This is a genomic window from bacterium, from assembly GCA_041649255.1.
Classification (GTDB): Bacteria; Hydrothermota; UBA3073; order JACQXS01; family JAQTXJ01; genus JAQTXJ01.
In genome coordinates this window covers 1-57,671 of sequence record JBAZNK010000015.1, presented here as the reverse complement: position 1 = coordinate 57,671, position 57,671 = coordinate 1, and the positions used below count along the sequence as shown (strand labels likewise).

49 protein-coding genes, 1 tRNA gene and 1 rRNA gene (1 of these 51 running past the window's edge) are annotated in these 57,671 nt (G+C 34.8%); 43 read left to right on the top strand and 8 right to left on the bottom strand.

Annotation, left to right across the window (positions count from 1 at the left end; all coding sequences use genetic code 11):
• The 4 genes from WC614_10670 to WC614_10655 form a co-directional block, all read left to right on the top strand.
• Positions 1-847, top strand: partial view of a PQQ-binding-like beta-propeller repeat protein gene (locus WC614_10670; GenBank protein MFA5033468.1) — the 3' portion only. 653 nt of this gene lie to the left of the window's left edge; the window shows 847 of its 1,500 coding nt (coding positions 654-1,500); its start codon lies off the left edge, out of view; it ends in the stop codon at positions 845-847.
• A gap of 362 nt (positions 848-1,209) precedes the next feature.
• A complete protein-coding gene (locus WC614_10665; protein MFA5033467.1) occupies positions 1,210-1,428 on the top strand; it encodes a sulfurtransferase TusA family protein in 219 nt (72 codons plus the stop codon).
• Positions 1,429-1,443: 15 nt separating this feature from the next.
• Positions 1,444-2,484, top strand: a complete 1,041-nt coding sequence (gene yedE / locus WC614_10660; GenBank protein MFA5033466.1) for a YedE family putative selenium transporter — start codon at positions 1,444-1,446, stop codon at positions 2,482-2,484.
• A 109-nt stretch (positions 2,485-2,593) separates the two neighbouring features.
• Entirely contained in the window at positions 2,594-3,061 is a 468-nt protein-coding gene (locus tag WC614_10655) for a hypothetical protein (GenBank protein ID MFA5033465.1), read from the top strand.
• 91 nt (positions 3,062-3,152) lie between these two features.
• Here the strand turns inward: WC614_10655 and WC614_10650 are convergent, their stop codons facing one another.
• Positions 3,153-5,018, bottom strand: a complete 1,866-nt coding sequence (locus WC614_10650) for a T9SS type A sorting domain-containing protein (protein MFA5033464.1) — start codon at positions 5,016-5,018, stop codon at positions 3,153-3,155.
• Between the two features lie 241 nt (positions 5,019-5,259).
• On the opposite strand from WC614_10650, the gene lepA reads away from it, so the two are divergent.
• Complete coding sequence (gene lepA / locus WC614_10645; GenBank protein MFA5033463.1) at positions 5,260-7,059, top strand: translation elongation factor 4; 1,800 nt, start codon at positions 5,260-5,262, stop codon at positions 7,057-7,059.
• A 28-nt stretch (positions 7,060-7,087) separates the two neighbouring features.
• On the opposite strand, the gene WC614_10640 is transcribed toward lepA, so the two are convergent.
• Positions 7,088-7,879 (bottom strand): serine protease, encoded by a 792-nt coding sequence (locus WC614_10640; protein ID MFA5033462.1) that lies wholly within the window; start codon positions 7,877-7,879, stop codon positions 7,088-7,090.
• Between the two features lie 243 nt (positions 7,880-8,122).
• Here WC614_10640 and WC614_10635 point away from each other — a divergent pair, with 243 nt between their 5' ends.
• The 12 genes from WC614_10635 (at position 8,123) to WC614_10580 (ending at position 24,259) form a co-directional block, all read left to right on the top strand.
• Complete coding sequence (locus WC614_10635) at positions 8,123-9,583, top strand: Do family serine endopeptidase (protein MFA5033461.1); 1,461 nt, start codon at positions 8,123-8,125, stop codon at positions 9,581-9,583.
• A 47-nt stretch (positions 9,584-9,630) separates the two neighbouring features.
• On the top strand, positions 9,631-10,422 hold the full coding sequence (locus WC614_10630; protein MFA5033460.1) for an RNA polymerase sigma factor RpoD/SigA: 792 nt from the start codon (positions 9,631-9,633) through the stop codon (positions 10,420-10,422).
• Positions 10,419-11,222, top strand: coding sequence for a M23 family metallopeptidase (locus WC614_10625; protein MFA5033459.1), 804 nt, complete (start codon positions 10,419-10,421; stop codon positions 11,220-11,222). Before WC614_10630 ends, WC614_10625 begins: the two co-directional genes overlap by 4 nt.
• 24 nt (positions 11,223-11,246) lie before the next feature.
• Positions 11,247-11,666, top strand: coding sequence for a nucleoside-diphosphate kinase (locus WC614_10620; protein ID MFA5033458.1), 420 nt, complete (start codon positions 11,247-11,249; stop codon positions 11,664-11,666).
• 16 nt (positions 11,667-11,682) lie between these two features.
• The gene (locus WC614_10615) at positions 11,683-13,644 is read left to right on the top strand and encodes a PBP1A family penicillin-binding protein (GenBank protein ID MFA5033457.1); all 1,962 of its coding nucleotides are present in this window, start codon (positions 11,683-11,685) and stop codon (positions 13,642-13,644) included.
• A gap of 2 nt (positions 13,645-13,646) precedes the next feature.
• The gene (gene trxB / locus WC614_10610) at positions 13,647-14,561 is read left to right on the top strand and encodes a thioredoxin-disulfide reductase (GenBank protein MFA5033456.1); all 915 of its coding nucleotides are present in this window, start codon (positions 13,647-13,649) and stop codon (positions 14,559-14,561) included.
• Between the two features lie 197 nt (positions 14,562-14,758).
• The gene (locus tag WC614_10605) at positions 14,759-18,694 is read left to right on the top strand and encodes a C25 family cysteine peptidase (GenBank protein ID MFA5033455.1); all 3,936 of its coding nucleotides are present in this window, start codon (positions 14,759-14,761) and stop codon (positions 18,692-18,694) included.
• A 25-nt stretch (positions 18,695-18,719) separates the two neighbouring features.
• Positions 18,720-19,502, top strand: a complete 783-nt coding sequence (gene lsrF / locus WC614_10600; protein MFA5033454.1) for a 3-hydroxy-5-phosphonooxypentane-2,4-dione thiolase — start codon at positions 18,720-18,722, stop codon at positions 19,500-19,502.
• Between the two features lie 208 nt (positions 19,503-19,710).
• Complete coding sequence (locus WC614_10595; protein MFA5033453.1) at positions 19,711-20,091, top strand: GxxExxY protein; 381 nt, start codon at positions 19,711-19,713, stop codon at positions 20,089-20,091.
• Positions 20,092-20,202: 111 nt separating this feature from the next.
• Entirely contained in the window at positions 20,203-21,261 is a 1,059-nt protein-coding gene (locus WC614_10590; protein MFA5033452.1) for a radical SAM protein, read from the top strand.
• Complete coding sequence (locus WC614_10585; protein MFA5033451.1) at positions 21,233-22,222, top strand: glycosyltransferase; 990 nt, start codon at positions 21,233-21,235, stop codon at positions 22,220-22,222. Before WC614_10590 ends, WC614_10585 begins: the two co-directional genes overlap by 29 nt.
• A 24-nt stretch (positions 22,223-22,246) precedes the next feature.
• Positions 22,247-24,259, top strand: coding sequence for a M1 family aminopeptidase (locus WC614_10580; protein ID MFA5033450.1), 2,013 nt, complete (start codon positions 22,247-22,249; stop codon positions 24,257-24,259).
• A 189-nt stretch (positions 24,260-24,448) separates the two neighbouring features.
• Here WC614_10580 and WC614_10575 read toward each other — a convergent pair whose 3' ends face one another.
• The 6 genes from WC614_10575 to WC614_10550 all read right to left on the bottom strand — a co-directional run bounded on the left by WC614_10575 (position 24,449) and on the right by WC614_10550 (position 29,016).
• Positions 24,449-25,303, bottom strand: a complete 855-nt coding sequence (locus tag WC614_10575) for a 4-hydroxy-3-methylbut-2-enyl diphosphate reductase (protein MFA5033449.1) — start codon at positions 25,301-25,303, stop codon at positions 24,449-24,451.
• Positions 25,304-25,930, bottom strand: a complete 627-nt coding sequence (locus WC614_10570; protein MFA5033448.1) for a lysophospholipid acyltransferase family protein — start codon at positions 25,928-25,930, stop codon at positions 25,304-25,306.
• A 14-nt stretch (positions 25,931-25,944) separates the two neighbouring features.
• Complete coding sequence (cmk, locus tag WC614_10565) at positions 25,945-26,589, bottom strand: (d)CMP kinase (GenBank protein MFA5033447.1); 645 nt, start codon at positions 26,587-26,589, stop codon at positions 25,945-25,947.
• A 219-nt stretch (positions 26,590-26,808) separates the two neighbouring features.
• The gene (locus WC614_10560) at positions 26,809-27,972 is read right to left on the bottom strand and encodes an aminotransferase class V-fold PLP-dependent enzyme (protein MFA5033446.1); all 1,164 of its coding nucleotides are present in this window, start codon (positions 27,970-27,972) and stop codon (positions 26,809-26,811) included.
• Between the two features lie 7 nt (positions 27,973-27,979).
• Positions 27,980-28,819 (bottom strand): ABC transporter permease, encoded by an 840-nt coding sequence (locus WC614_10555; protein MFA5033445.1) that lies wholly within the window; start codon positions 28,817-28,819, stop codon positions 27,980-27,982.
• 125 nt (positions 28,820-28,944) lie between these two features.
• Positions 28,945-29,016: transfer RNA gene (locus WC614_10550), tRNA-Cys, on the bottom strand.
• Positions 29,017-29,195: 179 nt separating this feature from the next.
• Here WC614_10550 and rrf point away from each other — a divergent pair.
• The 26 genes from rrf (at position 29,196) to WC614_10420 (ending at position 57,497) form a co-directional block, all read left to right on the top strand.
• Positions 29,196-29,310 (top strand): 5S ribosomal RNA (gene rrf / locus WC614_10545).
• A 218-nt stretch (positions 29,311-29,528) separates the two neighbouring features.
• Positions 29,529-30,770 (top strand): ABC transporter ATP-binding protein, encoded by a 1,242-nt coding sequence (locus WC614_10540; protein MFA5033444.1) that lies wholly within the window; start codon positions 29,529-29,531, stop codon positions 30,768-30,770.
• Positions 30,771-30,814: 44 nt separating this feature from the next.
• Entirely contained in the window at positions 30,815-32,725 is a 1,911-nt protein-coding gene (gene asnB / locus WC614_10535) for an asparagine synthase (glutamine-hydrolyzing) (protein ID MFA5033443.1), read from the top strand.
• A 14-nt stretch (positions 32,726-32,739) separates the two neighbouring features.
• Positions 32,740-33,675 carry an NAD-dependent epimerase/dehydratase family protein gene (locus WC614_10530; protein ID MFA5033442.1) on the top strand — a complete coding sequence of 312 codons (936 nt, stop codon included), beginning with the start codon at positions 32,740-32,742 and terminating at the stop codon, positions 33,673-33,675.
• 28 nt (positions 33,676-33,703) lie between these two features.
• On the top strand, positions 33,704-34,462 hold the full coding sequence (locus WC614_10525) for a class I SAM-dependent methyltransferase (GenBank protein MFA5033441.1): 759 nt from the start codon (positions 33,704-33,706) through the stop codon (positions 34,460-34,462).
• Positions 34,463-34,478: 16 nt separating this feature from the next.
• Complete coding sequence (locus WC614_10520) at positions 34,479-35,177, top strand: SGNH/GDSL hydrolase family protein (GenBank protein MFA5033440.1); 699 nt, start codon at positions 34,479-34,481, stop codon at positions 35,175-35,177.
• A gap of 23 nt (positions 35,178-35,200) precedes the next feature.
• Entirely contained in the window at positions 35,201-35,515 is a 315-nt protein-coding gene (locus WC614_10515) for an acyl carrier protein (GenBank protein ID MFA5033439.1), read from the top strand.
• Entirely contained in the window at positions 35,512-36,213 is a 702-nt protein-coding gene (locus tag WC614_10510) for an SDR family oxidoreductase (GenBank protein MFA5033438.1), read from the top strand. The genes WC614_10515 and WC614_10510 overlap by 4 nt, the downstream gene beginning before the upstream one ends.
• Positions 36,213-37,553 carry a fatty acid--CoA ligase family protein gene (locus WC614_10505; GenBank protein ID MFA5033437.1) on the top strand — a complete coding sequence of 447 codons (1,341 nt, stop codon included), beginning with the start codon at positions 36,213-36,215 and terminating at the stop codon, positions 37,551-37,553. Before WC614_10510 ends, WC614_10505 begins: the two co-directional genes overlap by 1 nt.
• Before the next feature lie 7 nt (positions 37,554-37,560).
• Entirely contained in the window at positions 37,561-38,706 is a 1,146-nt protein-coding gene (locus WC614_10500) for a GNAT family N-acetyltransferase (GenBank protein MFA5033436.1), read from the top strand.
• Positions 38,707-38,716: 10 nt separating this feature from the next.
• Positions 38,717-40,789, top strand: coding sequence for a glycosyltransferase (locus tag WC614_10495; GenBank protein ID MFA5033435.1), 2,073 nt, complete (start codon positions 38,717-38,719; stop codon positions 40,787-40,789).
• Positions 40,790-41,039: 250 nt separating this feature from the next.
• Positions 41,040-42,488 (top strand): MBOAT family O-acyltransferase, encoded by a 1,449-nt coding sequence (locus WC614_10490; GenBank protein MFA5033434.1) that lies wholly within the window; start codon positions 41,040-41,042, stop codon positions 42,486-42,488.
• 15 nt (positions 42,489-42,503) lie between these two features.
• Positions 42,504-43,565, top strand: a complete 1,062-nt coding sequence (locus tag WC614_10485; GenBank protein ID MFA5033433.1) for a hypothetical protein — start codon at positions 42,504-42,506, stop codon at positions 43,563-43,565.
• A gap of 190 nt (positions 43,566-43,755) precedes the next feature.
• The gene (locus WC614_10480) at positions 43,756-45,063 is read left to right on the top strand and encodes a glycosyltransferase family 4 protein (GenBank protein MFA5033432.1); all 1,308 of its coding nucleotides are present in this window, start codon (positions 43,756-43,758) and stop codon (positions 45,061-45,063) included.
• Between the two features lie 191 nt (positions 45,064-45,254).
• On the top strand, positions 45,255-47,210 hold the full coding sequence (locus WC614_10475; protein MFA5033431.1) for a hypothetical protein: 1,956 nt from the start codon (positions 45,255-45,257) through the stop codon (positions 47,208-47,210).
• Positions 47,185-47,313 (top strand): hypothetical protein, encoded by a 129-nt coding sequence (locus WC614_10470; GenBank protein ID MFA5033430.1) that lies wholly within the window; start codon positions 47,185-47,187, stop codon positions 47,311-47,313. Before WC614_10475 ends, WC614_10470 begins: the two co-directional genes overlap by 26 nt.
• Positions 47,314-47,434: 121 nt before the next feature.
• Positions 47,435-49,402, top strand: a complete 1,968-nt coding sequence (locus tag WC614_10465; protein MFA5033429.1) for a hypothetical protein — start codon at positions 47,435-47,437, stop codon at positions 49,400-49,402.
• 183 nt (positions 49,403-49,585) lie between these two features.
• Positions 49,586-50,302: a class I SAM-dependent methyltransferase gene (locus WC614_10460; GenBank protein ID MFA5033428.1), complete on the top strand. Its 717-nt coding sequence runs from the start codon at positions 49,586-49,588 to the stop codon at positions 50,300-50,302.
• A 148-nt stretch (positions 50,303-50,450) separates the two neighbouring features.
• Entirely contained in the window at positions 50,451-51,650 is a 1,200-nt protein-coding gene (locus tag WC614_10455; GenBank protein MFA5033427.1) for a glycosyltransferase family 4 protein, read from the top strand.
• Between the two features lie 236 nt (positions 51,651-51,886).
• Entirely contained in the window at positions 51,887-52,252 is a 366-nt protein-coding gene (locus tag WC614_10450) for a four helix bundle protein (protein MFA5033426.1), read from the top strand.
• 225 nt (positions 52,253-52,477) lie between these two features.
• The gene (locus tag WC614_10445; protein MFA5033425.1) at positions 52,478-53,764 is read left to right on the top strand and encodes a glycosyltransferase family 4 protein; all 1,287 of its coding nucleotides are present in this window, start codon (positions 52,478-52,480) and stop codon (positions 53,762-53,764) included.
• A gap of 122 nt (positions 53,765-53,886) precedes the next feature.
• The gene (locus WC614_10440) at positions 53,887-54,660 is read left to right on the top strand and encodes a creatininase family protein (protein ID MFA5033424.1); all 774 of its coding nucleotides are present in this window, start codon (positions 53,887-53,889) and stop codon (positions 54,658-54,660) included.
• 13 nt (positions 54,661-54,673) lie between these two features.
• The gene (locus WC614_10435; protein MFA5033423.1) at positions 54,674-55,426 is read left to right on the top strand and encodes a YebC/PmpR family DNA-binding transcriptional regulator; all 753 of its coding nucleotides are present in this window, start codon (positions 54,674-54,676) and stop codon (positions 55,424-55,426) included.
• Between the two features lie 144 nt (positions 55,427-55,570).
• Complete coding sequence (locus tag WC614_10430; GenBank protein MFA5033422.1) at positions 55,571-56,056, top strand: crossover junction endodeoxyribonuclease RuvC; 486 nt, start codon at positions 55,571-55,573, stop codon at positions 56,054-56,056.
• A 180-nt stretch (positions 56,057-56,236) separates the two neighbouring features.
• A complete protein-coding gene (gene ruvA, locus WC614_10425) occupies positions 56,237-56,791 on the top strand; it encodes a Holliday junction branch migration protein RuvA (protein MFA5033421.1) in 555 nt (184 codons plus the stop codon).
• A gap of 76 nt (positions 56,792-56,867) precedes the next feature.
• Positions 56,868-57,497 carry a phospholipase D family protein gene (locus WC614_10420; GenBank protein ID MFA5033420.1) on the top strand — a complete coding sequence of 210 codons (630 nt, stop codon included), beginning with the start codon at positions 56,868-56,870 and terminating at the stop codon, positions 57,495-57,497.
• The last annotated feature ends 174 nt before the right edge of the window (positions 57,498-57,671 follow it).

Below are 57,671 nucleotides of genomic sequence, written 5' to 3'. Positions count from 1 at the left end.
TTATGCGTATAAAGAATTTTCCTCAACACCCGACCTTCAGTGGGAATACACTGCTGCAAGTCATACAACACACCAATCTGTGAGTATAGGAGACGGGAAAGTATATGGTTCGGTGGACGATGGGTGGTTGTATTGTATGAATGAGTCTCCTGCTTCTTCGAGCGGAGAACTTATATGGTCAGAGCGTTCAGCGCCGGGATATAGCGGTGACCCATCCTGCGTATCTATTGAAGGGGATAAAATATATTATGGACACGAAATCGGGAAAACTTACTGTAGAAACGCAACAAGCGGAGCGTTAAGCTGGACAAGTGCATCATTGGGAGGACATTGCGGAGTCGGAGCTGCTTCATTGAGCGGAAATGGAAAGATTTATGTCGGAACGGGATATGTAAATGGAAAGGATTTGTATTGTCTTGATAAAAGCACAGGCAATGTCTTATGGAGTTATGCTACAGGAGGATATATTACGTCTACTCCTGCTATTTCTAATGGAATGGTTTTTGTTACTTCACAGGATGGATACATTTATGCTTTTGGGACATGGGTAGGGGAAGAAGAACAGGCAAATTTAGATTTTAGAGTGCGGATTTTGGAATTAAAAATAGGACAGAATCCTTTTAAACAGTCGACAATTATCAAATACAAAATACCTATGACGGGTAAAGCTTCGTTGACTCTTTATGACATTTCCGGTAGTTGCGTGAAAACACTTGTGAACGAAGAGAAAAAAGCCGGGAGTTACAGTATTACTTTGCGCGTAAAAGAACTAAAAGCGGGAATGTATTTTCTAATACTGAATGCAAATGGGACAAAAACTACCCAAAAACTTACCCTGTTGAAATAAATCATTGTTAGGATAGATAGAATGACGTCATTCTATCTTGTTGAAATAAATTTCTTTCGTTTTTTATAGGGGCGAACGGCTGTTCGCCCGTCTCCTCTTCCTTAGACAAGGAAGTTCATTCGCTTAAGCGCAAGGATAATCCGCCTCAGGCGGACTTGCCTATCCTACTCTTGCCAACCTTCTTAATCGGTAATTTCATACAAAACAAGAGACTAACTCTCACATCCAATCATTGATTTTTTATATTACACACCGGTGTTATATCTAAACTTTCAATTTGACAAATCTGTATATTAGATAAAGATAAGTGTATATTTTAAATTGGTAATAGATGTAAATATTTTGATTGTAAGGGGGATAATATGTCAAACAAAATTGATGCGTGTGGATTAGATTGTCCCCAGCCGGTAATTTTAACTAAAAAGGCATTAGAAGGAATGACCGATGGAGTTATAGAAGTTATTGTTGATAATAAACCTGCATCTGAAAACGTATCGCGGTTTGCAAAAAATTCGGGATGTGGGGTTGAATTGACCGAGACTCAAGGAGTTTACAATATTAAGATAACGAAATTAAAATAACGAAGTGGGGGCAAAATGGGAAAAATTAAGATTTCGTGGATAGTTTTTCTTACGGGGGGATTATTTGGAATATTGTTTGCATTCCTTATAAGTTTAGGAAATCCTCCTAATATGGGTGTTTGCGGTATTTGTTTTATCAGGGACATTGCAGGCGCATTAGGATTACATCATATGGAAAAACTCTCGTACATTCGTCCTGAGATATTAGGGTTTATTTTAGGCGCTTTTATTATAGGGATTTTTACTAAAGAATTCAAGGTTATTGGAGGTTCTTCTCCTATTATTCGTTTTACGATTAGTTTCTTCGTAGCAATGGGAGCGCTTGTTTTCCTCGGGTGTCCTATTAGAATGCTGGGTAGATTGGCAGGCGGAGATTGGACGGCTTTGGCAGGACTTTTAGGATTTATCGTTGGAATATGGATCGGAGCGCTATTTCTTAAGGGAGGCTTTACTCTTGGAAAAGCGCAGGAAGTTAGCAAAATAAATGGTTTTATAATTCCGGTTATTGCATTATGTTTATTTATATTACTTCTGGTAAAACCTTCTTTTATTGTTTTAACTTCTAAAGGGCATGCGCCGGTTCTAATTTCTATTATTGCAGGATTACTTGTCGGTATTTTTGCGCAGAGGTCAAGGCTGTGTTTTGCCGGCGGAATCAGGGATATTTTTCTTATGAAGGATTTCCATTTGTTTAGCGGAATTCTCGGGTTTTTCCTTTTCTGTCTTCTGGGGAATTTATTATTGGGGCAATTTAAACCGGGCGTATCTCCCGGAGTTCATACAAATTATATAGCAAGTTTTTTGGGAATGTTGCTTGTGGGTTGGGGGTCGGTGTTGATAGGCGGATGTCCTTTCAGACAAACAATTCTTGCAGGTTATGGAAATACGGATTCCGGAATAAGTTTTCTTGGGATGATTGCCGGAGTTGCGGTTGCGCATAATTTTATGATTGCGGGTTCAGCAACGGGCGTGTTAAGTAATGGTATTATAGCTATGATAATCGGGATAGTGGTGTTTTTTGTTATTGGATTCACTAATAAAGTAGTTAGTTCTTAGAATTTTGAAAGATAAAGATAGACAAACTAAGATTATAAGTTCTCTTTTTGTCCTTGACTTTTAGTGTTTTCAATCTATACCCAATATCATTAGATAGTATTTGACTAATATGAAAATAATTTTATTTAGATTTGAAAAAGAGAAAATCAATTTTTTAGAGTGTGATATAAATGCCGGGAATTTAGTTGTAGGCAAGAGGGAAAACGTATCTTTGGAATCTATAAAAAATAGAGGCGAGAAGTATAATAAAGTTTTAGATGAATTGTTACGGATTCAAACAAAATATTCTGCAGGTTTATTGGCATATCAATCTCCTCAAAAGTATATGGGAAAAATCAAGGATGAAGAAGGGTTTGCAAATTCGGCAATTCTCCACCTTTTTTGCCATAAAAATAATATAAAATTATTGGAATTAACGCCAAAAGTAGTCAGGGAAAAACTATCTATTCCCAACGAAGATTTTAAAAACCTTTTAGAACATGAAGGAGACAGTATTCGTAAAGCTCATTCTATTGCAAAATCAGATAAGATTTTTGATGGGTTAGTGTTCTTATCGCTTTTAAAAAATATTATTTAATCTATAGAACTCCGCTTAGAAATATAATAAAACAGGGTTATAGAAAAACGAATTTCCTGGTTATACCAACTTTTCTGTACCAATTGTGTACTTATTTTGACCATCCGGTATTAATAAGTTTTACCGTTTTTGTGTAGATATTCGACTTTAGGACTACAAGATAGATTCCTTTTGAAGGCAACTTTGGCGAGAACTTATACGTTTTAGCTTCGAGTCTTCCGTTATAAATAGTCTGCACAAGTTCACCCGCAATATTAAATATAGAAAGAGTCGCATTTTCAATCAGTTTATTAGTAGAGAGCATTATCTTGTTTCCGATTGTTTTGAGTTCCACTTGAGTAGTTATAAATGTATTTTCTGCTATTCCGCTTCCGAGACAATTTGTATCGCTTAACCATACTTTATATAAAATCGGAGCATCAACGACAGTTGCTTTCAAAAACTGAGCTTTATACTGGAAAAATCTATAACAAGGAGTAATAGGCAATGCAATGCTGTCAACTTCTTGCGCCGCATAAAATGGTCCCTCCCATGTTTTAGATGTTATATTTGCTGCCGTGCTATCGCCTCTCCAGTAGAATGCAATTGTATTAGGTTGGGGGAGACAGACCTCCCATCCGAAAAACAAAAAAGACCTCTGTTGGGGATCAGTTTCAAGAACGGATGATTCCAACGAACCTGTAGAAAATCCGGATACCATATTATTTTCGTACCACATAAAGGCGCCCTGTCTGCAAACAACAATATCCCATCCACCACCAAGACACCCCGATTTAATTTTGATGGGGACTACCCAATGGGTGGATGAAGGTATGGAGTTATAGTTGTCTATGACGTAAGTAGTAAAATTATCAGGTCCGATTTGTCTGAACCATGCAAGTCTAGTAAATCCTGCGACCAAATCGTATTTACCGTCCAGGTCCATATCTTCGGAGCAAGCGCCGTCAGCAAATTCGGCAGCAGCGCCGGAATATATAGTGTGCCGGGTATAAGTTATTCCGGTCCCGTCATTTTCAAACCAGTACGCCCTATTAGCACAGGCGGTAATATCCTGGTCTCCATCATTATCAAAATCCCGGCTTTCTAATCCGTCTATACTGTCTACTCCACTTACCAGCGAAGTTACCTGATTGAATCTTCCGGTGCCATTATTAAAATAAATCACGATTCCTCTGGGGGTCATTGGGTCGCCTATCATAAGGTCTTTATACCCATCTCCATTAAGGTCAGTAAGTTTTGAACGCCAGTAATTACCGGCAACGCTGTCAAAAAGGGAAAACGTTCCCGAGCCATTGTTTTTATAGATTCGTGCCCAGTTTCCGGCGCTTCCCATCCAAGGATAAACCGTGCCGACGATTAAATCGACATCACCGTCATTATCTATATCATCGCATTGACAATCTATTCGCGCGTAGGATGTCGTTCCGGTGGGTTCAACGGTGAGCGGCGTAAAATTAAAATTACCGTCGTTTCTATACCAGATTACTCCTTTTGGAGATAGGGAATATGGGTCAGTCAATCCTCCGGGCACTACTACATCTTGCCGTCCATCGTTATTAAAATCTGCTCCTGACAGGAATCCCCAGTTAGATGCTCCAACTGTAGCATAAGTGTTCATTTTAGTAAAAACACCGTTATCGTTACGGTAGAAGGCAAGCTGATTCGCCTTGCCTATCCATCCGGCAAGGTCGATGTCACCGTCACCATCAAAGTCTGCGGGCCAGATGCTATGGCATACGATATTAGCATTTGATTCTATTATGTGAGAAGTCCAGTTTGAGTAATTTATTTGGCCTTGAAGCGGGTGTACCTCTCCCTGAGTAGATTGCGTTAAACTATCAGAAGAATAAAAAGAAGTTTCCCAGTTTGCTACGGGACCTAATACTCCCGAACTCCCTACCCAATCAGTTTGAGTATGAACTGCTCCTAATAAAAAAAACGAAAACAATACCAGCATATAATCCCCCTTGTTTACCTGAAACTTACTTTTACTCCCAATTTCACCTCTGAACTCATACCAATGTATTGATGTAATATATTAAGTATTTTGTCAAGTCTTTTTTTGCGGTATTAGACAAAGATAAAATTGAAACTAAATATAGGATAAAATCAGCGTTAATATTGTTGAATACTAATCGCGATTGAAATTTTAATTTGACATAGGTTAAATTTAGGGTATAAGTAACAAAAGCAAAGCAATGGAACTTTCAAATATCAGGAATTTCAGTATAATTGCCCACATTGACCACGGCAAATCTACTCTTGCGGACAGGCTGCTAGAGTTTACGCATACAATTGAAATCAGAAAAATGCGCGACCAGGTTTTGGATACTATGGATTTGGAACGCGAACGCGGAATTACTATCAAAGCGCATCCAATAAGAATGGAATATAAGGCGTGGGATGGTAAAACTTATATATTAAATCTTATTGATACTCCGGGGCATGTTGATTTTACTTACGAAGTTTCCCGTAGTCTTGCGGCAACGGAAGGAGTAGTTCTTTTGATTGATGCTTCCCAGGGAGTGGAAGCCCAAACTCTGGCGCATACTTTGTTAGCCAAAAGTCTCAATAAGATTATTATTCCGGTTATTAATAAAATAGATTTGCAAAATGTGGACATTCCTCTCGTTAAAAAACAAATAGAAGAAGTTTTACACTTAAATCCAAATAAAGCTGTTTTAGCAAGTGGAAAAGAAGGAATTGGAATTGAAGAATTATTAGAAACCATTGTAGATGAAGTTCCTCCTCCCAAAGGAGATCCCAATATGCCCTTAAAAGCGTTAATTTTTGATTCCTGGTTTGATGCGTATCGTGGAGTCGTTATATATGTTAGAATATTTGAAGGGCAAATAAAGCAAGGTATGGAGATTAAATTGATGTCTAATGATAATACGTATCCTGTTAGTGAAATCGGAATTATGAGAATGGGCTTGATACCGCAGGATGTTTTACAGTCAGGAGAAGTAGGGTATATTATAACAGGAATAAAAAATCTTACGGATATTAAAATAGGAGATACTATTACTACGGTGAATTTCCCTGCTGCCGAACCTCTTCAAGGGTATCGCGAATTAAAGCCAATGGTTTTTTGCAGTTTTTATCCCGGACCTGATACGGCATTCAAAGAGTTACAGGATGCAGTTGAAAAGTTAAGATTGACCGACGCTTCATTGATATACGAGCCTGAATCTTCGTTAGCGCTTGGGCTTGGATACAGATGCGGGTTTTTAGGACTGTTGCATATGGAAATAATAAGCGAGAGGTTTTATCGTGAATATGAACTGGACTTAATTTCGACTGCGCCAAGCGTCTCTTATCATATTACCAAAAAAAATAGTGGTGAAATGATAATAGTTGATAATCCTCTCAGATTCCCGAGTATCAATGAAATAGATAAAAGCGAAGAGCCTTACATTAAAGCTACAATATTGGTTCCCAATGAATATGTAGGTAGTGTGTTAACACTTTTAGAATCAAGAAGAGGTATTCAACAGTCTTTGAATTATCTTGAAGGAAATCGAAACATAATTATTTATGAATTACCATTGTCGGAAGTTTTATTTGATTTTTATGATAAATTAAAATCCGTAAGTAAGGGGTATGCATCTTTTGATTATGAATATCTGGATTATCGGGAAGTAGATTTGGCGAAAGTGGATATTTTAGTAGCCGGTGAACCGGTTGATGCCTTATCTTTTCTTGTGAATGCGGAAAAAGTACAGCAGCGTGCGAGAGATTTGGTGATTAAATTAAAAGAAGTAATTCCTAGACATCAATTTGCAGTGGCTTTACAGGCTGCGATTGGTGGAAAAATAATTGCTCGGGAAACTATTCCCACATTCCGTAAAGATGTCACTGCAAGGTGTTCCGGTGGCGACATCACAAGGAAACGAAAACTCCGTGAAAAACAAAAAGAAGGAAAAAAGAGAATGAGAAATGAAGGTTCGGTAGATTTGCCAAAAGAAGCCTTCCACGCAATTCTTAAGATTGATTAGAAATTTTTAATTGTCGAAAGTGTTGTTGTTATTTTTCTACTTCAAAAAACTTTTTTATCAATCCTGTTCCTATAACGTTTGCAAAGCCCGGATTCTCCGATATTTTGATACTATCTGTTAAATTTTTATATATTTTGGGATAACTTTTTGCGATTCCTATGAAATACCACATCCATTTTGAAAGAGTGTCTTTTTGGTTCTCCCGGACTAGAAAAACCGGACTGCCACTGTATCCGGGTTGTACAAACGCATCTATTAGAAAATCTTTTTTGCCGGGAATTACCTGAGATACTATTCCGATCCTTGAAAGTGGGTAATTCCGCTGGTAAGATAAGCCCCATCCTGTAGGATACCCTGAATATATTACTGTTTCCCCCTCTTTTATATCATCGGGTTCTTTCCATATATTGGAAGGGACAAAAACGGCATCAAATAAACTGTCCGGCATATCAACTGGACGATAAAATCTAAGAGCTGCCAAATCGGAATTCTCGTCTGTTTTTTCTATCTCAGCCTGAAAAAAGAATGCCCTTTTTATTTTTAGATTGAAAGTTACTACTATATCTTCAGAGTACTTGATTGTTTCCCCTGCGCTGTCTTTTAGAGCTACAACGTGTTCGTTAGTTAATATATATGTTTTTTTGTTAATGGATAAGAATACTCCGGTCCCGGATTGATTAATATCTCTTGCTAGTACTCCTACAATGGAAGGTTTTATATCTTTTATTAATTTTGGTATGGGGACCTCTTGCATACTGTTCCCGTATGCTATTCCGGATAATAACACGTTGAGTGTAAAAACATAACAAACCTTTTTCATAATCTGATTTACTAATTGCTTGATTTTTAAGGAAAAGTCAAGGAAAAAATAGAGCAGGTAAAGTAGGTGGGTTAAGTTAAGCAAGAAATAGAATTAAATAGTAAAAAAGGTGGGATAAAGAGAGGATATTTTTATTCTTGACTTAATACATAGAATGTATTATGTTAAGACAATCAAAATAAAAAAGAAAAAGCTGTCCTGTATAACAGGATATTCCTTTTAATCTAAAAGAAAGGGGGAAAGATGAAAAAAGGTTTACTTGTGGCATTGTTGGTGATGCCTGCGTTGTTATGCAGTGAACCACCCAAAGTAGAAATAAAAGGTTCATTGCCAATTACTTCAGAAGGGAAAAGTCCCTTTGTTAGGATAGCAAAAGAATTAATGCCGGCAGTTGTAAGTATTTCCGCAGAAAAAACAGTGAATGTACGAGACCCGTTTTCTGAGTTTTTTGGGGGAACACCGGATGAATTTTTTAGACAATTTATGCCGGAACTTAAAAAAAGACAGACGCTTTCAGGTCTTGGTTCGGGGTTTATCGTATCCGAAGATGGCTATATTCTTACGAATAATCATGTAATAAGTGGGGCATCATCACTTACAGTAAAAATGATGGATGAGAAAGAATATAAAGCTAAAGTAATAGGAAGCGATCCTGTAACGGATATAGCACTTTTAAAAATAGATGTCAAAGGGCTTCCGTATGCAAAACTTGGAAATTCGGATGAAATTGAAGTCGGAGACTGGGTTATGGCAATAGGAAACCCGTTCCAGCTTTTCGGGACGGTTACGGTTGGAGTCGTCTCAGCTAAAGACAGACGGGATATTGGGATAGGATACGAAGATGGCGATGGTCCCAAAATACAGGACTTTATCCAGACGGATGCAGCGATAAACCCGGGGAATTCCGGTGGCCCGCTTGTAAACCTCAAAGGAGAAGTAATAGGCATAAATGCGGCTATAAAAACAAGTGGCAGTATGACTGGTAGTGGTATAGTAGGGAATATAGGAATCGGGTTTGCAGTTCCTATAAATATGGCACAAAAAGTAAAATCCGATTTAGTACAGTATAAAGAAGTAAAAAGAGGGTGGTTAGGAATTTATTACGAGGGAATAAATAGTAATCTTGCGGAAGCATACGGATTTAAGGATAACACGGGAGCGGGGATAGTAGTAACTTCAGTTCTTTCGGGTTCTCCTGCAGCAAAAGCTGGAGTAAAAGAGGAAGACATACTTGTTGAATGGGATGGCAAAAAGGTAACATATAAGAATTTTGCGACTATAGTTTTGCAAACTCCACTCAATAAAAAAATAACAATAAAGATATTTAGAGATAAAACATTCCAGACTTTATTTGTGACGGTAGGAGAGAAACCTGCAGAAATGAAGGGAACAGGGGAACCTCAAAAAGCTGAAAAATGGCTTGATATGGAAGTTGTTTCCGTAAAGAGTCCGGAAGCAGAAAAAATGAATATCAAAGCATCTTCCGGAGTAGTCGTGGCAAGTATAGATGAAGGCTCAATTGCATACGAAGCCGGGATAAGAATGGGAGACATAATAACAAAAATAGGAAATAAAGAAATAAAAAATTTACAGGATTATGAATCTGCACATTCTACATACGGCAAAAGTAAAGCTCCTATTGTATTTAAATTAAAGAGGGGAGACGGTAAGGCAATAGTAGCCTTTACTCCAAATCAGAAATAATAAAACAGAAAATTGTAAATCGTTAATCGGGATAGAAACAGATTAAAATGAAAGAACTAAAAAGTTGTGGTTTTTTCCAGAGTGTCCCTAAAACCGCTCCTTTATCATATGAAGAAGAGCGAGAATATATAAAGAAAATAAAGAAAGGGGATAAAGAAGCAAAAGATAAATTTGTAAGACTGAAGATCAGTTCAGTCGTGAGGCTTGCTTATTTATACAAGGGGCGGGGAGTAGATGTTGAAGACCTTATGCTGGAAGGGACTATAGGACTTTTAAAAGCTTTGGAGAAATACGATTTAAGAAAAAGAGTAAGGTTTATATCCTATGCCGTGTGGTGGATAAAACATTACATATTAAGAACGATTTATGACGGCGCCAAATCAATCAGAATTCCGATAAAAAAACAATTAGATAAATCTGCAATCAGGGGAATGGAGGAAGAGTTATCAAAATTATTTGGGAGATTGCCTACAACGGAGGAAATCTCAAGAGCATTGGGAATTAGCGTGAAAGATGTGGAAGAAGCAATGGATTTAGCGGAATCCGCAATTTCACTTGATACTCTGATAGGTGAAAAAACAACAATAGGCGACATTATGGGTACGGATATGGAGATACTCGAGAACAATGCCTTAATGTCGGTTTATGTTAGTGAAATCAAAGAAAACATAGATAAATTAAATAAGGTAGAGAGAACGATTATTCGTTTAAGATTTGGACTTGGAGGTGGGGCTGCTTATACATTGCAACAGGTTGGGAGCATATTGAATCTTTCTCGTGAGCGCATAAGGCAGATAGAAAAACGAGCTATTATTAAGTTGAGAAGGGCACTCGGATGAAAATAACGATAATCCCCCATAATACTTCAAATATAAAGACATTCAGGATCCGAAAATTCTGGATTGTTATAGTGGTAATTCTTATTGTGTTTCCTATTGTAAGCAGGTATCTTTTGCCGAAAGGTTTTTTAAATTCATCCGCAATAGAAAATATGAATAATCACCTGGAGAGTAGTTTGAATAATTGTTATGAAGAATACGGAAAAGTAAGTGCATATTACAAAAATATCGTATCTAAAGTTAATGCCATAGATAGATTTCAAACAGTTAAAGATGTTTCTTATGCAAATGAGAAAATGATTGGTATAGATGAACTTCTGGGAGAATTGAAAAGCTCCAAATATGTTTTGAGCAAAGTCGAACAGAAATTAACGGGGGATGCAGAGATTGGCGGGAGTATTCCCTGTATTTTGCCTACAAATGGTTTTGTAATCCAAACTTTTGGTAAAACAAAATACATATTTACCGGGGAAGAAAGATATTCCGAGGGAATAGATATTGCAGCGCCGGAAGGGAGTGCAATATTTGCTGCCGGTGCAGGGAGAGTTGAATATGCTGGTTTTTCATCTAATTCAGGGCTAACGGTTCGCATTGACCATAATTATGGTTTTGAAACTACGTATTCACATCTTGGATTATTGAAAGTAAGTAAAGGGCAGACAGTCAAAAGAAATCAGGTAATCGGTTACGCCGGAAAAACCGGAAAAACGATCGGACCAAGATTACATTATGAAGTGTGGCGGGCTGGGAGAGCTAAAAACCCTGTTGATTACATAGTGCAGGAAATTAGATATTTTTAGTTTGCCGGATGTGAGGAGGGGAAAATGGAAGAGGATACACTGCTTATTATAAAACCGGATGCCGTATCCGCCGGCACTGATGAGAAAATACTTGAACGGATAAAGACAGAAGGTTTTAAAATCGTTGAAACAAAATATGCAGGACTTTCACTGGAGGATGCGTCAAGATTCTATGCCGTCCATTATGGGAAAGAATTTTATAACAGGCTAATAAATTTTATGAGTTCGGGAAAAATTAAAGTATGCCATTTACGTAGAATTAATGCTATAAAACATTTAAGGGAGATAGTTGGCGCTACAGATCCTAAAGATGCAGCACCCGGGACATTAAGAAAACAATTTGGTACCAATGGTTGTGTTAATGCGGTGCATGCCTCGGATTCTGTAGATAATGCAAAAAAAGAAATAGCATTTTTCTTTAATACCAAAGAGCTGGTACAATAAATATACAGGGTAAAAAATGAGTAATGTAAAAAAAGCGGTTTTTATAACGGTTGTGGTTTGTGGTTTTCTTATTGGATTCGGTGGGGCTTTGGTTTACAGAATTAGCCGAAATCTGCCTTCCGTAGATTTACTCGAGACTTACAGGGCTTTGAGCTCAAAAGTTTACGATAGAAATAAACGAATAATTTATGAGTTTTACGAAGAAAAACGAATTCCGGTAAAACTTGAAAATATTCCTGCTCCAATAATAAAAGCCACTCTTGCTTTGGAGGATAAGAATTTTTATAAGCATCATGGTTTTGATATTAGTGGTTTCAGCAGGGCAATAATACTAAATGCTTTTCGTTTGCGAAGCGCACAGGGTGGTTCTACTATAACACAACAGCTTGCAAGAAACTTGTTCCTGACTTTTGATAAGAGTATACTGCGTAAACTTAAAGAGTTGATTTTAGCTTTGCGTATAGAACGAATTTATTCAAAAGATGAGATACTTGAACTTTATTTTAACCAGATTTACTATGGAAATGGAGCGTATGGAATAGAAACTGCGGCACAAACTTATTTTGGGAAACATGTGAATCAACTGAAACTGTATGAATATGCGTTATTAATAGGATTACCTAAGAGTCCTGCAAAATATAATCCGTACACCAACCTTGAAAATGCCACCGGACGAAGAAATCTTGTCATTAGTGTATTGGCTCAGAGTGGAGTGGTTAGCAAAGAAGAAGAAGAATTTGCTAAGAAAATACCGATAAAAGTATTTAAACAGACTTTTGTTCGCGGAACGGGAGCATATTTTATAGAAGAAATAAGAAAATGGGTATCTGCACAATTTGGAGCGGATGAACTTTACAGGGGAGGTATTTTAATATATACGACTCTGGATGGAAGTTTTCAGCAAGCTGCGGACTCAGTTGTAAAGAATGGATTAATGTCAATAGGGACAAGATTTAAATCGAAAGATACAACATTGCCTTTACAATCGGCACTTTTAGTTATGGACCCCAATACGGGCGGAATACTGGCAGAAGTCGGAGGTAAAGAATTCGGGAAAAGTACGTTTAATCGGGCAATTCTGGGAGAAAGACAGGCAGGTTCGGCGTTTAAACCGTTTGTGTGGACGGCAGCGCTTGAATCAGGTTATACGCCGGCATCAGTTGTAGAAGATGCGCCAATAGCCATTAAAGATTGGGGGAATAAAACATATAGGCCCGGTAATTATGACGAAGAGTTCTTAGGCCCAATTACTTTACGTAAGGCTTTAGCGTTATCAAGAAATTTAGTCTCCGTAAGGCTTATTATGGATATCGGTCCGGAAAAAGTCATTAGTTATGCTCGAAGAATGGGGATAACTTCGAAATTAGACCCGGTTATTTCGTTATCATTGGGATGCAGTTCAATAAGTTTGCTTGATATGGTTACTGCTTATGGAACGTTTGCCACCGGAGGGATAAGGGTTACGCCATATATGATAGAAAAAATAACTGACCTTGATGGTTCCGTTTTATATAAGAGACCACAATTATTTAAAGACCGTGTTTTGTCTCCACAAACGGCGTATCTTATGACAAGTATGTTGCAAAGCGTTGTAAATGAGGGGACAGGAATAAAAATAAGAAATTCAGGGCTTGAAGGCCCTATAGCGGGAAAAACAGGAACATCCGATGAATACGGAGATACGTGGTTTATTGGATTTACCCCCGATATGGTTTGTGGTGTCTGGGTTGGCTATGATACGCCTAAAAAGATAGGGTATAAGGCTACCGGTGCGGAAGTTGCGTTACCTATCTGGATATCATTTATGAAAGAAGCCTTGAAGAATAAACCAATGAATGATTTCCCGGTGCCTTCAGGACTTGTATGGAAAGATATATGCAAGAAATGTGGCAGCCTTGCAGGTCGTAATTCAGGCGCTGTCAGGACGGAAGTCTTTATTGAAGGAACTGAACCAACGGAATTTTGCACCTGTAGATGATTATGGAGAAAAAAGATTTAGTTATAATTGGATCCGGACCTGCCGGGCTTACGGCGGGAATTTATGCTCAGAGAGCAAAATTAAATACCGTTATCCTTGAAAAATATGTAACGGGTGGACTTGTAGTAAACACCGATATAATAGAAAATTATCCCGGGTTCAAAGAGATAAGCGGTTTTGATTTGATGCAGAAAATGGAAGAACAAGCAAGAGCTATCGGCGTGAATATAGTCCCGGAAGAAGTTGAAACTCTCGAAATACGAGATAACGTGAAAATTGTAAAGACATCAAAAAATGAATATGAAACGTCTGCAATAATAATTGCAACAGGAACTCATTATAAAAAATTAAATATTCCCGGGGAAGAAAAGTTCTTCGGTAAGGGAATATCCTATTGCGCTATCTGTGATGGTCCATTGTATAAAAATAAAAATGTAGCTGTTATAGGATGCGGAAATTCAGGCATACAGGAAGGATTATTCCTGCTTAAGTTTGTTAATCATATTACGTTTGTTGAGTTTTTGCCTTTTATTACGGCAGATAAAACTTTACAAGAAAGAGTAAAGAAACATACTAACGCAAAATTTTATTTTTCACATAAACTTGTAAGTGTAAACGGTGATAAAGGAGTTGAGTCCATCACGATAGAAGGTGATGGAGTAGAAAAAACCATAGACGTTACAGGTGTATTTATTTTTGCAGGATTGACTCCAAATACCGCTTTTTTGAAGGATGTTGTACAATTGGATAACAAAAGATATATAATGACAAACGAACACCTCGAGACTTCGGTGCCCGGTATTTTTGCTGCCGGTGATGTCAGGGAAAAACGATTCCGTCAAATCGTAACAGCAGCCGGAGACGGTGCATTAGCAGCATTCTCTGCAGAACTATATATAGAAAAAAACAGTAGTTAATGATGTGTTTTTTGACTAGAAAAAATAATTACTGAATTAGTTTCTAGGTGAATTCTCAAAAAAGTTAGCGCAAAATGAACATAAGTTTTTAGTTGTCTTTTTGTATTAAAAATAAATGAGATTTTAATTTGACAATGATAAAACTTCTTAATATATTGTCCATTAATAAGGTTATATATTAAATCAAGGGGATAAAAATGAAAAAATGGTATATTTTTTCTTTAGTATTTTTTGTTTTTTTTGCGACTTATTCAGTTAGAGCGAGTAAAACAAGTTTATCAAGAAATGTAGCTGCTCAAACGGAAAGTAATTCAGTCGTAAAACGTAAAGTTTCAATAGGACAAGTAAAACCACTTTCAAAATTGTCTCAAAAGATATCCTTAAATAGTATAAAAACCGCAAAATACAAGAAAGCTTATGTGCCTTCTCCAAAAACAGAAAATTATTTTAAAAAAGACGTAACAGTATTGAATTCAACTAGTAGAAGTATAGAGTTTTTGTATACTCCTGATAATATCATAAAATCGGAACTTCCGCACTATACTCCAAGTAGTTATCAGGAGCAAATACCTGAAAAATCTACTCTTCCCATAAAATATGTTACGATAGGAGTCCCGATAGGCGCAACTGTTAGAGTGGAGGTAGTTGAAGCTATAACCGTAGAATCTACAGGAGTAGATATCCCGCCAATATATGAAATTACAGGGGGAAACGTAAAAGGTAAAGCATCTTCACAGGATGGGTTTTTACCTTCTGCGATTGCAAGCGTAGAAGAGCAAGCGCTTTATAGAGGACAGGAAATCGTAAAAATCGGAATAAATCCATTTAGGTATAATCCTAATAGCAAAACTCTATTGTTTTATAAGAGTTTACGGGTAAAGGTTAATTTTTATGGTGGCGATGCAGGTGTAGCACATCAGGATAGATTTTTTGAAAAAGTATTTGAATCAGTGCTTCTTAACTATGAACAGGCAAAGAACTGGAAAAAAGAAAGCGAAACAAAAAAATTGCATTTTTACACTAATAATTGGTATAAGGTGGAAGTTAAAGAAGAAGGCATATATAAAATTGACACTTCACAGGTTGATTTATCAGGTGTTGACCTCAGTACTGTAAGATTATATAACGGTGGAAGTAAAATGGTTATCGGAACAAGTGATACCTTGAAAGAAGTCCCTATTTATATCCTTCCGAATAATTCTATTTTATTTTATGGAACATCACTTGACGGATGGGGAAAGAATGATTTAGCTTTCCTGAATCCATATGCATCTACTAATGTTTATTGGCTTACATATGGTGGAGGCAGTGGGAGAAGAGACAGCATTTCAGGTAGTTCAGTTCAAAATGCGCCCGCGTACTTTTTTGATACTTTGCATATAGAAAAAGATTCTATTTGTCCGGCAAAAAGTGGACTTGCCTGGGTATGGGATAAACTTGAACGTATTTCATCAGTTTCAAGTCTAAAAAAAGATTATACGTTTGATGCACATAGTTGTTATAATGATTCCTGCAAGATAAAATTTGCCGTTTATGGCTGGTATACTGATATGAGTCAATATAAGCCTGAGGCGACGGATATGAATCATAACATAAAATTATATTTGAATGGAGTTGAATTTTATAATACAAGTTGGATTGGCCCACAGGAATACCCTCCGAAGTTTTTTGAATTTGATGCTTCCGGATTTCACGACGGAACGGATACTGTTACCATTGAGTTATATAAAGGAAGTTCAATGACAAAAGATGTCATATTTTTTGATTACTTTGAAGTTGTTTGTAAAAAGAAATATGAAGCGTATACCGGAAACTTAAAATTCAGTGGAGAGGATTCTCTCGCCTTTACATTAAAAGGTTTTCAATCGTCTCCTGTGATTTTTAATATTACGAATCCTCTTGACCCCAAAAGGGTTGCCAATGTTGATTTTGATACGGGAGTGGTTAGTTTTCAGTGCCCCGGCGGTGTTTATTATGCAAGTGACAGTTTTAAAATCCCGGTTATAAAAGAAGAAAGTCCGTATAATATAAGGAATATGTCACAAAATCTGGATTTTATAATAATCGCTCATCCTGATTTTATAAATTATGCAAATACGCTTAAAACTTATAGAGAATGGCAGGGATTAAGCACTGAAGTTTTTTCTACTGTGGATATATATAATAATTTTAGCTGGGGAATAGAAAATTCGCCGTATGCGATAAAGAACTTTCTATCGTATGCTTACGATAATTGGGGACAACCCGGATATTGTCTTTTACTTGGTGCCGGGACATATGCATACAAGTCAGACGTATCAAAAAATCGTATTCCTGCGAGGGAAGAAGGATATAAGGTTGGTGAATATGGTTATCCCCCTCAAGGTAATTATTGCTGGGATGATTGGTTTTCACAGCATAACTTAGCAGTTGGAAGGATTACGGCAAAAACTAAAATTGAAGCAGAGAATGCAATAGATAAAATTACTAAGTATGAAAAAGCAGACCAAGGGGTATGGAAGAATCGTATTCTATTGATTTCAGACGATGAATATCCGGATAGAGATATGTTTGTAGCAAATGAAGAAAGATGTGCAAATATGATTCCACAAGAATATGACGTGTTTAAGGTTTATTCTATGAACTATCCGTTAGAAACTTGTAATCGTAAACCTACGGCAGAAAACGATATCATAAGACATATTGATAAAGGTATGAATATGGTGCTTGCGGCCGGGCATGGTAATCTTTATCTTTTCTGTCACGAGATTCTTTTTTATAATCCACAGGATATAGAAGTCCTGAATAATGGTGTAAAAAACCCAATTTGGCAATTCTGGTCTTGTGGAATAGGATGTTTTGACCGTATGGATGATGATTGTATGGCTGATTATTTACAGAAAATACCCAACAAAGGCACCATTGCTTCTATTGCGGCTACCAGGACTACAGGTGGTTCATCGGGTATGGATACTTTACTGGTTAATCTATTACTAAAACAAAAATTAAATACGTTAGGCCAGGTAGTATATGGGCAGAACTTATCCAGAAATCTCCAGGTAAATGAAAATTTATTTGCTGACCCTGCAACAAGATTCCCCTCATGGTCAATTAATGTAGAAATTGATTCTTTTTCTGATACTCTTATGGGTGGAACTATGCTTGAGATAGAAGGCACAGCACCGAATGCAAATTTTGCACATATTACGGTTAGGAGTTCGGAATATAATTATACCTATGTTTATCATGGATATCCTGGAATTGAGGGAAATACTAAATATAAAATGCGCGGCAGGATGGTAGATAATCAATTGTGTGAGGATATTTTATTTGAAGGCATAACGGAAGTAACAAATGGAAAATGGAAAGAGAGTTTCTATATTCCAAAACTTGATTCGATTCAAGATTCATTACTGTGGGGAGCATATGGGAAAATTAGTGTATTTGCCTGGAATGATACAAGTTGCGGGAATGCTGCTACCCCGGTTACGATTATGCCCGGTGGCGATAACCCCGGAGACACGGTAGGCCCTGCGATTCAACTCTTTGTAAATGGTGTTTCTATGGGAGATACTATAAATACTGCTGAATTTATGTTTTCAGCTTTACTGGAAGATGAATCTGGAATTAATGTATTTAATAAAATAGTGCCATATAATCTTGCTCTTACGTTAAGAATAAAAAATGGTCAATTGCTGCCAAGAAATATACAGCTTGCCGATTATTTTCAGTACGATACCGGAAGTTGTACTCGTGGAAGTATTTCATATCAGCTTAGTTTGAGCGAAGGAGAGGATACATTGGAACTACAGGCTTCCGATAATTTGAAGAACAGAACCGTATTTTCTACTATTGTAGTAGTTGGAGTTGAAGAAACGGATACTTTAACAAAACTTTTCAGTTTTAATCAGAACTCTTCAAATCCATTTATAAAGTCAACAATTATTAGTTACCAGATACCTTTGAAGAGTAATGTTTCATTAAAGCTCTTTGACCTTTCCGGGCGATGTGTAAAAACATTAATAGAGTGTGAAAAATTGCCCGGTCGGTATGAAGAAAAATTGGAATTCAAAGATTATCCTGCCGGGATATATTTTGTTAAATTTAATGCCGGAACTTATAATGAAACAAAAAAAATAGTATTAATAAAATAAGTTTTAACGTAAAAAGGGGGAGTAAATGGATTGGGGATTAAGCAATAGAATCAATAGAATATTTAATAAAGAAACGGGACGCACGGTGATGCTTGCCGTTGACCATGGTTACTTTTTAGGTCCGATAAGCGGGTTGGAAACCCCATCAAAAACCGTTACTCCTTTGATTGAATATGCGGATTCCTTAATGCTTACCCGCGGGATACTCAGAACATCCGTAAAACCGGATAATAATATACCAATCGTATTGAGAGTTTCAGGCGGAACAAGCATTCTGGATGAAGATTTATCCAATGAAGGAATTACTACATCAATTAAAGAAGCAGTTAGGCTGAACGCTTCGGCCGTAGCGTTATCCATATTCGTAGGCGCTCCTAATGAAAAAGAGACGTTATTGAATTTGGCTAAACTTGTTGATGAAGCCGAAGAATATGGTATAGCAGTTCTTGCAGTTACTGCAGTCGGTAAAAATATGGTAAGAGATGTAAGGTATTTAGCATTAGCTTGCCGTATTGCGGCTGAAATCGGAGCGCATATAGTAAAAACTTATTATTGTGAGGAATTTGAAAAGGTTATAGAAAGTTGTCCCGTTCCCATTGTTATTGCGGGAGGGAAAAAACTTCCCGAGGAAGAAGCGTTCAAATTGGCATATAATGCGATTCAAAAAGGAGCAAAAGGTGTGGATATGGGAAGAAATATATTTCAATCGGAGTATCCTGTTGCGGCAATGAAAACAATAAAAGCTATTGTTCATAATGGTATAGGGTTGGAAGAAGCTTGCGCATTGTTTAATAAATTGAAAAAATAACTGGAAAATTACGCCTATATATTTAATTAATATAACTAAGAAGAGAAGATTTTCACCGCAGAGCCGCAGAGAACGCAGAGAATAAAAAGGAAAAGAACAGAAACAGTAACTACAGAGGACACAGAGAGGAAAAACGGAAAGTTTGAGAGTTGAAAAATGGAAAAAGAAATAAATAGAGAAAGCAGGTTAGGGTTTAAAAAGAACTAATATGATAAAAGAAAATGAAGTGTCCGAGAAAGTAATTGGTTTAGCAATTGAAATGCATAAAACCTTAGGCCCCGGATTATTAGAATCCCCCTATGAAGAATGTTTTTGCAGAGAACTAACTCTAAATAAACTTTCTTTTGAAAGGCAAATACCTTTACCGGTAGAGTATAAAGGTGTTCGTTTAGATTGTGGATACCGTCTTGATTTAGTCGTTGAAAATTGTGTAATTGTTGAATTGAAATCTATTGAAGCTCTACTCCCAATTCATCAAGCTCAAGTTCTAACATATTTGAAATTGACAGGAATAAAAGTAGGATTGCTTATAAATTTTAATGTCCCTATTTTAAAAGATGGTATAAAGAGGATAGTAAATAAATTGTAGACTCTGCGAACTCTGCGTCTCTGCGGTGAATATTTTCAACGCAAGATTGCTGAGGCCGCAAAGATAAAAATGAATTTTGATAAATTACTTTCTTTCCCGAGAAAAACGAAGATGTATCTCAAGGTAAAGAATAAACTTAAAACCCCATTAGTCCTGATTTATTTCATAACCAATAAATGTAATATGCATTGTAAACATTGTTTTTATTGGAAAAGTCTGAGCAAGGATGAAAACACGCTTAATTTGGAAGAGATTGGCAAGATTGCAGGCTCTTTGAAGTCCCCGCTCTCGTCTATTTTAATTACGGGGGGAGAACCTTTTTTGCACTCACAAATTGTCGAAATATGTAAGACATTTTACGATAAAAACAAACCGATGAATTTCCATTTTATGACTAACGGGGTGCCTTCTTCCAAAATTATTGAAACTACGGAGTCTATACTTAAAAATGTGAATAGTAATCTTCATTTCCAGATATCAATTGATGGAGTAGAAGATATACACGATAAAATAAGAGGCAAGGAAGGGTGCTTTAATGAAGCCGTTAAAACATTGAAAGAATTAAAAAAACTTTCCACAAAGCATCCTAACTTAACCGTTCATATTTTAACCGTAGTATCAAAATTAAATTATAAACATTTGGTTCAGCTTTCAGAGTTTACTACGAATGTTTTGAAAATCCCCATAACTTTTGAATTTGCGCGAGGAAATGAATTATTCCAAAATAATCCTTTGTTGTCAAAAAGTTATAACCCGTCTTCGCCCGATAAAACCTTACTAACTTTAGACGAAATGAAAAAAACATACAATGAAATAAAAAAGATTTATACTCTTGAGAAATCAAAGCTTGCCGTTGATTTGTCTTTTTCTTTGCTGGGGTTGAAAAAGGAAATCGAATTAATAGAAACAAATTGTAAAATCGTTGATTGTGTTGCCGGGAATCAAATTGGCGTGCTTTATCCTGACGGGAAGGTTGCGGGTTGCGAATTGATAGAATCAAAACTTAATATAAGAGATTTTGACCTTGATTTCCATAAATTATGGCAATCAAAAAAGATGGATGATTTCAGGAAAAAAATAAAAAACTGTTATTGTATTCACGGATGTTTTTTGCAGACAAGTTTGCTTAACTCAATAAAATATGGTATCTTTTATCATCCCCACCCATAATAGTCGGGAATACGTTGGAAAATGTATAGATTCTATCTATAATTTAACCCTTAATAATATTTTTGAAATAATAGTTATAGACGATGCTTCAACGGATAATACTTTCGATTTTATTCGTAAAAATTATCCCGGTGTGAAGTGTTTTTGTGCTTCGGAAAGAAGCGGTGCGGCTTACGCAAGAAACCTTGGAATAGTTAATTCCTGCGGGAATATTCTTGTTTTTATAGATGCGGATGTATGGTTGGATAAAGAATGCATTAACGAGTTATTAGCTCAAATGAATCGCTCCATGCCTGACGGCAGGCAGGCAGGCGGTAATTATGATATGGAACATCCCGCCCCGGCGGTGATTTTATATACGGTTCCGTATTTTCCTAATGGAATTCCTATTTTTCCTATTTTTGCGGCAAAAGAATATCCCGTGATTTCTGCGATTTTTATGATGCAAAGAAAAGCGCTGGCGAAAATGGATAAATATTTTGATGAAAGATATGAAATCTATAACGAAGACCTTGATTTTTTCTTAAGATGTAAGATATGCGGATTAACTGCAAAATATGTAGAAAATGCAAAAGCTTACCATTGGTTAAAAGATTCTAAAAATGCCGAATTTAGATATTATATGGATTTGCGAAATTCAATTTATGCGTATTTAAAATTTTATAAACTTGGTAAATCCATTGTCGGGTTTCCGTCCATAAAAATTATTCTACAGAATATTGGTGATTTCTTATGGAATAAAAATGCTTATTCAAAATTGTATTTTGAACCCGCCTCGGGCGGATTCCTTAAAATATGGTATAAAATTAATCCCAGGGCAAAGATTACACAAAAGACAAGATTTTATATAGTGTATATGATTTTTAAGGCTTTTATGTGGAATGTTAGAAGATTGCGTGAGATAAAAGAGGAACATTATTATTTTAGGATGTTTTTAAGTAATTTAAAACTTGCCAATTAAAATCAAATAGATATATTTACTAAAATGTTGATACTGATAATTGCTATTTTGTCTTTTAGAACGCCTTTATTCTCAGAAAAAGAGTCATCCCTTCGCGAAAATCTTTCAAGACAAACAGTTAATACAAAACTTAGTTTAGCGGATAGTATTTCAGGTTATGATGTAATAAATTATGATATCCTGCTTGATATTGCTTTCCCGGGCAAGCAAATAACAAAAGGATGGACAGAAATCACTGCCGTAGCAACGGAAAACATAGATACTACAAAACTTAATTTCGTCGGGTTGAATATTGATAGCATTAAGGTTAACGGAATTAATGTTAATTATAGCAGAACCGACACAGGAATAAATACATTATTGAATGTCAGTTCGGGAACGACTATTACGGCAGGCGATACTTTTGTAATCGGAGTTGGCTATAACGGGACACCTTCGGAAGGATTATATTACAGCACGACTAATGCGGGAATTGCGTATACAATGAGTGTTCCATGGCCTACAAGCGAGTTGCCCGTAGGTGCAAGATACTGGTTCCCATGTAATGACGTTTTTACGGATAAGGCGAAGTTCTGTTTTTCAATAACCGTTCCTTCAGTTTATTATGTGGTAGCAAACGGGTTGCTGGAAAAAGTCGATACCATAAGTACAAAGTGTAAATATAAATGGGTGGAAAATTATTCAATACCTACCTGGTATGCAGCGTTTTCAATTTCTAAATATGTTATTCTGCGCGATACTTTTAGTTATAAAGGGGATACTATGCCTGTTAATAATTTCGTATTCCGATCTGATTCTGCGAGTGCGTTAACCGCATTTTCTAACGTTCCGGATATGCTTACTTTCTTTTCTGATACATTTGGAGACAAGTATCCTTTTTTTAATGAAAAATATGGATTTGTCCGCTTACCTTCTTTAAGTTGGGCGATGGAATATCCAACAAACGTGTTTTTTGCGTTGCCCATACCTAATGACCATACCCGTGAGATGACGATTGCTCATGAAACTTCTCACCAGTGGTGGGGAGGCTCAATTACTCCGATTAGCACTAAAGATATCTGGTTGAATGAAGGATTTGCCACTTATTGTGAAGCTTTATATTCGGAACACTGGCAGAGCGGAGCATCTTACAAAGATTATATGAAAACAAGCATTATGGATTGGCATCTTACATATGGAGACTCTACTCTGGGGTATCCTTTTGCTATTTATAATCCACCTGAACAGGGCTTGTGGTCAAACACGACTTATGAAAAAGGTGCTTCCGTGCTTCATATGTTAAGACACCTGACCGGCGATAGTTTATTTTTTGCAATCCTAAAAAATTATTATGCTACTTATAAATATAAAATTGCAAGTACGGCAGATTTTCAAAACCTTGCTGAAGGTATGTATGGCAAAGATTTGGACTGGTTTTTTGACGAATGGATATATAAGGCAGGACATCCCGATTATGAGTATGCTTTCTGGTATGACTCGCTTGCCGTTGACAGTTTTAACTTGAACATATTTGTCAAACAAGTGCAGTCGCATAATTATAATGTCCCTTCATTTAAGATGCCGATAGATATAAAAGTAAATAATCTTACCGGGGATACCGTAAGTTTTGTATTAGAAGATTCTTTAGATTATCAGCAATTTAATTTGTCTTTGAATATAAAACCTGAAAATGTAATTTTTGACCCTGATAATTGGATTCTGAAAACAAAGAAATTGGTTGGTATTGAAGAAAACGCCAACTCGCAATCCAAAATTCCAAATCTGCAATTGGACATATCTCCAAATCCGTTCATTCAGAAAACCGTTATTAGTTATTCCGGAGTTGCTAATCAGACAAAAAATTTGCAGTTAACGATTCGAGACGTTTCCGGTCGTTTGGTTCGCCAATTTCCGATTAACTATTTCCGATTAACTATTTCCCAAATTATCTGGGATGGTAGGAACGATGACGGGAAAAAGGTAAGCAGCGGGATATATTTCTGTGAGTTAAAAGACGGGAATCATAAAAAGATAAAGAAGATAAACTTAATTAAATAGTGCCAATTCGTCTAAAGTGGTCTAACAAACCTTTTGAGATTGTCATTCTGAGTCGAAGACGAAGAATCTCTCTGTTGGATGTCTTTTCGTGACTCCCTTCCTTTTTTTTGTGCTTTCGTGTGACGTAGCGCGACCTTTTAAGGTCGCTTCTTTTTGTCTATCTTCAATGGGGTTGCTCCAATAGGTAGGTCAGGGTTTCTTCTTAGAAAGGGACAGATTTTTTATAGCCTGTACGACTTCAAGGATTATCCAGTCCGGGGTGGAAGTTCCAGCGGTTACGCCAACGGATAATTTATTTTTGAACCATTGTTTTTTTATTTCGTCTTTTGTTTCTATCTGGTAGGCTTCGCACCCCTGACTTCGCGCAAGTTCGGCTAATCTTTTTGTATTTGCCGAATTTTTTCCTCCCACGATTATCATTAATTTAACTTTTTTAGCCAATTCCAGTGTTTCTTGCTGGCGTGAGATAACGGCTCTGCAGATTGTATTATATACGCGGACTTCTTCCGCTTTGGATAAAAGTTTCCCTACCATTTCCGCAAATATTTCCGGGGAAAGAGTCGTTTGAGAAACGATGCCGAGTTTTTGAACTCTAGGTAATTTTGCAATGGCTTTCATCTCGTTTATGACTGTGGCTCTGAAATTTGTATGTCCGATAATTCCCTGGACTTCGGGGTGTTCCGCAGCTCCGATTACCACAACGTTGTATCCTTCGTTACACAATCTTTTTGCGTACTCCTGGGCTTTCTGAACGAAAGGACAGGTAGCGTCTATTATTTCAAACCCCATTTTCTGGGCTTTGGGTATAAATTCCGGGCTTACCCCGTGTGAACGGATGATTAACTTTCCGGGTGTTATTCCTTTAAGACTGTCTAAAGCGCTTACACCGGTTTTTTCAAGTTGAGCAACGACTTGGGGATTATGTATTATGTGTCCCCACGTATAAGCCGGCGTTTTGTTGTTTTTTATCGTGTGATATGCAATATCTATGGAGCGTTTTACTCCAAAACAAAATCCGTAATTAGGTATAAGAAAAATTCGCATTTATTTTTTTAAGTCTCTTGCCATTTCTTCAATACGGGATTTTAATTCCCGTGTTATCATTTTACGGGCTTCTTTTGAGTTTTTAAATTGACGATAAAAATCGGTAGGAATTGGTTTGCCGAGTTTTATCAACACACTGGTTTTTCTAAACATCTGGGTAATAAGAGGAGTATTTGTATTGACGACGAGAACCGGGATTATTGGAACATTGAATTGAAAAGCCATCCAGGCAACTCCTTCGTTAAATTCGTTCAAATGCCCTACTTTACTTCTTGTGCCTTCCGGGAACATTATTATCGCAAATTTTTTGCGCAATACCTCTTTAGTATAATCGAATGTGGTTTTTTCCGGTTTTTCTATGTTAATAGGATAAGCATTAAACGCTTTCATTATGAAAGTGGCGAACTTGCTGGAAAAAAACACCGAAGTTTTCGATAAGAAGTAGCATTCACGGTTCCATGCGGCAGTTCCGACCAATGGAGGGTCAAAATTTGACAGGTGGTTTGGAGCAATAATCAGACCGACATTTTCAAGAATATTTTCCCTGCCTTCCACTTGAAATCCAAATAATATCGTCCACATATAGTTAATGACTTTTGTGCCTATACGGTATCGTAATTTCATCATATTTATTTTGTTCCCTACCTACTGCCTACTATTTCTGTAATTTTTATGACTTGTTCTTCTATGCTGAGGTTTGTGGTATCTATAACTATGGCACCATCCGGTATTTTCAGGGGGGAATGTTTTCTTGTGCTGTCCTGTTTATCTCTCGACTTTATACTTTCTATAATAGATTCGAAACTTTCGGGAGTTCCTTTTTCGGATAATTCTTTTTCTCTTCTTTTTGCTCTCGTTTCAACGTTTGCGTCCATATATATTTTTATTTCTGCATTCGGGAATACGACCGTTCCCATATCCCTGCCTTCGCAAACGATTGATTGATTTTGGGCTATTTTGCGTTGCAGTTTGACCATATTTTCACGGACTCCTTTGTATGTGGAGCAAAGGGATGCGAGTTTCCCGATTTCCTCGGTTCTTATTTGGGAGGAAACGTCTTCATCATTCAGGAGTATTTTTGTATCTACAAAACGAATATTAAGTTCGGGAACTAATTTTTCTACTTCCTTTTCATTTGAGGGGGATATATTATTTTTCAGGACAGCAAGGGCGACGACTCTGTACGTGGCGCCGGTGTCGAGATATTTGAATCCGAGTTTTTGTGCGACAAGTTTTGCAGTTGTAGATTTTCCACTTCCGGCAGGTCCGTCTATTGTAATAACCATAATGTAGTATTCTTATTGAATAATTGACAAAAAGTCAAGCCTTTTTGTGCAATAAAAGCAAGAACTGTAAAAAGTGTCCTACACTACGCTTCTGGATAGCAATCTCTAATGACTATCGTCAAAGAGCTTGCTATAATTTATTGTTACTAATTATACTACCTGTCACATTGATTTCAGTTATTACATTTATTACCAGTTGTTACATTTTTTACTATAGTTTTACGTAGCATTAAGAATCGCCTTAAAAATCATATTCAGTTCTTTATTCTTGAGGTTTGGTCGTATGGGTATATTGAATATATTTTTGTACACCTTTTCAGAATAAGGGCAACAAGACTTTATTCCCGCATTTTTCAAATGCAATGGGGTATACATTTCTTCGGGCTCGATGCCCATTTTATGAAAACTACTTTTTAATTTGGAACATTCGTCTGCATTTTCAAATATTAGAGATAACTTGGTATAAACATTATTTTTATCGCACTGTAAATGGAATTTCAATCCCGTTTGTTTTAGCGCTTTTATTACTTTTTCGGCATTGTTTCGTCTTTTTTGTAAAACAGTTTCCAGTCTATCTAATTGTATGGACAATAACCTTGCATCCAACGGGTGCATTTTATTGTATTTATAAGAACTAATTATATTCCTGCTTTCAAACTCAATATCCTTTTTTAAGAAATATTTCCACACTACGTTTTCAAATCTTTTCTTTACCGTCCCGGTGTTTTCGTTTCCCAAATTCTTTGATTCTTCAAGGATTTCTTTTTCAAGAATATTTGAAACTAACATCCCGCCTGACGTAGCCATCAGGTTTTTCCCCATTCCAAACGAGAAAATCGCCATGTAGTATTGTGTTCCCCAAAAACCTTTAGAGTCTCTACCGCCTAAACTCTGGCATACATCTTCAATAACGATTATGCCTTTTTCTTTTGCCATTTTTGCCAAGCTCTCTATTTCTGCTTTACATCCGGATAAATGGGGGATAAGTAGTGCCAAAACTTCTGTGTTTAAATAATCTTTTACTGTGGAAGACGTTATGTTTAAATCTTCTCCTATATCCACTAAAACAGGTTTCAGTCCTGCTTTTATTACAGGGTCAAAAGTGCCTTTGCATCCATAAGTAGGGATTACGACTTTGTCTCTTTTAGGATATTCGTTTTTCAAAACTTTTAGAGCTAATTCAAATGCCGTTCTACCGCTGCTTGTGGGGATAATCGTTCCTTTTATATTTAATTTGTTCCTAAATTTTTCCGTTAACGTTTCGACGAAGTTGTTGTCTTCGGAGTCTCTATAGAAAGTCCCGCAAAAAAACTCTCGTATTCCCCAGTATGGTTTTATAAATGCTATTTTTGGAAAAGATGGTTTAGAGGGTGAACTACGCATATTTCTACTACATTCGTTCCGGAAGTTTTGTCTCTGCGAGGTGGAATATCTGCCAGCAGACCAAAAATACGAGGACAGAAACTACAGACATAATGACGAAACCCGTTGGTTCTTTTATATGTCCATACGCTATTAAATCCCTTGGCGCAGTAATTAACGGACTTAACGGGTTAAACTTAAAAAGCCTGGAAAATCTAATTGGTACGGGATACAAAACAGGCGTCAAAAACATACAGAAAGTCAAAAGTATGGATATCATATTCATAGTGTCCCTTACTACGGCATTAATGACGGATAATATCATACTTAATCCCAACGTTAAAAGTATAAGCGGGATAAGCGCAAATGGGAACAGCAATATTCCCCAACTCGGTACAAACTTGAATACTATGAAAAGTAAAATAACCAGGCAAAATCGTACAAGGAAATCAAATATTACCTGTCCCATAGCTGAAAATACCAAAGCTTCGCGCGGGAAATTTATTTTCGAAATCATACTGCCTGCGGCTAAAATAGAATGAGAACCTATCGTTACTCCACCGGAAAACAATTGCCAGACAGATAAGCCTATCAATGCAAACAAAGGATATGGAATGTCCGTCGGTCTAATGTTCAAAATCCCTGCTCTGTTCAATAGTATAAATGTTCCGATTGCAACAAAAGGATTTATGAGCACCCAGAAATATCCAAAAAGAGATTGCTTGTATCTGCCGATTAAATCTCTCAGGAACAAGCGGATTATAAGCTCTTTGCTTTTCCGCAGTTCCCGGAACATATCTTTCCATATTCCCAAACCTTTTGCCCCGGATTTATCTGAAGTATAAACAACATAAGGAGATTGATTCATTTTTAAATCAAAAATCCCCCGTTAACACGGGATAACAATCTCTAATTAACATAAGAGTTTGTAAAAAAATTAAAATGCAAAAATAGAATGAGATAATTAAAAAACTACTTATATACCTTTTTGCAAGGCGGCGAGCGGATTCGAACCGCTGCATAGTGGTTTTGCAGACCACTGCCTTACCGCTTGGCTACACCGCCATATATTCTTTTATTACACTTTAGTCGCAAAATAAAAAAATTTTAGCAAACTGTCGTTTATTTTAATATGATTGGTCTTCTTGTCAATCGTTTTTTCTAATCCGAAACTTACTTTTAAACACTTTTTTGTAAAAAGTTATTGACAAAACTATTTATTTGCATATTCTCTGCAACATAATCTTGGTGGTTATATTCTGAGGGACACACCCGTTCCCATTTCGAATACGGTCGTTAAGCCTCAGGAGCTGATGGTACTATCCTGGTGACGGGATGGAAGAGTAAGTACTGCCAGGGTTTTTTTTTACCCTATTTCCCCGTTCCCCCGAATAAAAATCCGAAGTAAAGATAAAAAATGATTCCAAAGCAAAAATTATATTGCAAAAACGATAACGAGTGATATATAGGAAAAATAGGGAAAAGTTAGCTAAAATGGGATCGTACTTTTCCTTTTGTTGTAATCTTGTGAAAATCTGTGAAATCTTGTGGTTTGTTGTTTTGTTTAGAATAATATTATGAAAAATGATTTAAGTTCGGAAACAGTGGTAAAAGTAGAAAATGTCAGCAAGAAGTTCTGCAAGAGTTTAAAGAACTCAATGTTATACGGAGCGGGGGACATTATAAAGTCAAGCATTGGGATGAACAGAAATTCCGGTAAATTACGAAAAGATGAGTTCTGGGCGCTGGATGGGATTTCTTTTGAGTTAAAAAAAGGCGAAGCGCTGGGAATTATCGGCCCAAATGGTTCGGGAAAGACTACGTTGTTAAAACTTCTGAACGGAATCTTTATGCCGGACAAGGGAAAGATAGAGATGAAGGGCAAAGTTGGTGCACTTATAGAACTCGGGGCAGGGTTTCATCAAATGTTGACGGGACGGGAAAACATATATATTAATGGAGCGATATTAGGAATGAGTAAAAAAGAAATAAACGAGAAGTTTGATTCCATTGTGGACTTTGCGGATATAGGGGATTTTCTTGATGCTCCCGTGAAACATTATTCCAGCGGTATGTATATAAGATTGGGTTTTGCGATAGCGATTCACAGCGAGCCGGATATTTTGTTAATAGATGAAATATTATCGGTCGGCGATATAAGTTTTCAGGCGAAATGTCTGGAAAGAATGAAGAAATTTATGGAAGATAAATCAATACTGTTCATATCTCATAATTTAACTACGGTAAAAGGGTTGTGCAAAAAGTCAATTTTAGTATCAAAAGGAAAAACAATAGACAGCGGTGACTCCGAAAGAGTTATTGATGATTATGAAAGAAGGGTTTATAATCAGGTGCCGGGCGTAAAAAACAAAGAAAATATTACAAATATAGATTCAAAAATCATTCATATTGGAGAAATAGAGTTGTTTGATGAGAAAGGGGTGCGAAAGGATACTTTCCGTATGGGGGAAACTATAGTTGCAAAAATACCATATAATGCGTATAAAAAAATAGAAAATCCTGTGTTTACGGTAGGAATAGTAAGAACTATTGATGGTATTCAATGTTGTGCTACTACTACAGCCATTGATACTATAAAAATGGGCAACATAGAAGGGGAAGGTTTTGTAGAAGTTAAGTTGGAACTTCCGTTATTAATTCCCGGGACATATAAAATAGGGGCTTCCGTATGGGATGCAGAGAAGAGAACGATTATATATACTTCTCGGGGAATAGATAAATTCTATATTTCATCAGATTTGCCAGGTGTAGATAAAAATTACGGTTTTTTTGTCCCGAAAGCACAATGGAAAGTTTGAAATAATTTTATAAATGAATTTTATTTATTGAATAAGGAAATTATATGTGTGGAATAGCGGGAATTTTAAGTTGTAAAAAAGAGCCAAAGCATTCCCTTGAAAATATGATAAAGGAAATGAATAAATCTCAAAAACATAGAGGCCCTGATGGGGAAGGAATATGGGGTGATAAAAACAACACATTGGGATTGGGGCATGTAAGGTTGAGTCTTATAGATATAGAAAAGGGAGACCAGCCAATGGAAGATGAAGAGCTGGTTATTAGCTATAATGGAGAAATTTATAACTATATAGAATTGAGAGATATTCTTGGAAAGGAAAACTTTAGAACTAATTCAGATACGGAAGTGATTTTGAAGGCATATAGAAAATGGGGAGAAAAATGTGTTAGTCACTTAAGAGGAATGTTTGCTTTTGCTATATGGGATAAAAAAAAGAACTATTTATTCATTGCAAGAGACAGGTTTGGGATTAAGCCGTTCTATTATTTTATAGAGGATGGAAGATTTTATTTTGCTTCAGAAGTAAAAGCATTGATTCCGTTCAAGAATAATATAGAAATGGATAACAATGCTTTGAAGGATTATATCTATTTTCAATTTTATCTTGGAGATAAGACTTTGTTTAAGGGCGTATATCAATTACTTCCAGCCCATTCTGGTTTTGTAAAAGTTGAAAAAGGTAAAATAGATATAAGTATAAAAAAATATTGGGAAGTATATTATAATTTAGACTTTACTCATAAAGAAGAATATTTTGTAAAGAAGGTAAAAGAGTTATTATTTGATTCCATAAATATTCACTTGAGAAGCGACGTTGAAATAGGTTCCTTTATAAGTGGAGGTATAGATTCCGGGATTATTGCTTCTACTGCAAAAGATATAAAGAACAATTCAAGATTTTTAGGATTTACAGGAAAGTTTTCAGGGGAAGAAGAATATGATGAATCTAAATATGCCAGGATTTTAGCTGCACACAAAGATATTTCACTTTATGAAAAAGACATAAAGGAAAAGGATTTTGTAGATAATATAAAAAAAATAATATATTCTTTAGATTATCCCCTTGCAGGTCCCGGTTCGTTTCCACAATTTATGGTTGCAAAACTTGCAAGTAAATTTGTAAAAGGAATTTTAAGTGGTACAGGGGGAGATGAGATTTTTGGGGGATATGTTAGATATTTAATATGTTATTTTGAGCAATGTATAAAAGGTGCAATCTCGGGAACTTTACACAGCGGGAAATTCATTGTGACTTACGAGTCTATTATTCCTAATCTTAAAGTTTTAGAACAATACAAACCCTTGTTAGAAAATTTTTGGAGTGATGGGGTTTTTGATGATAGGGATAAAAGGTATTTTAGAATAGTAAACAGGGCAAATGGATTTGAAGATGAAATTAATTGGGAAATACTTAAGCATTATTCTCCGTTTGAAGAATTTAAAAAACTATATTGGAGTAATAATGTAGAAAAAGAATCATATTTTGATAGTATGACACATTTTGATTTCAAAACATTGTTGCCTGCGCTATTACATGTTGAAGACAGGGTAAGCATGGCAAATGGGCTTGAAGTTAGAGTGCCATTTTTAGACCATAAACTTGTTGAATTAGCAGCGACAATTCCATCGGATATAAAATTTAAAGACGGAAAATTAAAAAGACTACTGAAAATAGCTTTTGACAAGGAACTTCCTAAAGAAATATCACTTAGAAAAGATAAAATGGGATTCCCGGTGCCACTGAATAAGTGGAGTAAGGGACCTCTCAAAGATTTTATATTTGATATTTTTACTTCATCCAAAGCAAAGCATAGGCATTATTTAAATGAAAAATTTGACATTATAAGTTTTTTAAACAAAGGTAAAGAATTTGATAGAAAATTATGGGGACTATTGAGTCTTGAATTATGGAATCAACTTTTTATAGACGATTTTAAAAAATATAAAAGCTAATATTGGGAGGAAAGATGAAAGTATTAATTACGGGAGGAGCCGGTTTTTTAGGTTCAAATATTGCAGATAAACTAATTTTAAAAGGGGAAAATATTTTAGTTATTGATAATTTTGCAACCGGAAGAAGAGACAACTTAAAACCACATAGTAACTTGAAAATTGTAGAGGGGTCCATTTATGATTCTAAATTAGTAAATAGTGTTTTTCAAGAATTTAGTCCTGATATAGTAGTTCACGCGGCTGCTTCTTATAAAGACCCTAAAAACTGGGAAGAAGATATAAGAACAAACGTATATGGGACTGCATTGATAACTCAGGCTGCTTTAGAACATAAGGTAAAAAGATTAATATATTTTCAAACTTCTTTATGTTATGGATTAAAACCTGTGGAGCAACCTATTACATTAGAACATCCAATAAAATCAGAAGGTAGTAGTTATGCTATAAGTAAAACAGCAGGTGAGCAATATATTACATTAAGTGGTATTAATTTTATCTCTTTTCGCTTGGCTAATATGTATGGGCCAAGAAACTTAAGTGGTCCTGTACCTACTTTTTACCAGAGATTAAATACAGGCCAAAAATGTTACCTGGCTGATACACGAAGGGATTTTGTTTTTGTGGAGGATTTGCTCGAGGTCGTGCTACCTGCAATTTATGGAAAAGGAAATAATGGTTATTACCACATTTCCTCGGGCGGAGATTACTCAATAAAAGAATTATTTGATGCAATAGTAGAAAAAATGGGTATAAAACTTACCAAACCCATTGAAGTTCAACCCAGAAATTCCGGGGATGTTTACACGATATTGCTTGATCCATCAAAGACAAACAAAGATTTTGGATGGAAGACGACAACTCCTTTAAAAGAGGGGATAAAAAAAGCTGTAGAATATTATAAAACCTATGGAATTAAAGAGACATTTACCCATTTAAGAATAGAAAAATAATAATCATTGTTAAAAATTCTATATTGTTATGAATAAAAAAACAATAGAAAAAATTGTTAAATGTATTTACTGTAATGGTTCTATAAGATTATTAAAAGATAAAATAATATGTCAAAAGTGTAACAGACAATATATTATAGATGATAAAGTTATTATGATGAATTTTAGAAAAGATGATTACTTTGAAAATTATGAACAAATTTGCGAAGATGATTTAAGAAAAGAAAAAACTCCTATGGAAGTAAAGCAGGAAATGGCGACTTTTATTCTTTCAGATACTGAAACGCAAAATAATAAAATTATAGCTGATTTTGGAAGTGGAGATGCGTATTTATTAAGAAAAATGACTTTTAATACTACTGTTGCAATAGATATTGCGGCAAATTATTTAAAAAGATGTAAGAAGGTAAATATAAAAATAAATGCGGATTTGGAAAAGCTTCCTATACATAATGAAAGTATAGATATTGGAATATGTACGGATGTGATAGAGCATGTAATAGATGATGAGAGAGTAATTCAAAATATATATGATGTTATTAAACCTAAAGGTATTCTTTATTTAGCTGTCCCATGGGAGCAAGATTTAAGTGTATATAAATTGCCAGAATATAAAGTGAAATATGGAAAATATAAATACGTCCATTTACGAACTCTAAACAAAGAGTATATGAGAGATAAAATATTCTCTAAATTTAAGCAAGAAAAAGAAATGTTGATAACAGCGGGAATGAAATATATGGAGTTCACGCCTTATCCGATTAAGATATTTAGGTTAATAAAGTAAAAACAGCAAAAAGAAAATGCGTATAATTAGAATTTGTTATTTTGGAGACTCAATTACCTATGGGTTTGGTGATGGAAGTGAGAGCAGGGATATTACAAAGCGATGGACTTCAATAATAGATGATGGATTAAAAAAGTATAAAAAACAAGATATTTTGTTTAATAATATCAATTTAGGAGTAAATGGAGATACAACAAGAAATGGGTTAGAAAGATTAAAAGACATTTATGTTTTCAACCCGGATATTATTACTATTCAGTTTGGTATGAATGATTGCAATTATTGGCTTTCCGACAATGGATTCCCGAGAGTTAATCCGATGTCTTTTGAATATAATCTTTTGGAGCTTATTGAGAAATGTTATACTTCCGGAATAAAAGAAATAATTTTAAGCACAAACCATCTTATACCGATAAGAAAACTTATGTTGAACAATAAAGATTACAATGAAAACAACCGTTATTATAATTCTATTATTAGGAAAGTAGCAAAGAAAACCAATACTATTCTTTGTGATATAGAGGCTTTGTTTGATAAAGCTTCAAAGGACAAATCCTTTTTTCTTAATGAGAATGGGAAACGGCTTCATTTATCACAAAAAGGCAATGAATTATATGCGGAAAAAATGTTGCCTTTTATTGAAAAAACAATAAAAAATAGTATACGGTTAAAAAAAAGTAATATTTTGAAGCTAAATTTAACGCCATATAAATAAAGAGATAGGGTAAAAAATTAAAAATGAACAAAAAGTCTCTTAATGAAAGAGTAGAAACGATAGTTTTTAGCGTGATTGATGAAATCAATCAGCAATTAACTAAAACAAAACAATTAAAAAAAACAAAGGATACTGTTTTATTTGGAAAATTAGGAGTGTTGGATTCATTAGGACTTGTTAATCTCATTGTGGCAATAGAACAAAGAATAGAAGAAGAATTTGGAATTACAATAACTTTGGCAGATGAAAAAGCTATGTCACAAAAGAATAGTCCATTTAGAACCGTAAAGACCATTATGGATTATGTTTTTACGTTATTGGAGGGGAAAATTCAATGAATAAAAAAAAGGTAATAGTAATTACAGGTACGAGAAAAGGTATAGGAAAATATTTAGCAGAATACTATAGTGATAGAGGGTTTCAAGTTATTGGGTGCAGTAGGGAGACATTTGAACATAAATTAAAAAATTACCAACACTTTTGTTTGGATGTTTGTGATGAAAACAAAGTAAAACAACTTTTTACGGAGATTCGTAGAACTTATAAACGAGTAGATGTTCTTATAAATAACGCAGGGATAGCATCTATGAATCATTTTCTTTTGACTCCTCTTAAAACGGTAGAAAGTATTCTAAATACTAACATTGTTGGAACTTTTTTATTCTGTCGGGAAGCCTCTAAACTAATGAAAGTTAATAAATATGGTAGAATTATTAACTTTACTACGGTAGCCGTTCCTCTAAAGCTTGAGGGAGAATCTATTTATGCTGCTTCCAAAGCGGCAGTTATAAGTCTTACTGAAATACTTGCGAAAGAACTTGCCGACTTCGGGATAACAGTGAATGCGATTGGGCCTACCCCGACAAAAACAGATTTAATCCGGACAATTCCACAAGAAAAGATAAAGAATCTTATTAACAAACAGGCTATTCGTCGCTTTACTGAATTTAAGGATATTTCAAATGTAATTGATTTTTTTATTCAACCGGAAAGTAATTTTGTTACGGGACAAACAATCTTTTTGGGTGGTATTTAATGTCGATAGATTTTCTGATAGAGATATTTGATAAAAACAAACACAAAGACGCTATTATTTGGGGAGATAAAGTTTATACTTATAAATGGTTAATAAAGAATATTGATTATTGGCAAAAAACAATAAAGTCTGAAGGCATTAAAAAAGGTACGGCGGTCGTTTTAGAAGCAGATTTTTCCCCAAATTCTATTGCTCTTTTCCTTGCTCTTATAGAATGTGGTTGTATCATTATTCCGCTTGCCGATTCCGTAAGATTAAATAAAGATGAATTTATTGGGATAGCTCAGGGAGAAGTTTCTATAAGGATAAACAAAAAAGATAAGATTGAAATAATTAAATTATCAAATTCTGCCAATAATGAATTTTATAATAAATTAAAAAAATTGTGTCATCCGGGACTGATTTTATTCTCTTCAGGGTCTACGGGGAAAAATAAAGCGGTTGTCCACGATTTAGTTAAAATATTAGAAAAATTTAAAACACCGAGAAATAGCTTAAGAGCAATAACGTTTCTATTATATGACCATATAGGCGGCATAAATACTATATTTTATATATTATCAAATGCAGGATGTATCGTAACAGTTAAAGAAAGGACTCCCGATACCGTACTTGAAACGGTTGAAAAATATCAAGTTGAGTTGCTTCCGACTTCTCCTACTTTTATAAATTTAATTTTATTAAGTGAAGCATATAAGCGACATAATATTGATTCCCTTAAAACAATTAGTTATGGAACGGAGCCAATGCTTGAAAGCACATTGAAACGTTTTCATAAATTGTTCCCTGATATTCATTTGCAACAAACGTATGGGCTTTCCGAAGTAGGAATATTGCGTTCCAAGTCTGAAAATTCAAACTCCCTTTGGATGAAAATAGGAGGGGAAGGCTTCCAAACGCGAATAGTAGATGGAATTTTGCATATTAAAGCCGAATCGTCAATGCTGGGGTATCTAAATTCCCCTAACCCGTTTACAAAAGATGGTTGGTTTAATACGGGGGATTCAGTTGAGGTCAAAGGCGAATATATAAAAATTTTAGGTCGCAAATCCGAAATTATTAATGTTGGAGGCGAAAAAGTATATCCTGTAGAAATCGAGAATGTTATTCAAAAAATGAGTAATATTGCTGAAGTAACGGTTTATGGAGAAAAGAATTTGATAACAGGAAATATTGTATGCGTAAAAGTTAAATTATTAAGTTATGAGGATATCAAGAAATTTACTATACGTTTAAGAAAACATTGTTATAAAAACTTAGAAAGGTTTAAAGTACCAACTAAAATTTTTATTACGGATAAAGAACAATATAATGAGAGGTTTAAAAAATTAAGAAAATAATTATATTATGGATAAAAACGGAATTTTCCTGTGCTCCGAGAAAGAAATCCCTGAATTGAGGAAATATATTGAAAAAATATGGGGACGAGACTATGCGTTAGTTTTAAATGAAAAATTTCTTTGCTGGCAATTTAAGCCTTCTCGTTTTAAGAATAGTAAAAAAGAGATATTATCGGTTTTACTTGTTTATCATAAGGGGAAAATAGTCGGTATGATGGGACTTATTCCATTTCAATTAAATGTCAGGGGACATACTTATTCTTCCGTATGGCTTTCTCATTGGGTATGTGATGAGAAGGTTCGCCGCCTGGGATATGGATTTGAATTGTTAAACAAAGTATATTCATTAGGATTCAGTTTTATTGGGGCTATGCAAGTCGGGAAAGATGTCCAAAACATATATAAAACTTTAGGTTTCCAGACACTGGATGATATGCCTCGCTGGGTTTTGGTTATTAATCCCGAAAAATGTTTTCCTTTGTTTTGTGAATGTCAAACTCTTATTCCGTTGCCTGAAATAAAAAAGTTTATAAAAAAATATACATATACGGAAAAAGAATTTATTTTTAAGAAAAATTATACAACTGTTTCATCAATAGATTCTTTATGGGATTCGTTTTGGAAAAACCATATCTCTAAAAATTTTATTGGGGGAGAACGGGACAGCAACTATCTTAAGTGGCGTTATTTTGAACATCCCGTATATAGTTATAAATTTCTGGGGGCAAAGGATAAAAAAACAGGAAGTTGGGAAGGATTAATTGTCTTTAGGTTAGAAAAAGTTCGTGAACGGAATGAAACGGTGATTAGAATCCTTGAATTATTGGGAAATACCGATGCTCTCGCTTTCCTGTTAAAAGAAGTTATAGAATTTGGGATTAAACAAAAATCAGCTTTTATAGATTTTTATAATCCTTCTCAGGAAATAGGTAAGGTGCTTCTTAAAATGGGTTTTCCCCTCCAACCATTACCGAATCAAGGAAATATTTTTTTCCCATCGCGTTTTCAACCTTTGGAAAAGAAACCTTATGTATGGAGAAGTGCATTACACTTTAGGATTAAAGGGAAAAGCAAAACAATCATTCCGTGGAAAACTTATTATGTAACTAAAGGGGATAGTAACCAGGATAGACCTCAATTTATAGACGGATAATCTAATTTATATGAAAAAAGTTAGTATTGTATTAGCTACTTATAATAGGGCGCATCTTATTAAAAAAGCAATAGATAGCTGTTTGAATCAAACATATAAAAATATCGAGTTGATTTTAATTAATGATGCATCTCCGGATAATACTTCTGAAATAATAAAGTCATACCTGCCTGCCGTCAAGGCAGGCAATGATGACAGGATTAAATATATAGAATTGAAGGAAAATGTTGGGGCTACGAAGGCGTATAATAAGGGACTTACTTTGTGTACAGGTGAATATCTAACCTGGACTTCGGATGATAATTACTATACGGAAGATGCGATAGAAATAATGGTAGATTTTTTGGAAGCCAATAAAGAGATCGATTTCGTGTATTCTAATTACTATTGCATTAATGAAAGAGACGAGATTATTGCAAAAGAAAAAGTAGATACTCCCGATAATTTGAGACGGTTTTGCTGTATTGGAGCTTGTTTTTTATATAAATATAATGTGTATAAGACTATAGGTGGATTTGATGGCAGAGCTCTTAGTGCGGCAGATTACGACTACTGGATAAGAATTTATAAAAACTTTAAAATGCAAAAATTGGATAATTTTTTATATTACTATGGAAGATATCAAGAGAGTGATTCGGTTATAGAAGGGGATTTTAAAATCCGAAGTATAGGACATAAAGTCAGAGATGGACACTTTTATCCTCTGACAAAAACTAAAGAATATGAGCCTATAACCAATACAATTGATAAAAAATTGAATATACTGGTAGTCTCCAACTTATATCCACCCTATTACATAGGCGGGTATGAATTGGTTTGCAAAGATATTGTTGATTCCCTTAGAAGTAAAGGACATAACGTAAGTGTTTTAACGTCTAATTATGGCGTGGAAATTCCGATAACAGGCAGGTCACCGCTTGAGCGGGATGTCCCAGATGCCTGTTCTACTATAGAGAATAATGTTTACAGGGAGCTTACTCATTATTTTGACTATGGAAAGAAGCCAATGTCTTTTAAGAAAACCCTAAACAGAGAAACCCGTGAAAATGACATACTAAAGAAACTCGTTTATGAACTCCGGCCGGATGTTTTATTTCTTTTTAATATGGGCGCATTGAGTAAATCCCTTTTAAAAACTATAGAATCTTTTGATATTCCCGTTGTATACGATATCTCGGATTACTGGCTGGCGTGCGATAAAATGGTGGATAATTGGCTTAATTACTGGCAGTCTCCCGTTAAAAATAAATTAGTTTCTTTTATAAAAATGAAGTTCCTTGGACTGATTACACAGCCCGACCTAAAAGAATATTTTAAGTCAATGTTTGCCGTGGATTTATACAGTCTGAATTTTAATTATACATATTTTACAAGCAAATTTCTTAAATTCCAATACAGTGAATTCGGCTTTCCTTGCAGTTCCGCTACTATTTTTTATCGCGGGATTGATACGAAAAAGTTTATAACTCCACAAAATAATCGTTCAATCGTTCCCCTGAAATTATTATACTCAGGGGGATTACATCCCGATAAGGGTGCACATACTGCAATAGAAGCCGTTAATATTCTGACAAAAAAAGGATATGAAGTTACGTTGTCAATTGCAGGCGGAGTAAGGGATAAAGAATACGTTGATTCGCTTTATAAAAAGGTTGAACAACAGAAACTGCCCGTTAAGTTTTTAGGGCTTGTTCCCTGTGAAGAAATGCCAAAAGTTTATCCTCAGTATGATGTATTGCTTTTCACTACAATAAAAGATGAACCGTTTTCTCTTACAATTATGGAAGCGATGAGTAGCGGGCTTGCCGTAGTATCAACCCCTACGGGAGGAAGCGCAGAAATATTAAAAGATAAGGAAAATTCTCTCGTTTTTAAACCGGATAACGCCGAAGATTTGGCAGAAAAGGTAGAATCGCTTATAAAAAATCCCGATTTAATAGAGAAACTTGGCAAAAACGGGGCTGAATGTGTGAGAAAAGATTTTGAGTTTGAAAAAATGATTGAAGAAACGGAAAAGTACTTAAAGTGGGCAGTTGGTAACCACCGCCAAGGGTCGCTTTGCGCCAAATTGAAGAATATCTAAAATGGACAGTGGAGAGTGAAGAGTTAAGGGGTGAGAGTGAAAAGTGAAAAAAACAGAATACAGAAAAATAAGACCTGCCAAAAAGAACGGTAGGCAAGCAGGATTTACAGGATTAACTAACTTCAATGGGACAATAAATTACTATGAATTACTACAAATTATTATAAGTTATTAGAAGTCCTTGAGTGATAACGATTAGGAATTCTTATCCCGCTTTAGCGGGGCAATAAGGCACTAACGAGATAAAAAAATGCTATTCAATTCTATAGAGTTTTTAATATTCTTCCCTGTCGTAACTATATTGTACTTTTTGTTCCCCCATAGGTACCGTTGGGGGTTACTGCTGATCTCAAGTTGTGTATTTTACATAACTTATATCCCGGTTTATATTTATGCGTTGTTTCTTTCAGTTCTTCTTAATTACCTTGCAGGTATATATATTGAAAATACTGACAGTGCTCGTAAAAAAAGAATTCTTTCTATCAGTATTATTGCCAATGTTTTGATACTTGTTGCTTTTAAGTATTTTAATTTTTTCAAAGATACATATATTATAAAGCTTTTAAGCTTAAGTCATTTAAGTATTCTTCTGCCTTTGGGGCTTTCTTTCTATACCTTTTCAAATATAAGTTATGTTATTGAAGTTTACAGGGGAAACATAAAAGCGGAAAAACGTTTAGGAATATTTGCTGCCTTTGTTATGTTTTATCCTAAAATAGCGCAAGGTCCTATTGAAAGGGCCGGGAATTTATTACCTCAATTTTATAAAGAGTATTCTTTTAACTACAAAAGAGTAACTGACGGCCTAAAATTAATGGCGTGGGGCTTTTTTAAGAAAGTCGTAATTGCGGATAGATTGGCAATAAGTGTTAATCAGGTTTATAACAATCCCACCGGTTATTCAGGCGGCCCATTGATAATTGCTACCGTATTTTTTGCTTTCCAGATTTATGCGGATTTTTCCGGGTACACGGATATTGCAATCGGAGCAGCAGAAATAATGGGTTTTAAGTTGTCGCCAAACTTTAACAGACCATATTCTTCCAAGTCCATTAAAGAATTTTGGAGAAGATGGCATATTAGCTTATCAACATGGCTTATGCAATACATATATTTGCCTATAGCATATTCCACTTCAAGAATTTTTAAGAAAGGAAGATACTTTAATATTAAAGCAGATAAATGGGTTTACTTAATCGCAATCTCAGTTACTTTTTTAATTTGTGGGATGTGGCATGGCACAAACCGGAATTTTATAGTATGGGGTGGATTATACGGGTTTTATCTGATATTTTCAGCCTGGACAAGCCCCCCAAGAAAGAGAATTGAAAAACTACTCAGGATAAAAAAAGTTCCGGCGCTGCATAACTTTATTCGGATAATAATTACATTTAGTCTGGTATCTTTTGCATGGATTTTTTTCAGGGCGGATAATATTGCTGACGCAATTTATATAATAAAACATTTGTTTAGTTTTAATGGATTAGACCTTTCTGCTATGAATGGGAAAAAAGAGGCGATATTGGCAATTGTTTTTATGGAATCTGTGTATTTTATTCAGGGGCGATATGGAAGTATCAGACATATATTGTCGGAAAAACCTTTGTGGATACGGTGGACAATTTATTATATGCTAATACTTTCAATAATATTCCTGGGAGTATTTAACAGGTCACAATTTATTTATTTTAAATTTTAAGAAGGAGAAAAAAACTTGAAAAAGATTATACAAAAATTGCTATTGTTTTCCCCTGTTTTGTTTGTGATAGCGGGGGTTAATTGTTTTGTCGACCCTGCCAATTTATTTAACAGTAAACAATATGTAAAAGGCATTGCGGATTATTTATTGGAAGGAAAGAACGTAACAGGTATTTACAATTACGATTATGTATTACTACAAAAATATTTTATTACAGGTTTAAAAGAATGTCCGGATATTGTAGTGTTGGGACCAAGTACGACAATGGGAATTAGTTCTGTTTCCTTCTGTCCTAAAACGTTAATTAATAATAGCGTAGCCTCAGCTTCTTTAAAAGAACTTCTTGCAATTTACAGATTATATGAAAAGAAAGGATTTAAACCTAAAAAAGTCATATTAGGATTAGCACCCTGGTTTTTAAGTGAAAATAATAAAAATGAACAATGGAAGTCATTAAGTTTAGAGTATTTTGAGATGTTAAAAGAGTTAGGAATTAACAATAAAGAAGTTTCGCAAAGAACTATAATACCCGGGAAATATAACCAGATTTTTTCCATTAGTTATTTTAGAGCATCAATGAACTTTTTATTAAATAGAAAAAGTAAAGAATATTTTCCAACAGATAAAATATTAAACGAGGAGCAAACTATATTAAAAGACGGTTCAATATCTCGTAATAAAAAGGAAAGGAACAAAACTCCTCAACAAGTTACAGAAGAAGTAAAATATTCTATAAACACGATCCCTAATTTTCACGGATTGGATCGAGTTAATGAATTGTCAGAATTAGAAATTAAAAAATTGGAAAAATTTATAGTTTATTTGAAGAAACAAAACACGGAAATTATTTTCTTTTTACCTCCTTACCATCCATTGGTATTTGATTACATAACTTGTAAGGGAAATCATAAAATACTTATTAAAACGGAAGAATATTATAGGTCATTAGCAAAGAAAATGAATATAGAAATATTCGGGGCGTTTAATCCCGAAAGGTATAAATTAGATAGTTCCGCTTTTTATGACATAGTGCATTGTAGAGAAGAAGCGATAAAAACAATGCTATTATTGAAATAGAGTGGGGGATAAATAGTAATGACTGTAATAAAAGTAAAAAAAATAATAAAAGTAATAAAAGTAACAGGTAGTAACAATAAATTATAGCAAGCTCTTTGACGATAGTCATTAGAGATTGCTATCCAGAAGCGTAGTGTAGGACAGTTTTTACAGTAATTACATTTTTTACTATGAGTTACAATAAATTACTATGGATAAACGAATGAAAATACTTGTCATATCAAACTTCTACCCGCCTTATTCGTTTGGTGGATATGAAGTATTATGCCAGATGATTATTAAGTTCCTTGCCTCAAAAGGATATGATATACAAATTTTAACAAGTGTTTATGGGGTTGAAAAACCATCTTCGGATGGTAAAATCCATCGTTTGCTTTCATATAGATATAAGGCTCCCGAAACCCCTGTCTCATTAAAAGAGACTATAAAAAGAGATATCGGGGATAACCGTTTCCTTAAAAGAATAATTTCTAATTTTAAGCCGGATTTATTGTATGTGTTTGATATGGCGGGATTGAGCAAATCCTTATTAGTAAGTATACAGGAGTTGGATATCCCTGCTGTGTATCATTTCTCGGGAGGCTGGTTTGCGTTTGACTGGATGGTTGATAACTGGTTAGCTTACTGGAAATATAATAGTTCTAAAGATAAAATTTTATTATATATGAAGCAGAAATTTTTGGGATTAATTACAAAAGATTTCTTTAAAAAATATGCTAAGAAAGTTACTTCTGTAGATTCTAAAAATATGATAATAAAGTATGCCTCTTTTGGCAGTGATTTCCTTAAACTTCAATATAAACAATATTGTAAAGACAATTTTCTCTGGGATAAATCGGAGATACTTTATGATGGTATTGTAGATATAAAACAATTTCAAAAAAGGATAAAAACGATTAATAAAGATAATTTAATAAAATTATTATATGTCGGAAGAGTAGCTAAATACAAAGGTGTTCATACGGCAGTTTATGCAGTTGCAAAATTAATTCAAATGAAATGTAATGTCAGTTTGTCTATAGTAGGCCCTATAATAGATAAGGGATATGGGGAAGAACTTCATAAAATCATCAACAAACAGAACTTGCCCGTTAAATTTTTAGGACAAGTAGATTATAAAGTTATACAAAATATTTACTTTAAGCACGATATTTTAATTTTCCCGAGCATAGTTGATGAAGTTTTTGGAAGAGTGTTTATAGAAGCAATGGCAAGCAGTTTAACTGTTATTGCCACAGGCACAGGCGGAAGCAAAGAAGTTTTAAAAGACGGAGAAAATTGTCTTTTGTTTAAGCCGGATAATCCTGATGATTTAGCAGAGAAAATAGAGTTGCTTCTTGGAAATCCTGATTTGTGCCGTAAACTAATAGGAAACGGAGTGAAACTTGTAAAAGAGAATTTTGATATTGAGGTGATGGGGAGTAGGATTGAAGAGTACTTGAAGCGGGTGGTGAATAACTGTAATAAAAGTCCAGCTGAGCTGGATAGAAATCCCTAAGGAGTAAAACTCCTAAGGGCTTGTCTATAATAAATGTAATAGATGTAATAACTGAAATAACTGAAATAACTGAAACAGGCAGTATAATTAGTAACAATAAATTATAGCAAGCTCTTTGACGATAGTCATTAGAGATTGCTATCCAGAAGCGTAGTGTAGGACAGTTTTTACAGTAATTACAGTACTTAACTATGAGTTATAAAAGAATGTGGATTAAAAAATATTTAATACCTTTTGTTATTTTTTGTGGGCTTGCGATAGTAATGACGTACCCATTAGTCCTCAAAATGAACAATTCTTTGTTGTGGTGGGGAGGAGACCAGTTATTTACTACATGGACCGTAGAATGGGTTCAACATAAAATTATTACAGGATTACATAATTTCTGGAACGCTAATATATTTTATCCCTATAGCAATACATTAGCATATTCTGACCATATGATAGGAGTAGCGCTATTATCATTCCCTGTCGCAGTGATTTTTAAAAACCCGATTCTTACACATAATTTTGCTTTTTTATTATCATTTATACTTTCAGGTTTTGGGATGTATCTTTTGGTTCTGTATCTCACCAAAAATAAATATGCAGGCATCCTGTCAGGAATTATATTTGCATTTTCCCATTTCAGGTTTGCTCAAATAGCTCATCTTCAAATATTAACTATGGAATGGATGCCTTTTATCTTTTTGTATTTGCATAAGTTTTTTGATACCCATAAGTGGAAAAATTTGTTTCTTTTTATATTCTTTTTTATATTGCAGAGTTGGAGCAGTTGCTATTATTCCTTGTTCCTTCCCATTTTTGTGGCTTTTTTCTGCTGTTTTTATTTGATTTTACAGGGAAAAAATTATAAAATATTGCTAAAACTTTGTCTGGCTGCCGTGGTAATTGCTGTTTTTATTTTCCCGGTTGCGTATCCTTATATGCTGCTTCAAAAAGGAACGGGAGTATGTATGAATGTTTCTCAAAATGAAACGTTTTCTGCAGACATACTATCTTATATAAGACCTTATAAACATAGTTTTATTTACGGCAAAATTTCATTAGGAATACAAGGGGTATTAGAAAACAGAGGTAAAGCAGGGGAAATTACTCTATTTCCCGGTATAATCGCTTTTCTGCTTGCAATAGCGGTGTTTAAAAAGAATAAATATCAACAAATTAAAGTTCCGTACAAGAAATGGATTCCATTCGTATTTAATTCGCTTATGTTCTTTTCTCTGGTTATAAGTGTTTATATTATTATCTGGAAAAAGGTTTCATTGTTGGACGCTTATACCGGGGGATATTCTTTGAGAAAACCAATTATTTTTATTTTATTACTCGTAATAATACGATTAGCAATAGATAAACAGTGGCTTATAAAGTGGAAAAGTTTTTTTACTTCAATGTCGGAGACTCAAAAAGTGTATTTCTTTTTTGGAATTTTAGGATTTCTGCTTTCACTCGGACCTTCCATTTTTCTTGCAGGTAGAAAAATATGGGCATGGTGGACACCTTATGCGTTTCTTTATGAGTATTTTCCGGGATATAGCGGCATCAGGATGCCGGGACGATTTGGACTGTTTGTGTTGTTAGCAATATCAGTGCTTGCAGGATATGGAGCAAATAAAATTCAAAACTTAAAACTTAAATCACGTCGTTCCGTAAATTATTTTTATTTAGTGTTGTGTTTTATTGTTTTAGTCGAAAACTTTTGTGGTCCTCTTAAACTTCACAAAATACCGCTCGGAAAAGAAATTCCTCAAGTTTATAGTTGGTTTGCAAAAGAAAAAGGAGATTGCCCAATAATAGAATTGCCAATGTCTATTGGTCCCCGTCAATATGATACGAAGTATGAGTATTATTCAGTATACCATTGGAAAAAACTTGTTAACGGGTATAGCGGATTTTCACCTGTAGGTTATGAATCTATGAAAGTCCGTATGGTTAAATTCCCTTCAGAAACAACGATAAATGAGATAAAGTCTTTAAAAGTAAAATATATTGTTATTCATAAAAAGGATTTTCTTGATTCTTATTATTCTGAGCAAATAAATTGGAATGCAATAGATGAACGATTACAGTTGTATAAAGATATAATAGTTCCCGTAAAAGATTTTGGTTCGGATATAGTATATGAAGTTGATTATAATAAATACTAATAATGAATTAAATTTTCATAAGAAGCTCTACAAAACAAATCAAGAGCTTCTAATAAAAGATTTTGGTTCGGATATAGTATATGAAGTTGATTGTAATAATTAGTAACAATAAATTATAGCAAGCTCTTTGACGATAGTCATTAGAGCTTGCTATCCAGAAGCGTAGTGTAGGACAGTTTTTACAGTCATTACAGTTATTACTAAGTTAGCAGAGAAGGACAGAGATGAAATATAAAAGTTGGATTAAGACGTATCTGATACCATTTCTCATTTTTTGTGTGCTTACGGCAGTGATGACGTATCCGTTGATTCTAAAAATGGGTAATTCTGTTACGGTTAGTGTTAGGGAGCCATTATTCCAGACATGGGATCTGGCATGGTGTCAGCATAAGATTATGACAGGATTTCATGGTTTTTGGAACGCAAATATGTTTTACCCTGAAAATCATGCTTTGACTTATTCGGAACGATTATTAGGGATTGGATTAATTGCTTTACCTGCAAGATTATTTTCTAATAACCCTATTTTTATCTATAATTTTGCCGTGTTTTTATCGTTTGTATTATCGGGCTTTGGGTTATATTTATTGGTTTCATACTTAACCAAGAATAAGTATGCAGGTTATTTGTCTGCTATTATATTTATGTTTTCTCATTTCCGGTTTGCCCATATAAACCATCTTAATTTATTAAGCGGGTATTGGATACCGTTAGTTTTCCTTTATCTTCATAAATTTTTTGAAGAATATAGTTATAAAAATTTATTTCTTTGTGTATTGTTTTTTATCTTGCAGGCTATATCCTGTGTATATTATGCGTTATTCCTTTTTATAGTGACTATTTTTGCCATTATCATTTTTTTATTTTCTAAGGAACGATATAGGATTAAATTGATATGGGGAAAATTAATATTAGCATTTATTGTAATTATGATTTTTCTTTTACCGCTTTTTTCCCCCTATTTAAAAGCAGCTAATGAATTAGGGTATTTCCGCAGTGTATATGAGGCGGAATTGAATTCCGCCGATATCTTGAGTTTGGTTCTGCCTTATTGGAACAGTGTAGTATACGGTAATTTTTTTACGACAATGCAAAATATATTAGGAGGAGCCGTTGGTGAAAAAGTATTATTCCCGGGATTGATAGCTATCTTTTTAATAATAATGTTTTTTAAAATACGGAGCCCTTGGGCGATACCTCTCAGGAATTCGTATAAAACTAATTATGACTTAAAAATAAGCAGACTGAGAAAATGGGCTGTGTTGGGTTTTAATATTATTTTATTTATAATAATAGGATATTCCCTTTATTTATTAATAGGGGAATGTAGAATATCGTATTCCCTGAGAAAACCTATTATTTTTATTATGTTGCTTATAATAATACGGCTTATAATAGATAAACAGTGGCGATTAAAATGGACTAACTTTTTTTCTTCAATGCCGGAAAATCAAAGATTATATCTTTTTATTGGAATATTAGGTTTTTTGCTTTCACTTGGCCCGTCTATTTTTCTTGCAGGTAAAAAAATATGGTACTGGTGGACTCCTTATTCATTTTTGTACGATTTTTGTCCGGGATTCAAGGGACTTCGGGCATCAGCGAGAATTGGAGTAATGACAATGCTATCTATATCAGTACTTGCAGGATATGGAGCAGCTAAAATTCAAAACTTGAGAATTAAATCACAAAAAGGGGTAAGATGCTTTTATTTGGCGATATGTTCTTTTGTTTTGGTTGAATGTTTTTGTGTCCCGCTTGAATTTTGTAAGATTCCTGTTGGCAAGGAAATTCCTCAAGTCTATAATTGGCTTGGGGAACAAAAAGGGGATTTCCCCATAATAGAATTGCCTATGTCTGAATGGCCGAGAATTTACGATATAACATATCTTTATTACTCAACATATCACTGGAAAAAACTCGTTAATGGTTTTGGGGTTTTCCCAAGAAAGTATCCGGTGATAAATCGAAATATGCATGAGTTGCCATCTCACGCTACAGTGGAACTTTTAAGAAAGTTGAAAGTAAGATATGTTGTTATTCATAAAGAAGATTTTCTGAAAACCTATAGAAATGGGCAGATAAGCTGGAATGAAGTAGAAAAAGAGCTGCAGATTTATAAAGATAAAATATTTCTTGTAAAAGATTTTGGTGATGATATAGTATATGAAATTGATTGTAATAAATACTAATAATGAATTAAATTTTCATAAGAAGCTCTACAAAACAAATCAAGAGCTTCTAATAAAAGATTTTGGTGATGATATAGTATATGAAATTGATTGTAATAAATTGTAATAACCGTAAGAACTGCAAAAACTCTAAGAACTGTAATAGGTAGTAAGAACTGAAAGGGCTGTAATAAAAGTAACTTAATGAATATAAACTGGAAGGCGTTTTATGAAAAAGAGGCTTATTTTAAGAGGTTTATTCCGGAAGAACAGCCTGTAAACGTAAGAGGTGAATTTATAAGCGAGTTGATTCCCGAACGTGTTAGTACCGTTCTTGATGTCGGCTGTGGCGATGGGTGGTTATGCAATAAATTAAGCAATAAATATAAAGTTGCGGGGGTAGATATAGCCTTGCCGCGAGTTTTGTATGCTAAGTCTCATTTCAATAGCGAAGCATTTTTAGTGAGTAATATTTATAATTTGCCTTTTGCGGATAATTCTTACGATGCGGTTATATGTAGCGAAACTTTGGAACATATAGAAGATTTTTCGTCCGCGGTTAAAGAACTAATGCGTGTATCTAAAAAATATGTAGTTGCTACGGTTCCGAATAACCAACCTAAAAGAACGATTTTGTGCCCGCATTGTTTGCATACTTTTTATCTGGACGGGCATATTAATTCTTTTGATAAAAAAAGTTTTTCAGAAGTTTTTGGTAAGTTTGGGGAAGTAATAAAAGTGAAAGATAGCACACAAATGGGACTATTTAACCCTAACAAAAAACATCATATAGAGTTTCCCGATTTCGTTTCACAGAATTTACATATCTGGAATTTTTTGCTTTCCCTTGGCTCAAGATTTTTTCCCATTACGGTAAGAAACGGGGATTTTCTTGGGATTGTGTGTGCGAAGAATGTTTGACAGTTTGATGTTTGAACGTTAAAAAGATAACAGATAACAGAATACAGAAAAATAGGACAGGATTTACAGGGATTTGAAGAGAACTTAAGAGATAAAAAGTATACGGCACTCCATTAAGAAAAAAGGGGAAATTGAGAGAATAAAGAATATGAGGAAGCGAATAAATGAGATAATATGCCGGGAAAGGTCAATAAAACTATTATTATTGATTTTATCTAAAGTCGTTGGACTTTTTCAAACTCATTCGAAAACGAAGTTTGATGACAAACATTTAAAAGTTCTTCATATATCCCCTATATTTTTTGATGTGGATAAGTCTTTGCAGGGAGGAGGGGAGAGGGCGCCTCTTGAACTGGCAAAAACAATGGCGAAATATTGCGAAACAAGGTATATAAGTTTTGGAAATGAATTTAGGAGTTTGAATTATGACAAATTACCTATAAAAATCTATCCGTATATAGGATTGTTTAATCATGAGAGAAATAATCCAATTAATTTTAAGTTCTTATCAGAAATAAGGTGGGCAGATGTTGTGCACTGTCATCCATATTATAGCATAACAACGGATTTTTCCATACTTGTTGCCAGGTTATTCGGGAAGAAAGTATTTGTAACGGATTATGGCGGGCGGGTTGTGAATTATAATAAAGAGTTACAATTAGACAGGCTGGTTGATAAATTCCTTGTGATTTCGGAATTTGGGAAACAATTTTTTGATGATTTCAAAACAAAAAAAGAAGTAATATATCTTGGTATAGATGAAAAAAAGTTTTATCCCCTGCCAAATAAAAAACAGGATTACGTTCTTTATGTGGGGCGCATTTTGCCACATAAAGGGATAAGTTATCTTGTAGAAGCGGTAAATACGCTTAATGTAAAACTTCATATTGTTGGAAGCGCTTTACATAAAGGATATTTTAAGTATCTTGAAAACATTGCCGATAAAGAAAAAGTTGAGTTCATAACCGATGTGCCCGATGAGAGTTTATTGAAAGAGTATAATAACGCCCTTGTTACTATTTTACCTTCCGTATATAAAGATATTTACGGGAATGAACATAAAGGTCCTGAATTGTTGGGGCTTGTTTTACTGGAATCAATGTTCTGCGAGACTCCTGTTATATGCACAAAAGTTGGGGCAATGCCCGAAGTCGTGAAAGAAGGAAAAACCGGATTTGTTGTCCCCGGTTGTGACAATAAGGCGCTTGCCGAAAAGATAGATTATCTGGCAAAGCATAAAGAAACAGCAAAACAAATGGGTATAGAGGGAAGAAAATTTGTATTGGAGAACTTTACTATGGATAAAGTGGCGTTGAAGTGTTTGGAGTGTTATATTAACGGACAGTAATAACTGTAAGAACTGTAACAAGTAGTAACGGATTGTAACAGATTGTAAGAACTGTAAGAGTTGTCCAGCCACAGCTGAGCTGGATATCAATCCCTAAAGGCTGTCGCCTAAGGGCTTGTTATAAGAAATGTAAAAACTGTAAAAACTGTAAAAACTGAAATAAGTAGAAACAGATGGTCAAAACTGTAACAGATGTAATAAATAGTAACAGATAGAAAAAAATATAGGGAGGGCAGATGGGAAAAATAAAACATTTTTCTGACCTTGAAGTTTGGCAAATTGGGAAAGATATAGTGAAAGAGGTTTATAAAATTACAGGATCTTTTCCTAAAGAAGAAATATATGATATTACCTCTCAAATAAAAAGGGCGGTTGTTTCTGTTCCCGCTAATATTGCGGAGGGATTTGGTAGATTTCATTACTTAGATAAAAATAAATTTTATCTCAATGCAAGAGGCTCTTTGTGTGAACTTGAGAGTCATATTCTAATTGCTAAAGAGTTGGAATTTGTAAAACAAGATACTAAACTGTTGTTTGATAAAATTGAAATCCTGAGTATTAAATTAAATAACTTAATAAGCGTGACGAAAAGTAAAGTATAAAAATAACGGGTAGTAATAAATGTAATAGATGAAATAACTGAAATAACTGAAATAACTGAAATAACTGAAATAACTGAAATAACTGAAACAGGCAGTATAATTAGTAACAATAAATTATAGCAAGCTCTTTGACGATAGTCATTAGAGATTGCTATCCAGAAGCGTAGTGTAGGACAGTTTTTACAGTACTTACAGTTCTTACTATAAGTTACGAATGAATTAAAGATGAAAATACTGGCTATTTCTAATTTTTACCCACCATACTATATGGGCGGATATGAATTGCGGGCTCAAAACATTCTTAATGGATTGAAAAGACGGGGGCATAAGGTTTTTGTATTAACAAGCACATACGGGATAAATAAGATTTCAATAAAAAATGGTGTGTATAGAGTTTTCAGTTATAAACATAAGTTTCCGGTTTCATTTATGGAGACGATTCTTAAGGATATAAAGGAAACCATAGAGTTAAAAAAAGTAATTAAAAAATTAGAACCCGACGTTATTTATATATTTAATATGCGTTTTTTGAGTAAAACCTTACTTAAAAAGGCTTATTTGCTGAAAATTCCAATAGTGTATGATATTGCAGACTACTGGTTTATAGATAACGGATTATATGACAGATGGCTGAGCTACTGGCAATATTCTCCCCGGTTTTTTATTACGAGGCGTATTAAATTGAAATTGTCCGGGTTAGTTACAAAATTGAATATAGAATCCATATTGCCTACAGATACGAGTTGTTTCGATTTTAAGTATATGTATTTTATTAGCAATTTTATTAAAAATATTTATTTAAAAAATGGTTTTGGAGTGAAAGAAGCCCAGGTATTTTATCATCATGGATTAAAAATAAACTTAAATACTAAAACTGAGTTTGTTCCATTGTCGCCTCCCGTTAAATTATTATATGTAGGAGCCGTAATAAAAAACAAGGGAGTTCACACTATTATTAATGCGCTTCCCACCCTGAAACAAAAGGGATGCGATTGTAATCTTTCTATAATTGGCGGGACTTTTGATAAAGAATATCTCAAGGGACTAAAATTAATTATAGAGCGAGAAAAATTAAGTGTAAGTTTTGTGGGACAGTATCCGCATAATAAAGTTTTAGATATGTATAAAAATTATGATATTTTAGTGTTTTCGAGCATATGGGATGAGCCTTTTGGGAGAGTAATCGTTGAAGGAATGTCCGGCGGGTTAGTCGTAGTGGCGACTGGAACGGGTGGAAGTAAAGAAATATTAAATGACGGGGAGAATTGCCTTTTGTTTACACCGGATGATTCCGAAGATTTGGCAAAGAAAATAGAAATGTTGATCAAGCGTCCGGAATTATATAAAAAAGTAGTTCGTAATGGAATAAATTTTGTTAAAGATTTTGACAGCGAAGATAATATAGAAAAGAACGAAAAGTATTTGAATGGGGTGATAAAAGATTATAAGACAAAACTCCAAGTCCAGTTGAGCTGGATAAAATTCTCTCCCCCCAAAAGCTCGGGACGATAGTAATTTACTTTCAGGAAAAAAGAGACTGTAACCAAATAAAACCTAAGATCCAAATATAATGTTCCCATGAAGAATTCTCTAAAAAACTTGACTTATGGTAATTATAGTATATAAAAAGGTAAATGAAAAGAGATAAGAAAAAAGACAAGTTTTTACTTGAAGAAATGACCTGGGAAGAAGCGGGGCAAAAATTTAAATCAACGGACATGGTTATATTGCCTGTGGGAAGCACCGAACAGCACAGTCTTCATTTGCCAGTCTCCACGGATTCTTTTGATGCATACTGGCTTTCCATAGAAGTTACGGAAAAGGTAAAATCTCCGAAACCTATTGTGTTACCACCTATAAATTACGGGGTTTCGTATCATCATCTTGCTTTCCCCGGGACTATATCAATTTCACCTGATACGCTTTCAGCAATTGTTTATGAGATAGGATGTTCTCTTGCCGGTTATGGAGTAAAGAAAATACTTATTATAAATGGCCACGGTGGGAACAAAGCGGCTATTGTATGCGCGGCGCAAAAACTGAATTACGAAAAAGATCTTAGAATATTCATAGATTCGGGGGAAATAACTTCCAAAGAAGTAAATGAGATAATAAAGACACCTGATGATACACATTCCGGGGAATATGAAACATCTACTTCATTAGCTAACAGGGAACATTTAGTTCATAAAGATAAAATAAAGAAAACTAAATTAAATTTTCCGAGTTCATATTTACGGTTTGACGATAAACACTATGTTCCGTGGGTATTTAAGACAGAAGAAATATCGGTAACAGGCGCAATAGGGGACCCGACTAAAGCATCCAAAGAAAAAGGGAAAAAAATATGGGCTGTTCGGATAGAACATCTCGTTAAATTTATTGAACAGGTTAAAGGACTAAAATAAAAGGAGGATAATTATGTCAGGACATTCAAAATGGTCTACGATAAAACGAAAAAAGGGGAAGGCAGACGCGCAAAAAGGAGTATTGTTTACAAAAATCATTAAAGACATTACTCTTGCGGCGAAAGAAGGCGGCGGAAATCCGGATATGAACCCAAAACTCAGAACTGCTCTTGAGGTTGCCAAATCTGCCGGTATGCCCAAAGATAATACGGAAAGAGCTATTAAAAGAGGAACAGGCGAATTAGAGGGCGTTAGTTATGAAGCGTTGAACTATGAAGGATATGGCCCTGCGGGAGTAGCAGTGCTTGTCGAAACGGTGACGGACAGCAAAAACAGAACTACATCGGAAATAAGACATATATTTGCGCAACACGGCGGGAACCTTGGTTCAAACGGATGTGTGGCGTGGCAATTTGTAGATAAAGGTCATATATTTATAGATAAAACAGAAGCAACGGAAGAAAAATTAATAGATGTTTGTATTGAAAATGGCGGAGATGATGTAAGTCTTGAAGAGGATATTTTTGTCGTTACGACGCCTCTTGACAAATTTGAGGCAGTAAAAGCGGCTTTAACCAAAGAAAATATAAAGTATAAAGAAGCAGAAATTACTAAAATACCGCAGACTACCATAAGAGTGGAAAGCGCAAAAGCGGCAGAACAAATATTAAAGCTTATGGATGAGCTTGAAGCACAAGAAGACGTACAAAAAGCTTACGCCAATTTTGATATACCTGATGAGTTCTTGACTGCACACCAAGGGTAGGTAAAAAAAGTTAATAGTTAACAGTAAATAGTTAATAGAAAAGAATAGGAAGAAACGGGCAATATCAAAAATTAAATATCAAATATCAAAAAGACAAAACGTAAAAAATGTTTGATTTTTGATTTCTAATATTTAATTTAACTTATGAGGATTATAGGCATAGATACCGGACTGAGAACCACAGGTTACGCAATCATAGAAACTAATAAAATTCTTAAATGTGGAATATGCGAGACTACGGAAAAGATGCCCTTGGCCGAGCGTCTGAAAGTTCTTTATGATGGAATGAAAATGGTAATGCAGGAATATTCTCCTGAGATAGCTGTATATGAGACTGTTTTCTATAAACAAAACTTTGGCACTTTTAGTAAGCTTTCACATGCGCGGGGAGTTCTTTTACTTGCGGCTGCGGATATGGGAATAAAAATAAAGGAATATTCGCCTGCGGAAATAAAAATGGCCGTAACCGGTAATGGCAGGGCATCAAAAGACCAGATACATAGTATGGTAGAAAGATTAACGGGTATGAAAATACTCCCTTCGCTGGATGTCGGAGATGCGCTCGCGTGCGCTTTATGTTATAGAATGCGAGAAGAAAATTCAAGAATATTTTTTTCAAGGATAAAATAAATATTTAAGAAATTTGGATTTTGCCTGCCTGCCGGTAGGCAGGGAATGGGGATTGCGGAATGAAAAAATAAAAAAAGGAAAACCACAGATAATACAGGGAAAAAGAGAGATGTGGAAAGAGAAGAAAGAGGATTGAGGGATAGCGATTTTTAGGGAGTACCAGTAACCGGGAGAAAATAGATGATAGAATGGATGGAAGGAAAGGTTGCCCAAAAAGAACCTACAAATTTAGTTCTTGAAGCGGGAAATATTGCTTTTAATATAAATATTCCGTTATCTACTTATGAAAAATTAGGAGAGATAGGAAGCAAAGAGAAAATTCTCATACACGTTGATTTTAATTTTACTAATGAACAGGTTACGTTATTCGGATTCAAAACTCCCGGGGAAAGAATTTTTTTCAGGGATTTGCTGCTTGTCCAAGGCATAGGGCCTCAAACAGCTATAAGAATGATATCGAGTACAAGTTTTGAATTATTTAAGTCTGCCATAGTAAACGAAGATGATAAAACTCTTGCTTCAATTAAGGGAATAGGTGGGAAGAGAGCGCAGAAATTGATTTTTGAATTAAAAAATAGATATAAAGAAGAGAAAATACAGAATAGTATAGAAGGGAATGCAATACAGGCGCTTGTTGGGTTAGGAATTGCGCCTAAAAAAGCAAGAGATATTGTTGGCCAGGTCTCGGGTAAAACACTGGAAGAATTGATAAAAAATGCTCTTAAGAAGGTGTAGGGGAAAGAAAAAGGGCATTGGTAATTAGGTGATTAAGTCATTGAAGGAAAAGGAAATAGAAAAATTATTCTGAAAGATGTATTCATTGTTTGTTTTAGCCGGGATATTGTTTGGGTATAATACTGAGATTGGAGTATGTTTTTCCCCTCACGGTGGATGTAAAAATTCCGTTATAGATGAAATTAAAAATGCAAAGACAGAAATACTTGTAGCAATGTATTATTTTACGGATAACGATATAACAAATGAAGTATGTAAAAGTAAGAAGAAAGGAGTGAATATCAGAGTAGTGCTTGACAAGAGTCAAAAAATGGGTAAGTATAATAAAAGTATCAAACTTGTGGAAAATAATATACCTGTAAGGTACGATACGAGAGACGGTTTGATGCACAATAAGTTTGCGGTAATAGATGATACGGTATTGGTTACGGGGTCGTTTAACTGGACAAGGTCGGCGGATGAGAAGAACAGAGAAAACATTATGGTAATTAAAAATCCGGAAGTTGCAAAAATATTCAGCAATGAGTTTGAAAAAATATGGAAAGCTTCCGTTGATGCAGAAAAAGGGCAGAGAGCCGTGAACGTAAATATGGATAAAAATAATAAAACCCTGATATTAATAGGTATAATGGTATGTTTATCGGCAATAGTCGGTATAATGGCGTTTACAAGCAAAAGAAGAAGAAATCTAAGGGAAGATGAATAATCAATCCTTATGTGGAATATAACAACTGAAACGCATTTTTCGGCGGCGCATCACTTAGACGGTTACCGTGGAAAATGCTGCGGGATGCACGGACATAATTTTAAGGTTAGCATTACGGTAGAAGCGAAGAAACTTAAAAAAGAGGGATTTGGTATGGATTTTAGGGTATTAAGA

Excerpts from the sequence above, each read along its gene's own strand:
- WC614_10475 (MFA5033431.1), top strand. The coding sequence starts at position 45,255 with ATGAGTTATAAAAGAATGTGGATTAAAAAATATTTAATACCTTTTGTT.
- WC614_10555 (MFA5033445.1), bottom strand. The coding sequence starts at position 28,819 with ATGAATCAATCTCCTTATGTTGTTTATACTTCAGATAAATCCGGGGCA.
- WC614_10430 (MFA5033422.1), top strand. The coding sequence starts at position 55,571 with ATGAGGATTATAGGCATAGATACCGGACTGAGAACCACAGGTTACGCA.
- WC614_10590 (MFA5033452.1), top strand. The coding sequence starts at position 20,203 with ATGTATCTCAAGGTAAAGAATAAACTTAAAACCCCATTAGTCCTGATT.
- WC614_10625 (MFA5033459.1), top strand. The coding sequence starts at position 10,419 with ATGAAAATAACGATAATCCCCCATAATACTTCAAATATAAAGACATTC.
- WC614_10515 (MFA5033439.1), top strand. The coding sequence starts at position 35,201 with ATGAACAAAAAGTCTCTTAATGAAAGAGTAGAAACGATAGTTTTTAGC.
- WC614_10530 (MFA5033442.1), top strand. The coding sequence starts at position 32,740 with ATGAAAGTATTAATTACGGGAGGAGCCGGTTTTTTAGGTTCAAATATT.
- lepA (MFA5033463.1), top strand. The coding sequence starts at position 5,260 with ATGGAACTTTCAAATATCAGGAATTTCAGTATAATTGCCCACATTGAC.
- WC614_10445 (MFA5033425.1), top strand. The coding sequence starts at position 52,478 with ATGAAAATACTGGCTATTTCTAATTTTTACCCACCATACTATATGGGC.
- WC614_10495 (MFA5033435.1), top strand. The coding sequence starts at position 38,717 with ATGAAAAAAGTTAGTATTGTATTAGCTACTTATAATAGGGCGCATCTT.
- lsrF (MFA5033454.1), top strand. The coding sequence starts at position 18,720 with ATGGATTGGGGATTAAGCAATAGAATCAATAGAATATTTAATAAAGAA.
- ruvA (MFA5033421.1), top strand. The coding sequence starts at position 56,237 with ATGATAGAATGGATGGAAGGAAAGGTTGCCCAAAAAGAACCTACAAAT.
- WC614_10580 (MFA5033450.1), top strand. The coding sequence starts at position 22,247 with ATGTTGATACTGATAATTGCTATTTTGTCTTTTAGAACGCCTTTATTC.
- asnB (MFA5033443.1), top strand. The coding sequence starts at position 30,815 with ATGTGTGGAATAGCGGGAATTTTAAGTTGTAAAAAAGAGCCAAAGCAT.
- WC614_10630 (MFA5033460.1), top strand. The coding sequence starts at position 9,631 with ATGAAAGAACTAAAAAGTTGTGGTTTTTTCCAGAGTGTCCCTAAAACC.
- WC614_10480 (MFA5033432.1), top strand. The coding sequence starts at position 43,756 with ATGGATAAACGAATGAAAATACTTGTCATATCAAACTTCTACCCGCCT.
- WC614_10655 (MFA5033465.1), top strand. The coding sequence starts at position 2,594 with ATGAAAATAATTTTATTTAGATTTGAAAAAGAGAAAATCAATTTTTTA.
- trxB (MFA5033456.1), top strand. The coding sequence starts at position 13,647 with ATGGAGAAAAAAGATTTAGTTATAATTGGATCCGGACCTGCCGGGCTT.
- WC614_10455 (MFA5033427.1), top strand. The coding sequence starts at position 50,451 with ATGAGGAAGCGAATAAATGAGATAATATGCCGGGAAAGGTCAATAAAA.
- WC614_10635 (MFA5033461.1), top strand. The coding sequence starts at position 8,123 with ATGAAAAAAGGTTTACTTGTGGCATTGTTGGTGATGCCTGCGTTGTTA.
- WC614_10575 (MFA5033449.1), bottom strand. The coding sequence starts at position 25,303 with ATGCGAATTTTTCTTATACCTAATTACGGATTTTGTTTTGGAGTAAAA.
- WC614_10595 (MFA5033453.1), top strand. The coding sequence starts at position 19,711 with ATGATAAAAGAAAATGAAGTGTCCGAGAAAGTAATTGGTTTAGCAATT.
- WC614_10570 (MFA5033448.1), bottom strand. The coding sequence starts at position 25,930 with ATGATGAAATTACGATACCGTATAGGCACAAAAGTCATTAACTATATG.
- WC614_10470 (MFA5033430.1), top strand. The coding sequence starts at position 47,185 with ATGAAGTTGATTATAATAAATACTAATAATGAATTAAATTTTCATAAG.
- WC614_10500 (MFA5033436.1), top strand. The coding sequence starts at position 37,561 with ATGGATAAAAACGGAATTTTCCTGTGCTCCGAGAAAGAAATCCCTGAA.
- cmk (MFA5033447.1), bottom strand. The coding sequence starts at position 26,589 with ATGGTTATTACAATAGACGGACCTGCCGGAAGTGGAAAATCTACAACT.
- WC614_10460 (MFA5033428.1), top strand. The coding sequence starts at position 49,586 with ATGAATATAAACTGGAAGGCGTTTTATGAAAAAGAGGCTTATTTTAAG.
- WC614_10585 (MFA5033451.1), top strand. The coding sequence starts at position 21,233 with ATGGTATCTTTTATCATCCCCACCCATAATAGTCGGGAATACGTTGGA.
- WC614_10505 (MFA5033437.1), top strand. The coding sequence starts at position 36,213 with ATGTCGATAGATTTTCTGATAGAGATATTTGATAAAAACAAACACAAA.
- WC614_10420 (MFA5033420.1), top strand. The coding sequence starts at position 56,868 with ATGTATTCATTGTTTGTTTTAGCCGGGATATTGTTTGGGTATAATACT.
- WC614_10605 (MFA5033455.1), top strand. The coding sequence starts at position 14,759 with ATGAAAAAATGGTATATTTTTTCTTTAGTATTTTTTGTTTTTTTTGCG.
- WC614_10560 (MFA5033446.1), bottom strand. The coding sequence starts at position 27,972 with ATGCGTAGTTCACCCTCTAAACCATCTTTTCCAAAAATAGCATTTATA.
- WC614_10465 (MFA5033429.1), top strand. The coding sequence starts at position 47,435 with ATGAAATATAAAAGTTGGATTAAGACGTATCTGATACCATTTCTCATT.
- WC614_10620 (MFA5033458.1), top strand. The coding sequence starts at position 11,247 with ATGGAAGAGGATACACTGCTTATTATAAAACCGGATGCCGTATCCGCC.
- WC614_10520 (MFA5033440.1), top strand. The coding sequence starts at position 34,479 with ATGCGTATAATTAGAATTTGTTATTTTGGAGACTCAATTACCTATGGG.
- WC614_10650 (MFA5033464.1), bottom strand. The coding sequence starts at position 5,018 with ATGCTGGTATTGTTTTCGTTTTTTTTATTAGGAGCAGTTCATACTCAA.
- WC614_10640 (MFA5033462.1), bottom strand. The coding sequence starts at position 7,879 with ATGAAAAAGGTTTGTTATGTTTTTACACTCAACGTGTTATTATCCGGA.
- WC614_10440 (MFA5033424.1), top strand. The coding sequence starts at position 53,887 with ATGAAAAGAGATAAGAAAAAAGACAAGTTTTTACTTGAAGAAATGACC.
- WC614_10525 (MFA5033441.1), top strand. The coding sequence starts at position 33,704 with ATGAATAAAAAAACAATAGAAAAAATTGTTAAATGTATTTACTGTAAT.
- WC614_10540 (MFA5033444.1), top strand. The coding sequence starts at position 29,529 with ATGAAAAATGATTTAAGTTCGGAAACAGTGGTAAAAGTAGAAAATGTC.
- WC614_10615 (MFA5033457.1), top strand. The coding sequence starts at position 11,683 with ATGAGTAATGTAAAAAAAGCGGTTTTTATAACGGTTGTGGTTTGTGGT.
- WC614_10490 (MFA5033434.1), top strand. The coding sequence starts at position 41,040 with ATGCTATTCAATTCTATAGAGTTTTTAATATTCTTCCCTGTCGTAACT.
- WC614_10435 (MFA5033423.1), top strand. The coding sequence starts at position 54,674 with ATGTCAGGACATTCAAAATGGTCTACGATAAAACGAAAAAAGGGGAAG.
- yedE (MFA5033466.1), top strand. The coding sequence starts at position 1,444 with ATGGGAAAAATTAAGATTTCGTGGATAGTTTTTCTTACGGGGGGATTA.
- WC614_10450 (MFA5033426.1), top strand. The coding sequence starts at position 51,887 with ATGGGAAAAATAAAACATTTTTCTGACCTTGAAGTTTGGCAAATTGGG.
- WC614_10665 (MFA5033467.1), top strand. The coding sequence starts at position 1,210 with ATGTCAAACAAAATTGATGCGTGTGGATTAGATTGTCCCCAGCCGGTA.
- WC614_10510 (MFA5033438.1), top strand. The coding sequence starts at position 35,512 with ATGAATAAAAAAAAGGTAATAGTAATTACAGGTACGAGAAAAGGTATA.